The 57,671-nt window shown below is 40.0% G+C and carries 44 protein-coding genes and 1 riboswitch (1 of these 45 running past the window's edge); of the genes, 36 read left to right on the top strand and 8 right to left on the bottom strand.

Annotated features, from left to right (window positions below; all coding sequences use genetic code 11):
* The 7 genes from LMH66_RS02220 to LMH66_RS02190 all read left to right on the top strand — a co-directional run.
* A protein-coding gene (locus LMH66_RS02220) for a TonB-dependent receptor (RefSeq protein WP_229368252.1) crosses the window boundary here: on the top strand, positions 1-1,993 show its 3' portion. It extends 1,046 nt beyond the left edge of the window; 1,993 of the gene's 3,039 nt are visible here — the last part of the coding sequence; its start codon lies beyond the left edge, outside the window; its stop codon occupies positions 1,991-1,993.
* A gap of 64 nt (positions 1,994-2,057) precedes the next feature.
* On the top strand, positions 2,058-5,645 hold the full coding sequence (locus LMH66_RS02215) for a VCBS domain-containing protein (RefSeq protein WP_229368250.1): 3,588 nt from the start codon (positions 2,058-2,060) through the stop codon (positions 5,643-5,645).
* A gap of 272 nt (positions 5,646-5,917) precedes the next feature.
* On the top strand, positions 5,918-6,136 hold the full coding sequence (locus tag LMH66_RS02210) for a DUF7661 family protein (protein ID WP_229368248.1): 219 nt from the start codon (positions 5,918-5,920) through the stop codon (positions 6,134-6,136).
* 330 nt (positions 6,137-6,466) lie between these two features.
* A complete protein-coding gene (locus tag LMH66_RS02205) occupies positions 6,467-7,690 on the top strand; it encodes an efflux RND transporter periplasmic adaptor subunit (RefSeq protein ID WP_229368246.1) in 1,224 nt (407 codons plus the stop codon).
* On the top strand, positions 7,690-10,839 hold the full coding sequence (locus LMH66_RS02200; protein ID WP_229368243.1) for an efflux RND transporter permease subunit: 3,150 nt from the start codon (positions 7,690-7,692) through the stop codon (positions 10,837-10,839). Before LMH66_RS02205 ends, LMH66_RS02200 begins: the two co-directional genes overlap by 1 nt.
* Positions 10,832-12,328 (top strand): efflux transporter outer membrane subunit, encoded by a 1,497-nt coding sequence (locus LMH66_RS02195; protein WP_229368241.1) that lies wholly within the window; start codon positions 10,832-10,834, stop codon positions 12,326-12,328. Before LMH66_RS02200 ends, LMH66_RS02195 begins: the two co-directional genes overlap by 8 nt.
* 441 nt (positions 12,329-12,769) lie before the next feature.
* On the top strand, positions 12,770-15,019 hold the full coding sequence (locus tag LMH66_RS02190; protein WP_229368238.1) for a TonB-dependent hemoglobin/transferrin/lactoferrin family receptor: 2,250 nt from the start codon (positions 12,770-12,772) through the stop codon (positions 15,017-15,019).
* 132 nt (positions 15,020-15,151) lie between these two features.
* On the opposite strand, the gene pepE is transcribed toward LMH66_RS02190, so the two are convergent.
* Positions 15,152-15,862, bottom strand: coding sequence for a dipeptidase PepE (gene pepE, locus LMH66_RS02185; protein ID WP_229368236.1), 711 nt, complete (start codon positions 15,860-15,862; stop codon positions 15,152-15,154).
* 392 nt (positions 15,863-16,254) lie between these two features.
* Between pepE and htpX the strand changes: the two genes are divergently transcribed.
* From htpX to LMH66_RS02105, 16 genes are all read left to right on the top strand, one after another.
* Positions 16,255-17,118, top strand: a complete 864-nt coding sequence (gene htpX, locus LMH66_RS02180) for a protease HtpX (protein WP_102529271.1) — start codon at positions 16,255-16,257, stop codon at positions 17,116-17,118.
* A 285-nt stretch (positions 17,119-17,403) separates the two neighbouring features.
* Complete coding sequence (cctA, locus tag LMH66_RS02175) at positions 17,404-17,739, top strand: tetraheme c-type cytochrome CctA (protein ID WP_102529272.1); 336 nt, start codon at positions 17,404-17,406, stop codon at positions 17,737-17,739.
* Between the two features lie 387 nt (positions 17,740-18,126).
* A complete protein-coding gene (locus tag LMH66_RS02170) occupies positions 18,127-20,976 on the top strand; it encodes a nitrate reductase (RefSeq protein WP_229368232.1) in 2,850 nt (949 codons plus the stop codon).
* On the top strand, positions 20,976-21,866 hold the full coding sequence (gene cobA / locus LMH66_RS02165) for a uroporphyrinogen-III C-methyltransferase (protein WP_229368230.1): 891 nt from the start codon (positions 20,976-20,978) through the stop codon (positions 21,864-21,866). The genes LMH66_RS02170 and cobA overlap by 1 nt, the downstream gene beginning before the upstream one ends.
* A complete protein-coding gene (locus tag LMH66_RS02160) occupies positions 21,859-23,049 on the top strand; it encodes a glycosyl transferase (RefSeq protein ID WP_229368227.1) in 1,191 nt (396 codons plus the stop codon). Before cobA ends, LMH66_RS02160 begins: the two co-directional genes overlap by 8 nt.
* Before the next feature lie 59 nt (positions 23,050-23,108).
* Complete coding sequence (locus tag LMH66_RS02155; RefSeq protein WP_229368224.1) at positions 23,109-23,738, top strand: ANTAR domain-containing response regulator; 630 nt, start codon at positions 23,109-23,111, stop codon at positions 23,736-23,738.
* Between the two features lie 322 nt (positions 23,739-24,060).
* Positions 24,061-26,715, top strand: a complete 2,655-nt coding sequence (gene nirB / locus LMH66_RS02150) for a nitrite reductase large subunit NirB (RefSeq protein ID WP_229368221.1) — start codon at positions 24,061-24,063, stop codon at positions 26,713-26,715.
* The gene (gene nirD, locus LMH66_RS02145; protein WP_102529278.1) at positions 26,712-27,038 is read left to right on the top strand and encodes a nitrite reductase small subunit NirD; all 327 of its coding nucleotides are present in this window, start codon (positions 26,712-26,714) and stop codon (positions 27,036-27,038) included. The genes nirB and nirD overlap by 4 nt, the downstream gene beginning before the upstream one ends.
* An 11-nt stretch (positions 27,039-27,049) precedes the next feature.
* Positions 27,050-28,516 carry a NarK family nitrate/nitrite MFS transporter gene (locus LMH66_RS02140; protein WP_102529279.1) on the top strand — a complete coding sequence of 489 codons (1,467 nt, stop codon included), beginning with the start codon at positions 27,050-27,052 and terminating at the stop codon, positions 28,514-28,516.
* A gap of 115 nt (positions 28,517-28,631) precedes the next feature.
* The gene (locus tag LMH66_RS02135; RefSeq protein ID WP_229368218.1) at positions 28,632-30,488 is read left to right on the top strand and encodes a bifunctional protein-serine/threonine kinase/phosphatase; all 1,857 of its coding nucleotides are present in this window, start codon (positions 28,632-28,634) and stop codon (positions 30,486-30,488) included.
* Positions 30,489-30,768: 280 nt separating this feature from the next.
* Positions 30,769-31,317: a hypothetical protein gene (locus LMH66_RS02130; protein WP_229368216.1), complete on the top strand. Its 549-nt coding sequence runs from the start codon at positions 30,769-30,771 to the stop codon at positions 31,315-31,317.
* 26 nt (positions 31,318-31,343) lie between these two features.
* Positions 31,344-32,660, top strand: coding sequence for a hypothetical protein (locus tag LMH66_RS02125; protein WP_229368213.1), 1,317 nt, complete (start codon positions 31,344-31,346; stop codon positions 32,658-32,660).
* Positions 32,661-32,883: 223 nt separating this feature from the next.
* Positions 32,884-33,516, top strand: a complete 633-nt coding sequence (locus LMH66_RS02120) for a LuxR C-terminal-related transcriptional regulator (protein ID WP_229368210.1) — start codon at positions 32,884-32,886, stop codon at positions 33,514-33,516.
* Entirely contained in the window at positions 33,513-34,103 is a 591-nt protein-coding gene (locus LMH66_RS02115) for a curli production assembly/transport protein CsgE (protein ID WP_229368208.1), read from the top strand. The genes LMH66_RS02120 and LMH66_RS02115 overlap by 4 nt, the downstream gene beginning before the upstream one ends.
* A gap of 13 nt (positions 34,104-34,116) precedes the next feature.
* Positions 34,117-34,524: a curli assembly protein CsgF gene (locus LMH66_RS02110; RefSeq protein ID WP_102529283.1), complete on the top strand. Its 408-nt coding sequence runs from the start codon at positions 34,117-34,119 to the stop codon at positions 34,522-34,524.
* Between the two features lies 1 nt (position 34,525).
* Positions 34,526-35,377, top strand: coding sequence for a CsgG/HfaB family protein (locus tag LMH66_RS02105; protein ID WP_102529284.1), 852 nt, complete (start codon positions 34,526-34,528; stop codon positions 35,375-35,377).
* A 146-nt stretch (positions 35,378-35,523) separates the two neighbouring features.
* Here LMH66_RS02105 and LMH66_RS02100 read toward each other — a convergent pair whose 3' ends face one another.
* Positions 35,524-37,281 (bottom strand): M61 family metallopeptidase, encoded by a 1,758-nt coding sequence (locus LMH66_RS02100; RefSeq protein WP_229368207.1) that lies wholly within the window; start codon positions 37,279-37,281, stop codon positions 35,524-35,526.
* A 226-nt stretch (positions 37,282-37,507) separates the two neighbouring features.
* Here LMH66_RS02100 and hinT point away from each other — a divergent pair, with 226 nt between their 5' ends.
* The 10 genes from hinT (at position 37,508) to LMH66_RS02050 (ending at position 46,425) form a co-directional block, all read left to right on the top strand.
* Complete coding sequence (gene hinT, locus LMH66_RS02095) at positions 37,508-37,864, top strand: purine nucleoside phosphoramidase (RefSeq protein WP_102529286.1); 357 nt, start codon at positions 37,508-37,510, stop codon at positions 37,862-37,864.
* A 10-nt stretch (positions 37,865-37,874) separates the two neighbouring features.
* Complete coding sequence (locus LMH66_RS20530) at positions 37,875-38,888, top strand: PaaI family thioesterase (protein ID WP_229368205.1); 1,014 nt, start codon at positions 37,875-37,877, stop codon at positions 38,886-38,888.
* An 82-nt stretch (positions 38,889-38,970) separates the two neighbouring features.
* Positions 38,971-39,360, top strand: coding sequence for a YcfL family protein (locus tag LMH66_RS02085; protein WP_102529287.1), 390 nt, complete (start codon positions 38,971-38,973; stop codon positions 39,358-39,360).
* A gap of 147 nt (positions 39,361-39,507) precedes the next feature.
* A riboswitch (TPP riboswitch) is annotated at positions 39,508-39,619 on the top strand.
* A gap of 115 nt (positions 39,620-39,734) precedes the next feature.
* Positions 39,735-41,921 carry a TonB-dependent receptor gene (locus LMH66_RS02080; protein ID WP_229368203.1) on the top strand — a complete coding sequence of 729 codons (2,187 nt, stop codon included), beginning with the start codon at positions 39,735-39,737 and terminating at the stop codon, positions 41,919-41,921.
* Between the two features lie 148 nt (positions 41,922-42,069).
* The gene (locus LMH66_RS02075) at positions 42,070-42,330 is read left to right on the top strand and encodes a YkoF family thiamine/hydroxymethylpyrimidine-binding protein (RefSeq protein ID WP_102529289.1); all 261 of its coding nucleotides are present in this window, start codon (positions 42,070-42,072) and stop codon (positions 42,328-42,330) included.
* Positions 42,331-42,372: 42 nt separating this feature from the next.
* The gene (gene pnuC, locus LMH66_RS02070) at positions 42,373-43,023 is read left to right on the top strand and encodes a nicotinamide riboside transporter PnuC (protein WP_229368201.1); all 651 of its coding nucleotides are present in this window, start codon (positions 42,373-42,375) and stop codon (positions 43,021-43,023) included.
* Between the two features lie 101 nt (positions 43,024-43,124).
* Positions 43,125-44,210: a phosphotransferase gene (locus LMH66_RS02065; RefSeq protein ID WP_229368199.1), complete on the top strand. Its 1,086-nt coding sequence runs from the start codon at positions 43,125-43,127 to the stop codon at positions 44,208-44,210.
* A gap of 44 nt (positions 44,211-44,254) precedes the next feature.
* Positions 44,255-45,100: a DUF6279 family lipoprotein gene (locus LMH66_RS02060; protein ID WP_102529292.1), complete on the top strand. Its 846-nt coding sequence runs from the start codon at positions 44,255-44,257 to the stop codon at positions 45,098-45,100.
* Between the two features lie 100 nt (positions 45,101-45,200).
* Entirely contained in the window at positions 45,201-45,785 is a 585-nt protein-coding gene (locus LMH66_RS02055; RefSeq protein WP_267869057.1) for a DoxX family protein, read from the top strand.
* A 91-nt stretch (positions 45,786-45,876) separates the two neighbouring features.
* Positions 45,877-46,425, top strand: a complete 549-nt coding sequence (locus LMH66_RS02050) for an NAD(P)H nitroreductase (protein WP_229368189.1) — start codon at positions 45,877-45,879, stop codon at positions 46,423-46,425.
* A 227-nt stretch (positions 46,426-46,652) separates the two neighbouring features.
* On the opposite strand, the gene LMH66_RS02045 is transcribed toward LMH66_RS02050, so the two are convergent.
* Both LMH66_RS02045 and LMH66_RS02040 read right to left on the bottom strand, forming a co-directional pair.
* Positions 46,653-46,859 carry a hypothetical protein gene (locus LMH66_RS02045; RefSeq protein ID WP_102529295.1) on the bottom strand — a complete coding sequence of 69 codons (207 nt, stop codon included), beginning with the start codon at positions 46,857-46,859 and terminating at the stop codon, positions 46,653-46,655.
* A gap of 192 nt (positions 46,860-47,051) precedes the next feature.
* A complete protein-coding gene (locus LMH66_RS02040; RefSeq protein WP_229368187.1) occupies positions 47,052-47,762 on the bottom strand; it encodes a glutathione S-transferase in 711 nt (236 codons plus the stop codon).
* 242 nt (positions 47,763-48,004) lie between these two features.
* Between LMH66_RS02040 and LMH66_RS02035 the strand changes: the two genes are divergently transcribed.
* Entirely contained in the window at positions 48,005-48,982 is a 978-nt protein-coding gene (locus tag LMH66_RS02035) for a rhodanese-related sulfurtransferase (RefSeq protein ID WP_229368186.1), read from the top strand.
* 282 nt (positions 48,983-49,264) lie between these two features.
* Here the strand turns inward: LMH66_RS02035 and LMH66_RS02030 are convergent, their stop codons facing one another.
* The 4 genes from LMH66_RS02030 to ppk1 all read right to left on the bottom strand — a co-directional run bounded on the left by LMH66_RS02030 (position 49,265) and on the right by ppk1 (position 55,355).
* Complete coding sequence (locus tag LMH66_RS02030) at positions 49,265-50,104, bottom strand: nitrate- and nitrite sensing domain-containing protein (protein WP_229368184.1); 840 nt, start codon at positions 50,102-50,104, stop codon at positions 49,265-49,267.
* A 21-nt stretch (positions 50,105-50,125) separates the two neighbouring features.
* Positions 50,126-51,259 (bottom strand): methyl-accepting chemotaxis protein, encoded by a 1,134-nt coding sequence (locus LMH66_RS02025; RefSeq protein ID WP_229368182.1) that lies wholly within the window; start codon positions 51,257-51,259, stop codon positions 50,126-50,128.
* Between the two features lie 434 nt (positions 51,260-51,693).
* Positions 51,694-53,202 carry a Ppx/GppA phosphatase family protein gene (locus LMH66_RS02020; RefSeq protein ID WP_229368179.1) on the bottom strand — a complete coding sequence of 503 codons (1,509 nt, stop codon included), beginning with the start codon at positions 53,200-53,202 and terminating at the stop codon, positions 51,694-51,696.
* 2 nt (positions 53,203-53,204) lie between these two features.
* Positions 53,205-55,355, bottom strand: coding sequence for a polyphosphate kinase 1 (ppk1, locus tag LMH66_RS02015; RefSeq protein ID WP_229368177.1), 2,151 nt, complete (start codon positions 55,353-55,355; stop codon positions 53,205-53,207).
* 328 nt (positions 55,356-55,683) lie between these two features.
* Between ppk1 and yegD the strand changes: the two genes are divergently transcribed.
* Positions 55,684-57,048, top strand: coding sequence for a molecular chaperone (yegD, locus tag LMH66_RS02010; protein WP_229368175.1), 1,365 nt, complete (start codon positions 55,684-55,686; stop codon positions 57,046-57,048).
* Between the two features lie 107 nt (positions 57,049-57,155).
* A complete protein-coding gene (locus LMH66_RS02005) occupies positions 57,156-57,587 on the top strand; it encodes a CreA family protein (RefSeq protein WP_229368459.1) in 432 nt (143 codons plus the stop codon).
* The last annotated feature ends 84 nt before the right edge of the window (positions 57,588-57,671 follow it).

Raw genomic sequence — 57,671 nt, 5'->3', positions numbered from 1 at the left:
CCAACCCTCAAATAAATGGGATATCAATTTTGACGCGCAAATTTCAGATCGTACCCAAGCAGAAGCACGTCATGATTTAATTTTCTTACAAAAGCGCGTTACACCGGGTGTAACGGGACAAAATCTGATCACAAACGATGTTGGCGGTATTCTACATTGGGAAGGTGAAGAACGTATTGAATCTGCGGGCGAGCAATTTTCGCGTGAAGAAAACTATCGTGGATATGGCTTGAACGTTGAACATTTTTTCTCTGATGATCTAAAGATTAGTCTTGACCTTGGCTATTCTAAAACTAGCCGTGAAGAACTACAAATAACAAACCGAGGAAGAACGAGCTCTCGTCCTTTCTTATCTTGGGATTTAGGTGAATATATTCCTCATTTCACAGTTACTGATTTTGATGTGACTGATATTTCCAATTTTACTGATAGCCTTCGTACTCGTATCGACAGAGAAAATGTCCGCGACAACGAAATTATGGGTGCACGCCTTGATATTGATTATATTCTAGACGGTGATTTTTTTAGTGGCGTTCAAGCTGGTGTTCGCGTTTCTGAGCTAACATTTGTTCAATTTGGTGGCACGAACGGTAATGGCTCAAGAACGACATTTAATTTAGATGAATCTGCAACATCGGCCATCGATGTACTTGAAGGTTGCCAAATAGCCTTCCCTGAGACTGATTTTCTATCTAGTGTTTCTGACGGTGATATTATCACCCATGTTGACAGTTCAGGTAATGTTGTAGAAAGCGGTACAGGCGCTTCGTGGGCAACTTACAATAACGAGTGTTTCTCTCAAGCAGTAGCAGCATCACAAGGCGGCGAATTCGCATACCCAGAGGTTACATACGAGAATGCGGGTACTATTGACGTAACAGAAGAAACTATCTCTGCTTACGCCATGCTTAATTACGACACTGAAATGTTTGGTAAATTTATTCGTGGTAACTTTGGTGTTCGTGTAGTGAACTCTGACATTACCTCTATTGGCTTTAGAGAAGGTTTCGACGTTGTCACTGATCCGGCGACAGGTATCGTCGAATTAGTACCAGACGGAAGTATTGAAAAGATTGTTGGTGGTGGTGATTACACTGAAGTACTCCCAAGCTTTAACTTAGTCGTTGATTATAGTGACGATATTCTCCTAAGGGCCGGTATTTACCGAGGTATGTCACGTGCAGATCCATCTGATCTAGGTTATAGCCGCACATTCGTAACCGATGACTCGGATGACCCTGAATCAGTTGAAGATTTGTTGGTTGGTGTTAATGGTTCAGGTAATCCTGATCTTCAACCATTAATGTCATGGAACTATGACGCTGCTTTTGAATGGTATCCAAGCGATGACTCTATGGTAGCGTTAGGTGTTTACTACAAGCAATTCAATGGCGGTTACCAACAGCAAACACAGTTAGAGAATTTTATCGTTGACGGTGTGGAAGTTTCTTTACCTATTACTAATTCAGTCACTACTGACGAAAATAGTGACCTTTATGGTTTTGAAGCGACATTCTCGTATCGTTGGGATTTAGGCATTGGTGTGAAGCTTGGTTATAACTATGCAGATACAACCTATGAGTTTGAAGATAGTAACTACGGTAGTACCTTTACTACTGATTTAGATGGTGTTGCTATTCAGGATACCGTAGGTATTGTTCCTCCTGCCTCAGTACCTGGATTTTCTGAGCATGTATTCAATGGACAGGTTTACTATCAAATAGGCGGTTTTGATACTGCTCTTATCTACAAGTATCGTAGTGAATACTTCCAACCATACACTTCTAACGGCACAAGACTGCGTTATGTTGATGAGGCAGGTATTTGGGAAGCTCGTGCCGCTTACAAAATCAATCAACACTTTCGTATTAAAGTTTCAGCAATTAACTTGTTCAGTGAGCCTCGCAGTGATGACTTCTATACCCAAGGTAACTTAGGTCAAGTAAGTGATTACGGTCCTCGCCTGTTTGCAGGTGTCAGCTTTAAGTACTAGCCAAGTCTAGTACTTAAATAAAACAAGCTAAATTTGGAAAAAGAATCTTTTTGGAGTCATAAAAATGAATAATAAATCCTTTATACCGCTCATCATTGCGACAGGGCTATTAGGTTGTGGCGGTGATGACGGTGCTGAACTAGATGGAAATACTCGCGGTAGTATAGCAATAACCGGAAGCAATTTTATCGCTGGCGAAACAATCTCTGCAGCAGCTACTGATGCTGACGGAATTATAGCTGATACACTTACTTACGTATGGTCAACAGGTGTTATTGGAACATCCATCACCATTACTGAAGCTGATGAAGGTTCAGTCATTTCTGTTTCTGCTAATTATACTGATGAAGCAGGTTTTACCGAAGGTGTTGGTGCATCTACTCCTGTTATCAACCCAACCTTAAATGTTTCTGCTAGCATTATTAAGGGCCCTATTGATGGTGCAACTTGTGACATATTTAAAGTTGATGATAGTGGTGCTGCGGTTCTTCCTGCACAAGCTGCTGCAACCTCTGATGTTTCAGGTGGTGTTACATTTATCGACGTACACTTCGAAGGTGCAGGTTTAATTACATGTACTGGTGGTACTTATGCTGATGAATCAACAGGTTTAACCTTAGATGCTCCTCAACTAAGATCTGTAGTGAATGTAGTTGAAAATATAGTTCAGACTGATGAAAATGGTGTGGAAACTATACTTCCACCACCTACCTATGTTGTTTCTCCTTTAACCGAAATGGCTGTTCAAAACGCGGGTAGTGATTTGAACCAGTTTGCTGACGAAGCTGAAATAATTAATGCTCGTTTTGGTATTCGTTTTGATACAACAGAAGTGCTTCCTACTTTAGTTGGTACTGTTGAACTTGGTGCTGATGGTGCTGAAGATGCTGATAGATATGGTTCTGTGCTAGCGCTACTATCACAAGTTGATGCAGACAACGCAGACGCAGATTTATCTACCGTTATGCAAGATCTTGCTAGTGACGTCGCTGATGGTTCTTTTTCTGAAGAGTCTTTAGATACACTTGAGACAGCACAAATTAATTTGCAAACTACTTCACAAGTTGCTGATTCAGTTGATGAAGCGTTACTTGACGTCATTGGCGCGGCTGCGGGTTATAACAATGACCCTGTTGCTGCAATCATCGAAGGTGAATTTGGTGGTACTGTTCAAAATACTGCTACGGTTCCATTAACTGGTTCATTAACCATTATTGATCCAAACTTTGAAGAAGATGCTTTTGTTGCGCAAACTGATGTAGCACTTGATTATGGTACATTTAGTATCAGCGCTAACGGTAGCTGGTCGTACACAGTTAATACTGCAAACGAAACTGTGGCTAGCCTTGAGTTAGGTAATTCTGTGAATGATTCAATCACTATTGTTTCTATTGATGGTACCACTGCTGAAATTAATATTCGTGTTGCTTCGCTTACTCAGGTTGTAAAAATAAGCGATACAGGCGGCGATACTGGTGAGATCAGATTTAGCGTTGATAACCTTCGTCAAGGTAAGCTGAGTGCATCTTTCTCTAAAGAGGTTGCTCTTGGTAGTGATGGAAATATTAAAGATGCATATATTACGCTTTATGGTTCTTCTGGTAGTTCTAGTGAATCGTTAATGGATTTACGTATTCAAGGAACTCAAACTGGAGACGACGGCACTATAATTGATCCACGTTTCTTTGTTCGAAATACTGACAGTGACGCTTACCCTGGAAGTTTAATCACTGCTCCATTTGTTGAAGACCAGTTTTATGATGTAGAAATCACATGGGACTTAGACGCAACAGATCAAATTACCGTGACTATTGATGGTGAAGTGATTGGTGGCGGTTCTTTCTCTACTGCAGCGGTTGTTGACTCTGATTATACAGGCTTAGACCAGTGGTTCGCTGATGGTGTGAAAGCTATCCAATTTAGATTCGGTGATAATGATAGAACGATTCCTTTTGGTTCTTTTTATGTTGATAACATCGAGGTATTCTCAGATACAGCTGGCACAACAAGTATATTTTCAGATGACTTTGAAGTTTATGATGCAGGCGAAACTTTAGATGGTACAGACAGCAAGTATGGCTTAGCTATTTACTCAGAAGTTATCGTATTTGATGTAGGCGATGGCACAGAAGAAAATACACCAGCAGTATTTTTTGATTTAACTGGAAGAATTGCAGCTAATGAAGCAACGTTAACAGGCGCTGTAAGTGTACTTGACCCAGATGATGGCGAAGATTCTATTGTTCAGTCAACCTTAATGGGTATGTACGGTACATTATCAATATTAGATGATGGCTCATGGACTTATACCCTTGATACCACTGATCCTACTATTGCTGCACTTGTTGTGGGTGAAAGTGAATTAGATACATTTACGATTGAATCTTTTGATGGCACTACCGCTGAATTAGCAATCACAATTACAGGCACAGTTGTTGTTGCTACTGGAGATAATAATGTCGCTAGAATGGCTGATACCTCAACAGACGCTGATGCTGAATTACGCTTAACAACGGACCCACTTGCTGAAGGCTCTATTTCTGCAACCATTAAGCTACAAGCAATTGCTGGCTTTACTGCTACAGATGGTGTTTCTGAAGATAATACTGCTTATATTAGTGTTTACGGAGGCTCTGCTTCTTCAAGTAACTTAACGGGTGAAATTGTCTTTACTAATGATGGTACTGTTAAATACCGTGATGCAAATAAAGATCAGCAAATCATTGATGGCTTAACGTATACAGATGATACTGATATTGATGTAGTGCTTGAATGGACTGCAACAGGTTATTCTGTGTCAATTGATGGTGGCACAACGTTCTACGGTCCTTATGTTGCAATTAATTCGGGTACCGCAACAGAAACCTATCAAATCCGTATTGGTAGCTCTTCGAAAGAGTCAGCAAAAGAATTATTAGCTGATGACATCGTCATTGCTGATGATACAGATTCGGCAGTTCTGTCTGAAGACTTTGAGATGTTTGCTGAAGGTGAAGATTTAAGCACGACTTACTCAAGCTCTGCTGAAGCAACCGTTAAGACCATAGCGGGAAGTAGTGTAAATAAACTTGCCAGAATGGCTGATACAACAATAGACGCTGATGCTGAATTACGCTTAACAACTGCGGCACTTGCTGAAGGCTCTATTTCTGCAACCGTTAAGCTACAAGCAATTGCTGGCTTTACAGCTACAGATGGTGTTTCTGAAGATAATACTGCTTATATTAGTGTTTACGGAGGCTCTGCTTCTTCAAGTAACCTAACGGGCGAAATTGTCTTAAGTAATGATGGCAGCGTTAAATACCGTGATGCAAATAAAGATCAGCAAATCATTGATGGCTTAACGTATACAGATGATACTGATATTAATGTAGTGCTTGAATGGACTGCGACAGGTTATTCTGTGTCAATTGATGGCGGTACAACGTTCTACGGCCCTTATGTTGCCATTAATACGGGTACCGCAACAGAAACGTACCAAATCCGTATTGGTAGCTCTTCGAAAGAGTCAGCAAAAGAGTTATTAGCTGATGATATTGTTATTGATGATGCAACAGATACGGCGGTTCTATCTGAGGACTTCGAAAGTTATGCTGTGGGTTACGATCTCAGTACGACTTACTCTGGATCTGCTGAAGCAACTGTGCAATAAGGCTAATCAAGTTGCAGTTGTAAATTAATGTTTTAAACAATGTGTTAAAAATGCCGCTTATTGATAGCGGCATTTTTTGTTCTTATTTTGTAGACCAATACATGTTGACTTAATGAGTGTGCAAACTTTATCGATAAAGTTGAAATGGAACGATTGTTCAAAGACTTTTTATGTAAGTAATATTCATCATTAACGAGATTTTAAAGTGATGTAATTCAGTTATCATCTCCAGTTGTTTGTTGAGATGTTTTCAAAACAGTAGAGGAGAACGTATGTTGTTAAAGTTTGATGTGTTTGGAAAAGCTATGTCTGTTAAAAGAATAGACAATGAATGGCATTTATTTATAGATTCAAATACTGGCCTTCGTACTCGAGTTTATGATGTTGTGATCCCAAGTGAGCTACTAGAAAGTGAGCTTGCTCGGTATTTAGGCGACATCTTTCACGAAAGTGCCAGAGACGATAAAACTGACGTGACTCGACTGAACTGAACTAGTCGTTTTGTTTTGAGAATATGCCTCAACTGCGAACCTATTATAATAAACTTCATTGCGCTAACTAACTCTACGGCTTAAGCATATTTACCTTGGATAAATGATGTTTCTAGCCAGTAGCATTATTTTATTCTTCCATTGTAGACAAAGTCGCTAACTCCCTGTGCTTGCTGTAAAAACTAATCCTATCCATTCCTTGATGTGTTAGATAATTGAACTTACACTGTTATAAAAGTGTAACTGTAACCTCTTGCTGTTTTATTGTGTTTTTATGGACAAAAAGCAAGTAATGGATTAGCACTCACCATCAAGGATTTAGGGATAGCTATGGCATCGTTTTTCACTCCTCCAACATTTTCACTCGCAGTTATTATTACAGCAGCATCTTTATCGGGCTGTGAAAAGCCAGCTCCTCAAATAACCCCTAAATTAGTGGTAGTAGAGCAAGTGAATACCGTGACTGTGCCTTTATATGGTAATTATGTCGGGGTAACGAAAGCTTCTTTAGATGTCGAGGTTAGAGCTCGTGTTGACGGTTTTGTAGAAGGAAAAAGCTTCATTGAAGGCAGCGCTGTGAAAGAAGGTGCGCTGTTATATTCCATCGATAATAGACCTTATCTTGCTGTGGTTAATAGATTAAAAGCTAATGTTGAGTCGCAACAATCAGTGCTAGATAAATCTAAACGTGATGTTGAGCGGTTAAAGCCTCTTTATGAGCAAGATGCCACCAGTCAGCTAGATTTTGATAATGCGATATCAATATTGTCACAAGCAAGATCAAGTTTAGCAGCCAGTAAAGCTGAATTAGAAGAAGCTGAACTTGAACTCAGTTATACCGAAATCCGCTCGCCAATATCTGGGCTTGTTAGTCGCTCTGAAGTGGATATTGGCGCGTTAGTCGGTAGCAGCGGCCAGTCATTATTGACTCGCGTAAAACAAGTCAATCCAATTTATGTGACGTTTAATATGTCGGCGCTGGATTACCTTAATGCCCGCCGTCGTATGACCAGTTATTCTGCACAGCAAGAAGCAGAAGCTGAAGGTAAAGCAGTTGAGGGCTTTGTGAGAATTACACTGCCTGATAATAGTCAATACCGTTTTTTAGGCGATGTTGGTTTTACTGATCCTTCAGTCAACCCAGAAACCGGTACATTCCAAGTCAGAGCCGAATTACCCAACCCTGATAGAGAGTTGCTTCCGGGCCAATATACTAATGTGCGCATTAAACTCAACGAAGTGAACAATGCCATCGTCATCCCTCAAAAAGCCACGCAAGTGGAGCAGGGCGGTGTCTACGTGATGGTCGTTCTACCAGACAATAAAGTGGAACGTCGATTTATTGTGATTGAGCATCAAGGCGAAATGGGCGTTGTGGTTAAAAGTGGCTTAAAAGCAGGGGAGTTAGTGATTGTTGAAGGCATGCACCGTGTTCGCCATGGTCAATTAGCAGAGCCATTAACAGCAGAGGAATATCATAAGAAAGAAGATGTGATTCTTAAAGAACAGGCGCTTAAACAGCAGGAGTTAGAACAAGAACAGGAGCAAAACTGATGGCTCAGTTCTTTGTTAATCGACCTGTTTATGCTTGCGTGATTTCAATTGTTATCGTGTTACTTGGGCTTATTGCCATGTTTCAGCTACCAATTGATCAGTATCCCTACATTACGCCGCCGCAAGTCAAAGTATCAGCGTCATACCCCGGAGCAACATCAACCACTGCAGCAGAATCTGTCGCAACGCCGCTTGAACAAGAGCTAAACGGCTTGCCGAATATGATTTACATGAGTTCAAAAAGCACCAACTCAGGTAGCGCCAATGTCACCATTACTTTTGACGTGGGGACTAATCCCGATCTTGCTGCTGTTGATGTACAAAACTCAACGCAACAAGCGACAGGAAGTTTGCCGATTGACGTACAAACCGAAGGTGTTTCGGTTTCTAAAGAAGCTTCAGTTGAGCTATTAAAGCTTGCACTAACGTCAAGTGATGAACGCTTTGATGAAATTTATCTCAGTAACTACGGCACGATTAATATTGAATCAGCACTTAAGCGGATACCAGGCGTTGGCCGAGTGAGAAACACAGGTGCAAGAAGTTACTCAATGCGGGTATGGCTAAGGCCTGACATGATGGCTGGCTACAGTTTAACAACTGCCGATGTGATAAGTGCAATCAAAGCGCAAAATAAAGAATCACCAGCTGGCTCTATTGGCTCACAACCTAACAGTGACTCACTTAGCATGACATTGCCGATTACTGCGGCAGGTCGTATGAGCAGTGTGCCGCAATTTAAAGAAATCATTGTGCGAGCAAATAACGATGGCTCAATTATCCGTTTACGTGATATTGCTCAAATCGAATTAGGCTCCTCATCTTACACTTTGCAATCGCAGTTAAATGGCGCTAATGCGACCATTTTACAGGTGTACTTATTACCAGGTGCCAATGCGTTAGAAGTGACAAAAAACGTAAAAGCAGAAATGGCAAAGCTGGCAGAAAAATTCCCCCAAGGCATGAACTGGGAAGTCTTTTTTGATGCTTCTGTGTTTATCGAAAACTCAATAGATGAAGTGGTTAAGACACTGGTAGAAGCGCTGATTTTAGTGATTTTAGTGGTGTTTTTATTTTTACAAAATATCCGCGCAACATTGATCCCAGCTATTGCGGTGCCTGTTTCTTTGATTGGTACGTTAGCAGCGATGTTGGCGTTTGGCTTTACGATTAACACAGTGAGTTTACTGGCATTAGTGCTTGCGATTGGTATCGTAGTTGATGATGCCATTGTGGTGGTTGAAAATGTTGAACGCTTAATGAATGAAAATGGTATGTCTTCTGTCGAAGCCACAAAAGTGGCAATGAAAGAGCTATCAGGAGCATTAGTTGCTACCAGTTTAGTGCTCGCCGCTGTATTTGTGCCAGTGTCATTTTTGTCAGGTATCACTGGCATTATGTACCGTGAGTTTGCGGTTGCGATTACCGTCGCAGTGCTCATTTCAACCGTCGTGGCGTTAACCCTGTCGCCTGCCTTATGTGCATTATTGCTAAAACCGGGTGATAAAGCCACGAGCGGCTTTTTCAAATGGATGAACGATAAACTGGACATCAGTACCAGCAAATACAGTGCTCTAGTCGCGCTGACCACAAAACATGCAAAGCGCAGTTATTTCTTGTTTGCATTAATGGTCGGTGGTGTTTATTTCATTATGTCGTCGCTGCCCTCAAGCTTTATGCCTGATGAAGATCAAGGCCGATTCTTTATTGATATGACCTTGCCAAATGGCGCAACAGTTAACCGCTCGCAAGCTGTGCTGAAAAAAGCTGAAGCTCATGTGTTATCCCATCCTGCAATTGCATATTCATTTACCTTAGCGGGCGAAAATAAGCGCTCAGGTTCTAACCAGGCTAATGGTCAATTTGAAGTTATTTTAAAGCCTTGGGCGGACAGGGCAGAAAGTGATGCCACAGTACAAAAAGTGATGAAAGATATCCGCATTTCATTACATAAGGTGCTAGAAGCTGAATTTAATTTGTATTTACCTTCTGCTGTGCCTGGGCTTGGTAATGGCTCAGGTGTTGAGATGGAACTGCAAGATACATCAGGGACTAACTTTAAAGGGTTAATGGAAACGGCGGATGAACTGGTTGAAGCGTTAAAGTTACAACCTGAAATTGCCTCAGCAAGTTTGTCGTTGCAAAGTGCCATTCCGCAACTTCATTTAACAGTAGATGAAGCTAAGGCTATGGCCATTGGAGTGGATGTTGCTGATATTTATAGCACGATTAAAACCTTTACTGACTCCTCAACGGTGAATGATTTTAATTTGTTTGGCCGTGTTTATCGGGTAAAAGTGCAGGCTGAAGAGCAGTACCGTCAATTCCCTGAACAAATTAAAGATTACTACGTTCGATCAAATACTGGTGCGATGGTGCCTATTGGTGTGCTTGCTAAGTATGACTACACCGTTGGACCAGCTTCAGTAACCCATTATAACTTGTTCAGTAGCGCCTCTGTTAACGCAACGCCAGCACAAGGCTACGCATCGGGTGATGTAATTAAAGCCATTGAGCGGGTGGCTAAACCTATGCTACCGAATGAGTTCAGCTACGAGTGGACAGGTATTACTTATCAGGAAGTGCAATCAGCAAACCAAACCAGCATTGCCGTATCGTTGGCTATGGTGTTTGTATTCTTATTTTTAGCCGCGCTTTATGAGAGTTGGACGATTCCTATTGCAGTGTTGTTAATTGCACCGATTGCGATGTTAGGCGCTTCATTAGGCACCTTGATAAGCGGCATGGAAAGTAACTTATTTTTCCAAGTGGCCTTTATTGCCTTGATTGGTATGGCGGCTAAAAATTCAATCTTAATTGTTGAGTTTGCCAATCAACTTCATAAAGAAGGTAAAAGTCGAGTGGATGCTGCGTTAGAAGCCGCGACCATGCGCTTTAGACCTATCTTAATGACTTCGATGGCATTCATATTAGGCGTGTTACCGCTGGTGTTATCAGTAGGGCCAGGCGCTGTCAGTCGCCAAAGTATTTCTATCCCTATACTATGCGGAATGGTATTTGCGACCAGTATCGGTATTGTGATGGTGCCGTTATTTTTTGTCACAACCGCAGGTTGGTTAAAGTCTAAAGTGTCAGAAGATAAACACTTCAACAAGCTTACTGATGTAAAGGGGGCTGACAGTGTTTAAATTACTTGTGCAAAAAATAATTGTTCAAAACGGTCTTGTTCAGAAACCAGTTAGAGCCTTTGTTCCACTTGGTTTAAGCATACTGCTAACAAGCTGTGCGATGGGGCCAGATTATCAACGCCCTGAGATGGAGCTGCCTGCCCAGTATCACGATGATTTAGCCCAAGAACCACTGACGAATCTTGGTTTATCTAAATGGAAATCGTTTTATTTAGACCCAGACTTACAAATACTTATCTCGCATGCGTTATCGCAAAATTTAGATCTTGAATCAGTTCGCTCGCGTTTAATTGCCGCTCGTTCAAAGGTTACGGTAACAGGCGCTGCCCTATATCCATCACTAGGGCTTGAAGCAGGCGCTGAGCGCGCTATTGATAGTGCGATTACTAGCACAGATCCTGAGCATGGCAATGAGTTTAATCTTGATGGCACGGTTTCGTGGGAATTAGATATTTGGGGAACCAATAGACGTCGAAGTGAAGCTGAGTACGCAAACTTTTTGTCAGCACAAGATGCGTTAAATCTAGCGGTAATTAGCCTTATTAGTGATGTCGCTAGTCGATATTACGAGTGGCTTGATATCGAGCAGCGTTATCAAATTGCATTAAATACCGTTGAGATTCGTTTAAAAGAGCGTGACTTATCGCGTTTGCGCAAAAAGAACGGGGTGATTTCAGGCTTACAAGTACGCCAAGCTGAAGTCGAATATCAAAGCGCGAAAGTGACCTTGCCAGATTTAGATTTTGAAAGGAAAGCCAAATCTAACCAGCTAAAAATATTACTTGGGGAATTTAATTATCCGTTAGAAGCTAAAACAGGTGATGAGCTACTTGAAGATATAACGTTATTTCCCAATAGCTTTGTGGTTGGCGTGCCATCGCAAATGTTATCTCAACGGCCAGATGTAAAAGCAGCGGAACAAGCATTGATTGCAGCGAATGCGAATGTGGGTGTGGCTAAGACTGCATTTTTCCCACAATTTACGATTAGCGGCAGTTACGGCACTGAAACAGATGACCTCAGCAGCATTTTTGATAGCCAAGGACTAACATGGTCGCTGCTTGGTGGTATTACTGCGCCTATATTTAATGCTGGTAGTATTTCAGCTCAATACGAGATTGCGCAACAAGAATATAAACAGGCAAATCTTGCCTATCGCAGTACGGTACTAAGTGCCTATTTTGAAGTGAATGATGCGATGAATAGTTTCAGGCGCTCAGAACTCGCTATCGAGGCGCAGCAAGATTTAGTCGCAGCTTCAAAAGAATATACTCGCTTAGCCACGTTGAGATATCGAAATGGTGTTTCTAGTTCTTTAGATTTAATGGATGCCCAGCGAAGTTTATTTAATGCCGAGTTGACCCTAAGTCAGGTGAGGCGTGACCGTTTGTTATCAATGATCACCTTATATCGTTCATTAGGTGGTGGGGTGTTAACAGAAGAAGAATTAGCTGATATTTCAAGTTCAAATCAAAGTGACTCTAGTTAGGATTAGACATGAGAATCGTTGAATTGTAATACCTGAACAGACGCTATTCATCATCAGGGCTCGCATTTTAATGCGAGCCCTTTTTTAATTGTAAAATCTGTCCGAACACCGTCTAATTTCAAGGGGGATATATCTATAAAAGGCATCGAAGCCTGCCATCTACCTGCCACTGAATAAAAACATTGTGACATTTAATTGGACTAATTAAATACCGCTTTGTGTAATGATTGTTCTTATCTTGCTGTTTAAGTTGTGAAATTAAACATTAGCAATACATGTTTTTACAAGTGTGAAACAGCGTTCCTATTAAAAGATAAGGGTTTTATATCATTACACGAATATTGGGATCGTGATCCCGATGTTAAATATTCTTCATGGTAGACTCCTGCGCCATTCAAGATGAGATTAATTCCTATTAAGCTTTAATTAAGGTTCGCGATGATGAAGCAGCTTTCAATCAAATTAATTAGCGCCGCCGTAGCCGCAGCGCTTGCGCCACAAGTAATGGCAGAGTCACAGGTTGTATCACAAGAAGAGATTAAACAATCTATCTCAAACTTCCATGAAGTGATTGTTATTTCGGGTTCACGTATCGAGCAAACGCTTGATCAAGTTGCGGGCTCTGTCGTTGTGATTGATGAAGAAGCCATTGCACGTAACATGAGCACTGATTTTTCAACGTTATTCAGAAATGAAGCGGCAGTCGATGTTAAAGGCGGTGCAGGTAAACCAAGCTCGGTGACAATCCGTGGTATTGGTGGTAACCGTGTGATGATGGTGAAAGATGGTGTTCGCGTTAACAACCAATATGCTTCACCATTAGGCCCAGGTGCTGAAGGTACAGGCCGTGGTTTAACTGAAGTTGAAGGCTTAAAACAAGTTGAAGTGTTAAAGGCTGCTGCATCGACCATGTATGGTTCAGACGCGCTTGGCGGTGTAATAGTGATGACATCTAAAGATGCTGATGACTATTTACGTGGTGAAGATTATTACTTCTCAGCGAATGCTGGTTATACCGGCATGAATGATGAGTACAGCGCTGGCTTTACCAGTGCTTTTAGTGCAGGTAACTTTGACAACTTAGTCTCATACCAACGCCGTGAAGGTGAAGAGCAGCAAAACTACTCAGAAACACTCCCTGATAGTGACTTAGTCACAGATAGCTTTCTCATTAAAAGTAAATATCACTTTAATGATGACACTAACCTGCAGTTAACTGTTGATTACATGAACCAGCAGTTAGACCGTTGGGAAAACAGTTTAGATAACGCAAGTTCGATTGATTATGATCGTCAAACCCAGTCACTAAACACGTCATTGCGTCTTCGTTCGACTAAAGACCGTGTTATCCATGACAATGTCGACTTTGTGCTGTACTACGGTAAGACTGACCAAAGTGAAAAGCGTGATTATTACGACGGCGCGCAGGGCGGTGCTCGTGATATTACCGAACACAGAGACTACCAATTTGACGAATACCGTGTTGGTTTCGCCAGCACATTTAGTAAGTCTTTATCGTTAACGGGTCACGATCACAACATCATTTACGGTGTTGATGTTGAGCAGTCAGAAATGAGTCGTCCACGTGATTATCAAGTTTTTGAAGATGGTAATTGGTCACCTTCAGATACTGACACTTTCTCATTCGCTGATACTAAAAGCCTTCGAGTTGGCGCGTTCATTCAAGATGACATCACTTTTTATGATGGCAAGTTAAATGCGATTTTAGGCCTGCGTTATGACTACTTTAAAAACACGCCAGATCAAAACCAAGCTGAAGAAGCGGGTCGTGACCCAGCTGATTTTGAAGAAATGAGCGATGGGTTTTGGTCGCCAAAGCTAGGCCTTGTGTACCACATGACGCCAAACGTTAATGTGTATGCTCAGTACGCGTATGGCTACAAAATGCCAACACCTGATCAAAAATGGGGTGAGCTTGAAGTGAAAGATGGCAAAATGCCATTCCCAGTAATGATCCAAGCCAACTATGATTTAGAGTCTGAATCAAGCCATACCATTGAGCTTGGTTTACGTGGTCATCATGGTGATACTCAATATGAATTCACCACTTTCTACACTCAAGCCAATGACTACATTGATTGGGAATTTGTTGGCTGTGGCGGTCCTTTAGGTTGTGTAATGCCTCGCTCACTTGAATACCAATATATTAACTATGATGAAGTAACCTTATATGGCGCTGAAGCATCATTTAGTCAGTGGTTTACTGATGAGATTGAACTTTGGGGTAATATTGCTTATACCCACGGCGAAGATCAAAACGGTGACTATTTAAATTCAGTCAGTCCGCTTAAAGGCAACGTTGGGGTTAATTATTATACTCATCTTGCCAATACAGAAATGGACTTTGGCTTAACAGTGCGTTTTGCTGACAGTATGGACCGCACAACAGAGTTAGATATTTTCCCACCGATTCCTGGTATGCCAGATATGGGCTTTAACGAAGTATTTAATACTGCTGGTTATGCCGTGGTTGATATCACCGCTAATTTTGTATTGAGTGATAATTGGACACTGCGTTCAGGTGTATTCAACGTACTAGACAAAGAATATATTGATTATGCCGATGTGGCAGGTCAATCTAAGTTCTTGATGTCTAACTTAGGTGTGACTGAAGAAACCTACAGCCAGCCAGGTCGTTATTTCAGTGTGAAAGTGAACTACACCTTCTAAAACGCAGAATTATTGCGGTTTATTGATTGAAAAAAGCCTTAAACTCTTACTGAGTTTAAGGCTTTTTGCTTAATTAGATTAGGCTTTTTGAATCAAATGCTTGTTATTGTTTTATTCCAATTCTTGTTAATGTTAATCAAGGTAACTGCTCAAATCACTACCAACAGGAATAACGACTTCTTGTTGTTTGCCGTGAAATAAGTATGCCTCTTTATCACCCACAAGCGTTAAGGTATCACCACGGCGCCAAAGGGCTGTGCCTTCCTGAATGCCAATCACAGGGGTAATCGGGTCAACTAGAGTGAACTCGAGTAAACGCTGCGCGCGCGTTTCACCATTATGACCAGGTGCTTGGTAATTAGTGTAATGAGGGTTTAATTGGAAAGGCAATAACTTGAGCCCAGTAAAAGATGCTGGTTCAACAATCGGCATATCATTAGTAGTGCGAATACTTAAGCCGGTAATGTTAGATCCTGCGCTCCAACCAATAAAAGGTTTACCATTTGAGACTTGCTCATTGATTAAATGGATAAGGTCGTAGCGGTATAGCTCGTTTAATAATTGGAAAGTATTACCACCACCAACTAAAATACCATCAGCATCTTTTATGGCTTGTTTAGGATCGCTGTATTGATGAATGCTGCTCACATTAATATTAAGTGGAGCTAAGCCTTCTGTGACCATACTAAGGTATTGATCGTAATTAACACTCACGCCGGCATAGGGAATAAAGACCCATTTTTTAGCATGAGTTGTCAAAGGTTTGATGTACTCAATAGCATGGGCTAAATAATCGGTATTGCCTTCACGAGAGCTGCTTAACATCAATGCATTCATAGCCATGTAAAAATCCTTAACTGGTTAATTATTAACTTTTTATTCTTGTATATATCGATATTAACAAAGATTAATCGCTTTCCATAACTTAACTAATGACTTAGGTGTAATTTTAAGATTAGATTAATGCTAGCTACCTAGACTCTGCGGCAAACAAGCGACACATTCAGGTTAGGTAAGGTTTGCTGTGATATTTTTCTATATCGTCGTTAATTAATTTTCAATTTTTAACTTCCTGCCCTTGAAAAACGATTTTTAGGACATATTATGTCATTAAGTGTTCATCAATTGTTTGAATAAGAAATTCGAAAGAGTGTAAACAGTACCGCGATTAACGCGAACTGATTGGTTCAAGCTATTTAAGTGTAAAGTGGCATTTGTGCCAGATAGGAGTTGTAATGTTACGTATTATGTTATTGATTGGAACTAACTTAGCAATCTTGCTAGTGGCTTCAATTGTTATGTCTCTACTTGGTGTCAGTACTTCAAGTATGAGCGGTTTATTAATTTTTGCTGCGATGTTCGGTTTTGGCGGCGCATTCATCAGTTTAGCTATTTCAAAATGGATGGCTAAAAAGACCATGGGTTGTGAAGTCATTACTTCGCCACGTGATAACACTGAGCGCTGGTTGGTTGAGACTGTTGCTCGTCAAGCAGAGCAAGCTGGCATCAAAATGCCTGAAGTGGCGATTTACCAGTCACAGGAAATGAATGCTTTTGCTACTGGCCCGAGTAAAGACAATGCATTAGTCGCGGTAAGTTCAGGCTTACTTTACGGTATGTCTCAAGATGAGATCGAAGGTGTACTTGCTCATGAAGTTAGCCACGTAGCTAACGGTGACATGGTGACACTGACGCTAATTCAAGGTGTTGTGAACACGTTTGTTATTTTTGCTGCCCGTGTGGTTGCTGGCATTGTGAATAATGTTGTTGCTAATAACAGTGAAGATGGTGAAGGCCTAGGCATGTTTGCTTATATGGCCGTTGTATTCGTCATGGACATGTTATTTGGTATTTTAGCATCAATGATCGTGGCTTACTTCTCACGTATTCGTGAATTTAAGGCAGATGAAGGCGCTGCAAAACTAGCTGGTAAGCATAAAATGATTGCTGCATTAGAGCGTTTAAAAACAGGCCCAGAAGCAGGCGCTATGCCAGCACAAATGTCAGCCTTAGGTATTAATGGTAAACGTTCAATGGCTGAGTTCCTAATGAGCCATCCGCCATTAGATAAGCGTATTAGCGCGCTTAAAAACAGTTAATATCTTAATATATCAAAAAAAGGAGCCTGAAGGCTCCTTTTTTATTGCTTTCAATTTGCGCTTGAACGAGTAGAATAATGACCACTTTAATCTTGCGGATACATAAAGTAACGCATATTAAAGGGTTGAGCTGGTTGTTAGGTTTAAGTGGTTGCGCTTGCTGTTGCTAAATCAACCAGTGTTAGCTAAGTTTATAATGAGCAAATAAATGTCGTGCTGATAACCGATATCGAAAAAGTGACTTGATGATTACTTTCTCGATTATCACAAATGGAGGGTACTATAGTGAGCAATAAAATTCTTGTCGCATTGTTTGCAGCAGCTCTTGCTGTATTAACATTGTCATCGAATGCTTTTGCTGCTGATGAAAATCTAGCAGATTTCCACGCCGAAATGGGTGGATGTGAAAGCTGTCATGCTGACGGCGAACCATCAGCTGATGGTGAGTATGAGTTTGAACAATGCCAAAGCTGTCACGGAACACTTGCTGAAATGGATGATAATCACGCACCACATGATGGAATGTTAATGTGTGCCGATTGTCACGCACCTCATGACATGAATGTTGGTGATGTGCCAACATGTGACAGTTGTCATGATGATGGACGTTCTGCTCAGTAAATGAGATGAATCGACTGCTATTTTACATCGGAAACACATATTGCTTATATAAGAGCGCTTGTACAGAACGATGCGAGATAGTGTAAAAAACGCCACAGATGTTGGCGTTTTTTTATGCCTATTAATCTTAAGCTGGTTATTGTGATGAGGTTTTTTGCTCTAGATATGACTAATGCTATGAATTTAACTACCCCTAAAGAGGTATTTAAATTCATTTATTTTCAATAGCTTGCGCAGGTTTGGTGCAAAATAATGCACTTGAGTTGCACACTTCTCGGTACTTCCTAGATTTCCTTTTGTTAAACCACTGTTAAATCATAACCTTAGTAATTGGCACAACTTTTGCGATGTTATTGACATAAAATTTTGTCAGTAAAGGGAAGTTGCATGTCTAATATCCAATCGAGTTGTGCTTATTGTGGAGTAGGCTGTGGCGTTACTGTTTCTTTAAATACAGGCTCGTATAAAACGGGTTTACCTGCTGCTGAGGCGCAAAAATCTGTTGATGAACTATTTGGCGATCAAGCTCACCCTGCCAATAAAGGTCAGCTTTGTGCTAAAGGCGAACGCCTTCTTGAAAGCTTGGTTCAACCTAATACCTTACGTTACCCAAAACTTAAATCGGGTAAACCGACTTCCTGGGATTCAGCGTTAAGCACAATTGCTGAAACATTTACGCAAACCATTGCTGAGCATGGACCTGATTCGGTTGCATTTTATCTGTCAGGACAACTACTCACTGAAGATTATTATGTTGCCAATAAACTCGCTAAAGGATTTATTGGAACTGCAAACGTGGATACTAACTCCCGTTTATGTATGTCTTCTGCAGTGAGTGGCCACATGCGTGCATTTGGCGAAGATGTTGTGCCAGGGTGTTATGAAGATTTTGAATTAGCCGATGTGATTGTGTTAGTTGGCGCTAATAGTGCGTGGACTCATCCTGTATTATTTCAACGCATGATAAAAGCCCGCGAACAGCGGGGCACTAAAATTGTGGTTATCGATCCCGCGAAAACAGCCACCTCTAGTCAAGCTGATTTACATCTCCAAATTACGCCAGGTGTAGACTACAAATTGTTCAATGGTTTATTGCAATTTATCGCGGATAACGATGCGACAGATTCAAATTATGTCGAAGCCCACACACAAGGGTTTGATGAGCTTCTTGCGCACTTGTCAAAAGACAAACTCAGTTATGACATTGACAGTCTCGCTACAGAGTTAGGCCTTACAAGTAGCGAGCTTATTTATTTTTACCAACTCTTTATTGGTAGCGATAAAGTGATGACAGCGAGCTGTCAGGGAGTTAACCAAACACTTTCAGGAACAGATACCACCAATGCGATGATTAACTGTCATTTGGCATTAGGTCATATTGGCCAGCCTGGTAGTGGTTTCTTTTCGCTCACAGGTCAACCTAATGCAATGGGCGGACGTGAGGTTGGCGGGTTAGCCACACAACTTGCTTGTCATATGGGCTTTTCAGATCCAGAACGTGAATTACTCGCAGACTTTTGGCAGGTAAATAATACCAAAAGTGTGATTGCAACAGAAAAGGGCTTAACCGCTGTTGAACTTTTTGATGCGATGACAGAGGGTAAAATTAAAGCGGTATGGGTTATGGGAACAAACCCATTAGTATCTTTACCTAATACTGCAAAAATCAAACAAGCTTTTGATACTTGTCCTTTTGTGGTGGTGTCTGACATTACGCAAGATGCAGCAACGGCTAAGGAAGCTGATATTTTACTTCCTGCGTTAGGTTGGTCAGAAAAATGTGGCACAGTCACCAATAGTGAACGAATGATTACTCGTCAGCGCGGCTTTATTCCAGCTAAAGGAGAAGCCAAAGCAGATTGGTGGGCATTGGCTGAAGTCGGTAAATTAATGGGTTTTGAAAGCGCATTTGAATTTAGCAATAGTGCTGCTGTATTTAAAGAATTTGCGCAATTATCAAAAACAGTCAAAGCTCGCTTTCCTGAAAAACAATTTGATTTAACAGGCATGAGCGAATTAACCGATGCACAGTATGATGCATTATTGCCAACCCAATGGCCTATATCAACGCCATCACAGCTTGGGCAATCCAATCAAAGGGTCTTTCAAACTGGGACATTTTCAACCGCCAGCAATAAAGCACAATTTATCGCTACCAATGACAATCAATCTACAGAAATAGTCAGTAAACATCAGGTTAAGCTGAATAGTGGTCGTAGCCGTGACCAATGGCATACCATGACTCGTACGGGGCATATAGCCAGTTTACGTGCTAGCATTCCTGAGCCATTTATTGCAATACATCCAGTTAAACTTCAAGAGCTTAACTTATCTGAAGGTGACTTAATCAACTTTAATGACAGCAATAAACATGCTTCAGCAAGGGTGATAACTGATGATAACCAAGCACCTGAAATTGCCTTTATGCCAATGCATTGGTCTTCACAGTTTTCAATTGGCCTAGGCGTGAATCAAGCATTATCCAGTGCTTACGATCCTGTTTCAAAGCAACCCGCATTTAAATGTCAAACCGTCTCTATATCAAAAGTTGAAACAGCTTTACAGGGGGTTATTTTGGGTGAGCATGACCCAGCGTTTAAAGGTGCATGTTGGAATGTTCAGCATACGCTTTCAACTGGGGAGTGTTACCACATTGCGTTTGCTGATGCTGAACAAGGTTTTGCATTCCAATCAACTGCTTATTCACTAAAGTGGACGGTTAGCTTAATTAGCCAGCAACTTATTCATGTTCAATGCAACATCAATAAAGGCCTGCTGGTATCACTTAAATTATTAAGTAAAACCCAAGTTGAGGTGGCATTAGAACCCTTGCATTTGTTAATTGGCAAAGAAGTGGATACAGGATTAATGCAGCAGTTACATCAGTTAATTAGAGCAGGTAACAGCCCATTAATTTGCGCTTGTACAGGTGTAACTGAAGCAAAGATTCAAGATGCAATGCTGCAAAAGCTCGACAATATGGTGTTCAGTAAACGCAGCTCAGAAGTTAATGCAGCGATTAACCAAGATGATTTTGATACGGCGCTTAATGAGACTCAATCTGCACTTGGCTGCGGTAAGCAGTGCGGAAGTTGCCACAGTGAAGTTGTGCAATGTGCCAGTGATATTTGGTTGATTGGCCTTGAAGATATGGGTTTAGAAACTGCAGCGCTGAGCAATCAAGATACTGACGGCAAACAAAAGCAACGTAAATCAACACAAGAGGAGGTGGCGTGATGAGCCATTCATTTAATCAGTTAGTGAACTTTAACCAGGCTATCACTTCTGTTAACGAATCGAGTGCTAACACCTTAGGCGCTGGCGAAGTCGAAATTGTAGGCGCAGGCTGTGGTCAGTTAGATCTCATGACCATTAAAGCCGCGCGTATTGTATCGCAAGCTGAAGCTTTGGTTTATGACAGCTTAGTCAGTAGCGATATCCTTTCTTTAGTGTCACCAGATTGTCAACGTCACTTTGTTGGAAAGCGTTGTGGCCAACCTAGCTACAAGCAGGATGATATTAATGCCTTACTTGCAAAACTTGCGTTGCAAGGATTAAAAGTTGTGCGTTTAAAAGGTGGCGACCCACACATTTTTGGCCGCGGCGCTGAAGAGTCGTTATATCTTGCTAAAAAAAGCATTGTCAGTCGATTCACTCCAGGGGTGACAGCGGCTTTAGGTTGCGCATCAACAACTGGCATACCATTAACCTATCGAGGTACTGCACGCTCGGTTACTTTGGTGACAGGAACTCGCTTTATCAGTGAAGGCAATCATCAAGCCCCCACACAATGGAAAGCATTACTTGCTGCGGAATCGACCCTCGTATTTTATATGGGAAAAGAGCAAGCTACTGCAATTTCACAAGGCTTAATGGCCGTCGATGCACCAGCTGAATTACCTGTTGCGTTTGTTACCAATGGTGGCAGACCCAATCAGTTAGTCACGTTTGCAACCGTGAGTAATATGGCTGACAAAGCCAGTTTAATTAAAGACAGTGGCCCGACGTTAATTATTATTGGTGAAGTGGTTGCAGTAGGGCAAGAGCTGACTGAGTTACTTAATAATATTGATCGCAGTGCAGATGCATTTGGCCGTTATGACATGGCAGAGGTTGTTAATGGTTGAACAACACACACAGGCAATGCTCGAATCTGAAGATTTTGACCATCGTAAATTAGTTAAAACATTGGGTAAAGGCATCAAAGGTAGTCGCAGCTTAAATTTTGCTGAAGCTTCTCATCTGATAACCGCATTTGCTAAAGGCGATGTTTCAAACAGTCAAATGGCTTCAGCGATGATGTTAATGCGGGTTCGTGGTGAATCAATCGAAGAATTAGCAGGTGTCGCTGCCGGACTTAAAAAGTTAGTTCCCGCAGAATGGCAATCGATTAAGGCCGATATTGACTGGCCCGTTTATGCAGGTAAGAGAGAGCAATTACCTTGGTTATTGTTAGCGGCTAAAACCTTAGCCAAAAATGGTCAAACCATTATTTTACACGGTGATAGTCAATCATTGCCTCACCGACGACATGTTGAAGGATTTATTTCTGCATTAGATATCCCGCGTTGTTTTACCGCCGAACAAGCTAAAGTTAATCTTGCTAGTTCAGGGATCATATACGTTAACTCCGCAGATATTGTTCCGGTATTAAATGATTGTCGCCGTTTGCATCAAGAATTAGGTTTACGCAGCTTGATCCAGATGTCAGTGCGCTGCATCAATCCAACTAATTCGCCGTTCAGTTTACGCAGTTATTTTCATCCAGGTTTAGATAAACAGCACCAACAAGTAGCATCATTATTGGCTGAATATCACTTGCCTAGCGCAGTAGGTAAACCACCGAGCATTGCGATTTTTAAAGGCTTGCAGGGTGAGACCGAAATAAATCCTCGAGTAGCGACTCAAGTGAGCATGCTTCGTTTTAGTGCTAAAGGTTCAACATTCTTACCTCAAAGCACTCAGTTTGAATTACCCACTCAACTCGAAGCTTTTGTTGGTGCAAAAGTCGGTCAGTCTGATTTACCTGCTTACTTACTTGCACAACTATGGCGCGGTTCTGACATTGAAGAAACTGATTTGACTGACTTACAGTTACAGCAAGCAATCAGCAGTATAACTGCAACTATGGCATTGGTTTATGTCTTATTGTCGCCTTCATTAACTATTGATAAATCGATAAAAAGAGCGAACAAAGATTGGCTGCTTCGTAACAATAGTAACTCTTTGAAAAATACATTCAGTCAGCCCGATGAAATGTTTATGTTCTCGTTCAATGCTAATGCAAATTTTTGTGAACAAAGAACATGAAGCAACTGAACTTAACGTTATCAAATTTGTTGTTTAACCAGAAAGTTAGGAGCTAGCCCATGGTTAATTTAGTTTATCGTGATCCTTCGTTTAAAAACGAAGATTTGTTTATTGATTGCATGTCTGAACTGAGCAGTGAAGAGCCTTGTATCGAGATGACATCATTGAGTCAATTAGAGCGCCAAGCCTTGAAAGGTAATGGTTTATGTTTGGTTTTTTTCACTGAGGCATTACAACCATTACAGCAAGTATTTATTGAACGATTACTGGCAAGTACTGCGTTGCCGATCATTGTCAATGCATACTCTTGGGATGAAACGCATCTAGAGAATTTACTGAAATGTGGTCGAGTCACTTTTGTGCCAGAAAAAATGACCCCAAAGCGATTAAACTCTTTAGTTGGCCTCGCGAAAATTCGTTTTAACAGTGCCTCTAATATGCTGGAGAAAGTCAAACTGCTTGACGCGCAATGCACTGGATTAAAGCAATTATCTAAAGCAAAGTCACTTTTACAAACACAAGGGCTTTCTGAGTCTCAAGCACATGAATTAATTCAGAAACAGGCAATGAGTAAAAGCATCAGTTTGGCTGACATGGCACAACAAGTCATTATTGCAGCGCAACAACTTGAGGCAAAGAAAATGCATCAATTTGGTGCGAATGCTCCTGCGGTGAACAAAGAAGCGTAAAGTTATTAACAGGAAACTTTAATTTTTCACATAAAATCATAAGCTTAAGTTAATTTATTGATTGGCATAGTCAATGCAATAGTCAATGCAATAGTTAGGTAAAGCATAAAGTGTTAAGCGTAATCATTAATTTAATCATGATGAGTGTTACCGCAGGCAATGGCGTCTGAGTAACTCGAACTTGAATTCGTTATCATCATGCATGTTATTTAGTTTATATTTTTAAAATTTAAAATTTGAATCTTAGGCAAAGGCGCCATCTCTGTTTATTCAGAGAGTGGCGCCTTTTTGTTTTTAATTCAAAATAAAAAAGGAGCCTACGATGGCTGATTCAACAGGAACGTCGAATTCAACGAAACTGACAAGTGTAAAACCAAAACTTGTTGTGATCGGAAATGGCATGGTCGGGCACCATTTTATTGAGCAGTTATGCACTCAAGGCTTACAAAATCAATTTGATATTGAAGTTTTTGGTGAAGAGCCTCGTCCAGCATATGACCGTGTGCAGTTATCTAAGTATTTTGAAACCGGCAGCGCTGATGAGCTGATGTTGACAAGTGCGCAAGATTATCAAGATTGGGGCGTAAAATTACACCTCGAAACCCTTATTACAGCACTTGATACAGCAAATAAAACCCTTACTACTGAAGATGGCGTAACAAGCACTTATGACAGCTTAGTGTTGGCAACGGGTTCATATCCTTTTGTACCACCGATTAACGGTAATGATCGTGAACGCTGTGTGGTTTATCGTACAATTGAAGATTTACAAGATATTGAAGCCGCAGCCAGCCAGTCTAAAGTGGGTGTGGTTGTAGGTGGTGGCTTATTAGGGTTAGAAGCCGCAAATGCCCTTATGGCATTGGGTGTGACCACTCATGTTGTTGAGTTTGCACCGCAATTAATGCCTGTACAGTTAAATGACAAAGCTGGCGATTTACTGAAAAGCAAAATTAATGAGCTGGGTGTTTCTGTTCATACTTCAAAAGCGACGACGGCGATTGTTGATGGCGAGTCAGCCATGCACCGTATGACATTTAATGATGACACTTTCCTGGAAACCGACATGATTGTGTTTTCAGCCGGTATTCGCCCCCAGGATGCATTAGCGCGTTCAAGTGGTTTAGCCATGGGCGAGCGCGGCGGTATTACCATTGATGATAACTGCTTAACTTCTGCACCAGACGTATACGCCATTGGCGAATGTGCATTATGGCAGAATCGTATTTTTGGCCTAGTTGCACCAGGTTATCAAATGGCGCGTGTTGCAGCGTCACATATCGCAGCCAGTGCTAATGAGGTAGATTCAAAGACGACATTTACTGGCGCAGACATGAGCACCAAGCTTAAATTACTGGGTGTGGATGTTGCTGCAATTGGTGAAAGTCGCGGCTTTGAAAATGCGCAGTTTGTTGAGCTTTCTGATAACCAATCAGGGATTTATAAAAAGCTGTGGCTAGACGAAACTGGCAAGTATTTGAAAGGTGCTGTGCTTGTTGGTGACAACAGCGATTATAACCGCCTATTAGATTGTTACCTTTCACAAGATGAAATTGAAGGTAATGCGGTTGAATTACTGATGACAGGTGATGAATCTGCTGTTGAATTAAAAGACACATCAATCATTTGTTCTTGTCATCAAGTGACTAAAGCTGACATTGTTAATTCAGTGAAAGAAGGCAATCACACCATTGCTGAAATTAAATCTTGTACACGTGCAGCGTCAGGTTGTGGTGGTTGTTCAGCGCTAGTAAAACAAGTGATGGATCAAGCATTAATTGCTGAGGGCGTGGAATGTAACACCGGTATTTGTGAACATTTTGAGCATGATAGACAGTCGCTTTATCATTTATGTCAGGTAGAGAATATTATTGACTTTGATACCTTAATTACCAAGCACGGTAAAAAATCCCCAACAGGTCAGCAAACTACTTTTGGTTGCGACCTTTGTAAGCCTGCTGCCGCTTCAATCTTTGCTTCATTACAAAACAAATATGTATTAAACCAAGAAAGCAGTCATGTGCAGCTTCAAGACACTAATGATGCCTATTTAGGTAACTTACAAAAAGACGGCACATACTCCGTTGTGCCACGTGTCGCGGGCGGTGAAATCACGCCAGATGGCTTGATTGCTATTGGCGCTGTTGCAAAAGAATTTGACTTATATACTAAGATTACTGGCGGTCAACGTATTGATATGTTTGGCGCAAAATTGTCAGACTTGCCGATTATTTGGCATAAACTCATTGATGCAGGATTTGAGACAGGTCATGCCTACGGTAAATCATTGCGAACGGTTAAATCTTGTGTGGGAAGCACATGGTGTCGCTATGGCGTTCAAGATTCAGTTGGTACTGCGATTGATTTAGAGAATCGTTATAAAGGCCTGCGTAGTCCTCATAAGATTAAGTTTGCTGTTTCGGGTTGTACTCGTGAATGTGCCGAAGCACAGAGTAAAGATATCGGTGTGATTGCAACAGATAAAGGCTGGAACTTGTATGTAGCGGGTAACGGCGGAATGCGCCCGCGCCATGGTGATTTATTTGCTACAGATTTAGATACCGAAACCTTAGTTAAATACATTGATCGAGTTTTAATGTTCTATATTAAAACGGCAGACAAGCTTCAACGTACGTCTGTTTGGATGGAGTCGTTAGAAGGTGGTCTTGAATACCTGCAGTCAGTCGTAATTGAAGATAGCCTAGGCATTGCTGCAGAACTTGATGCACAAATGAATAATGTTGCTGATACCTACCAGTGTGAATGGAAGACCAGTCTTGAAAAGCCAGAATTTTTATCTCGCTTTAATGAGTTCGTAAACCCTGATGCTAAACCTGATGGTGAAACACACTTATATGAACGAGTTCGTGATCAACGTTTCCCGTTAAGCCCTGAATCTTCAGGTGCCGGAAATATTGCGATTAAAGACATCACCACTGAACAAAACGAGCAAGCGGTAGCGGAGGAATTAGTATGAGTTGGGTAAACGTGTGTAATGAGTCTACTTTGCCTCAAGGAACCGGTGTTGCAGCTTGGGTTGCAGGAAAAGCTGTCGCAATATTTGATTTAGGTCAACATGGTTTATATGCCATTGATAATGTTGACCCTGCTACTGGCGTGAGCTTATTAGCGAGAGGATTAATTTGTGATATGGAAGGGGTGTTATGTGTCGCATCACCGCTTTATAAACAACATTACAGCCTTGAAACGGGTATTTGTATCGAAGATGAAGCGTTAGTGGCTTCTCCCTATGAAATTAAAAAAGAAGCTGGCCAAGTTCTGATCTTGGCTAAGTCATAAGGGGCCTTTATATGAGTGCTGAAAAATTTAACTTATTTTCGTTTTCGGGCAAGATGAAAACGCTGCATTTAAGCTGGATGGCTTTTTTTATCACCTTTGTAGTTTGGTTTAATGCTGCACCTTTACTCAGTGTGATTGCAGATACCTTAGGTCTGACTACATCACAAATAAAGACCCTGCTGATTTTAAACGTGGCGTTAACGATTCCAGCTCGAATTATCATTGGTATGGTGACGGATAAATATGGCCCTAGGCTCACTTACTCAGTGTTAATGGGTGTGTGTTCGATACCGTGTTTTATGTTTGCTGTAGCAGATACCTTTGAGCAGTTAGCTTTAGCGCGTTTTTTAATTGGTTTTATTGGTGCGGGCTTTGTGATTGGGATCCGTATCGTTAGTGAATGGTTCCCAGCGAAAGAGCTTGGCACTGCTGAAGGAATTTACGGTGGTTGGGGTAATTTTGGTAGTGCAGCAGCTGCATTTACTTTACCTGCTATCGCCATATTTTTTGGTGGTGAAGATGGTTGGCGCTATGCCATTGGCCTAACAGGCTTGATGAGTTTAGTGTTTGCTTTCGTTTATTATTTTAATGTCACCGATACACCCAAAGGTTCGACTTATTTTAAGCCTAAAAAAGCGGGTGGCTTGGAAGTCACCAGTAAAGGTGATTTTGCTTTACTGATCTTCATGAAAATCCCTATGTATGCAACCCTTGCGTTACTTGCTTGGAAGCTTTCTCCTGCTGGCGTCAGTATGCTAGATGAGCAAACCACTAACATTATTTATGCTGCGTTGGTAGGAGTATTCTTTGTCGATTTGTATCAGACTTATCAGGTTAACAAGGATATTTTTGTTAAAGAAGTGCCTGAATTTGAGCGTTATCCATTTAAGCAAGTGGCGGTGTTAAATGTGTTGTACTTCACCACATTTGGCTCTGAATTGGCAGTGGTGTCTATGTTGCCGTTATTTTTTGCGGAAACATTTGGTTTGGGTATGGCACAAGCAGGTATGGTCGCTTCAAGCTATGCCTTTATGAACTTAATGTCTCGTCCTGGCGGTGGTTGGTTAAGTGATAAGTTTGGCCGAAAGAATACCTTATTAATTTTAACTGCGGGTTTAGCGGTAGGTTATTTTGCCGTCGGGCAAATTGATGGCACTTGGTCATTACCAGTTGCAATTGTGGTAGTTATGGCTTGTTCTTTCTTTGTACAAGGTGGCGAAGGTGCGGTATTTGCTGCAGTTCCTTTGATTAAGCGTCGTTTAACTGGCCAGATTGCGGGTATGACAGGCGCATATGGTAATGTTGGTGCAGTATTCTTTCTGACTGTTTATTCGATGGTGCCCACATCAACCTTTTTCTATGTGATTGCTGTGAGTGCCGTACTTGGGTTTATCACTTTATTCTTTATGGCAGAACCTAAAGGTCATATGACAGAAGTTAATGAAAAAGGTGAGGTGACATTAATCAGTGTTAACTAAAACGCTAGGTTAATCATCATAAAGCATTGAACCGGCCCTAGTGTTTAAGCTTTTATACCAACAGCTAACACCGTATTGTATTCACTTTACGGTGTTAGACTTTTAAAGGATTGAGATGCAATTGAATCTTAAACAAAATGTAGAGTCTGAAACTGATGCTATGACAAAACATGAGACTAGCCGTTCTAAAATCACATCTAAGTCGATTCAAACTAGCCCAGAAAAACAAGAACAATTACCCATCTCTGGCGCATTAGCAGTGTTTGCTGGACAAGTGTCGAGCAAAGGCCGTAAACCAGAAAACGAAGATGCAATTGGGATTAAAATACCTACGGGTTTGACCTTAACGACAAAAGGAATTGTGAGTGTCATCAGCGATGGAGTGAGTGCGGCTGAAGGTGGTGCCAAGGCATCCGCTATTAGTGTGTCTAACTTTATCGCTGATTACTATTCAACACCTGAGTCTTGGAGCGTATTGACTTCCAGTACCCGTGTTTTAACAGCATTAAATCGCTGGCTTTATGGGTTAGGTCAAGACTATCGTGATGCGCGTAAAGGTTACGTTTGTACCTTCAGCGCATTAGTATTTAAATCTTGCTCGGCGCACATGTTACATGCTGGTGATTCAAGAATTTATCGTTTTCGCCAAGGTCAACTTGTTAAACTTAGCCGTGATCATAGTACTTCTGTTAATGAATTTACCAGTTACTTAACCCGTGCGTTAGGGATGGATGTCAATTTAGAGGTGGATTACAAACAATTTAATATTGAACTTGATGACATATATTTGCTAACCACGGATGGAATTCATGATGTGGTGACCGATCATGAATTATTGAAAAGTTTAGTAAAATTTCAACAGAGTAGCCCTTTATTAACAGATGATGCCTGTGAAACCTTTTGTCAAAACCTAGTCGATAAAGCTTATGAGTTGGACAGTGGCGATAATTTAAGTGCACAACTTATCAGCATAAAACAATTGCCCACCCAAGCTATCGATGATGTATACCAAAAACTGTCTAGTCGTCCATTTCCGCCACCCATGGAGGTTGGCATGAAGCTGGATGATTATGAAGTCACTAAGGTGCTTCATCAAAGTCAGCGAAGCCAGGTGTATATTGTACAAAATAAGCTGGGCGAAGAACGCTGCATGAAAACCCCATCGGTTAATTATATTGATGATGCTGCTTATATTGAGCGTTTTATGCTTGAAAGTTGGATTGGTCACCGAATAAGTAGTCAACATGTGGTGAAAGTCGTCGATCACCACCTGAATAAGTCAGCGTTATATTATCTTACTGAATACTTACAAGGGTTAAGCCTCGCCGATTGGATGGTGCAGCATCAACGTGGCCCAGTTGAAGATGTGCTGCAGTTATTAAAACAAATTGAAACTGGCATTCGTGCGTTTCACCGTAAAGAAACCCTTCATCAAGATTTGAAACCTGACAATATCTTTATCACTCGTGAAGGTGTGGTTAAAATTATTGATTTTGGCGCCTGCCATATAAAAGGTATAGCTGAAATTAATACACCACTTAAACGCGATCAAATTCTTGGCACCGCAGATTATACCTCGCCTGAAGTGATCTTAGGTTATCAATCAGATGGTAGGGCAGACTTATTTTCATTTGCAGTCATAGCTTATGAAATGCTGGCGGGTGAACCACCTTTTAAAGGTCAATTAGCCAAGTGTCATAGTCGAAATGATTTTGTTAAATTATGCTATGTGCCTGTGTATAAAACCAACCCTATGGTGCCAGAGTGGATGGATAAAGCATTAGAAAAGGCTTTATCAGTTGAGCCATCATTACGTTTTGTTGACACCAATGAGTTCATTCACGCCTTAACTACGCCCAGTCAAACCGACTCTAAAACCTTCATTCCTTTTATTCAAAGAAACCCAATTAAGTTCTGGCAAAGTACGTGCGCAACTCTGCTTATATGGGTTATGTACTTACTGCTAAGCTGACTTATTTGAATGCAATAGAGTTTGATAAAGTTTGATGCTTCTTGCCGTCTATAGTTTCTTCCTCATTCTTTCGTAATATCCCATTTAAGTAATTCAATCTTTTTTGCCTTTAATAACAGCTTGTTATCTCTGTTAGTGCTATTTGTCAGTCTAGTACTAAAGTGGGGGTTGAGAATTTTTTTAACCTATTGGTATAGCTCCCTTTAATACTCGGGGCGGATTTAAAAGTTCAAATATCAAGTCATAATTGATATACATCGAAAACAAGGAGGCAGGAAGCATGACCTTGAATAAGTGTTCAATCTGCAATGGATATAATGCGAATTTTCGTATGTTTCAAATAGCCGTATTAAGTGCTATAGGATTGTGCTTATCATTTCCGAGTTTTGCAGGTCAAGATATCAGTGAGATTGATGAATTGTCCCATGGGTTTAACGAGGCAACAATTACGCAGTTTGGTTGGTCTAATGACTTGATTGTAAGTCAGTCTGGGCAAGGTAATGTGGCAAACGTGAATCAATTTGGTCAAAGCAACTTTCTTAATGTACAACAACAAGGGCAAGAAAATAGCGCAGAAGTAATACAAAATGGTGCTTATTTAGAATTACAAATAATGCAAATAGGGACAAATAATACAGCGTTTGTTGGGCAAGGTGGGGTTGGTTCTTCTATCGATTTATATCAAGAAGGAGATTACAACAATGCTGAAATAACCCAAGCTGGTTTCTATAACAATATTGAGATCAACCAATTAGGCTCAAATCACGATATAACGTTTCATCAGGTGGGTGCTTTTAAGAATTACCAAGTAACCCAAGGAAATCTTTAATTTAATTCAGTAAAGGGAAAGACGACATGAAATATTCAAAATTAGCAATACTTGTTTCAGCAGCGGTTTTAGCATCTTCTGTTAATGCATCTAGCGATGACAATGAAGCATGGGTTGAGCAGATGGGGACGAACCAGTCTGCAACTGTAACGCAAGTCGTAAATAGCATAGATAATGATGCGACGATTATGCAGTACGGCTCTGACAGTGTTGCAAGTATTGAACAAGCTGATACCACTAATTCACATGCTTTTATTACCCAAGATGGTTCTGAAAATATAGGTAGTGTTTATCAGCATGACGCAACAGATTCTGCAACAGCGACAATTACGTCAGTTGGTGCTGGTAACTTAGCAACAGTTGAACAAAGATTTAATAACGGCCTTGATGCTGCAGCCACTGTTACTCAAATGGGTGATAACAACTGGGGTCGTATTATTCAAGATAGTGGTGATACAGCTAATTCAACAATTAATCAATATGGTAATGATGATTATGCAGCTGCAGTAAATACTCAATCAGATAATGCTGCGGCAACGATTAATCAATATGGTGGCGGTTCTGGCTTTAATAGAGCTGCGATTGTTCAAGTTGTTTCTAATGCTGCTGTCGGTACTGTTAATCAAACTGGCTCAGGTAATGATGCATTAATAGGGCAACGAACTGACAACCATTTGTTAGGTGCAGGTAGTGATGATACTTCTGCAGTCATTACTCAAACAGGTAACGATAACATTGCAGCGACTGCTCAAGAATTCTCTATCTCAAATATGGCTACCGTTGTTCAAACTGGTAATGCGAACACCGCAGTTACTGCACAATTAGGTGATAATAATGAAGCTTCTGTAACTCAAAATGAAGATTCTAATGAGGCAGGGGTAGCACAATCAGGGACTGATAATACAGCTACCGTGGTACAAACTTCTACACCTGGCGGTTTAGGTAACATGGCTTCTTCGCAACAGTTTGGTGCTGGTGACCATGCAACATTAACCCAAACAGGTGATTTAAATACCGCTGAAAACGAACAGTACGGTGCAGGCGATATGGTTAACGTTACTCAAGCTGGTAATGAGAACTATTCATTCACTTTGACTGATGATTTAGGTTCTACAGTTGATTTAGTTCAGACTGGTGATTTAAATGAATCATATGCTGGTGCAATAATGGGTGACTCTAACACTGTTTCAGTTATTCAAACAGGTGAAGGCAATCTTTCATTCGCTGGTGGTTACATGAGTTCAGGTAGTACTGTATCGGTAACTCAAATAGGTAATGGTAACAGTTCATTTGCAGTAACCTCAGGTGCGGGTAACAACATTACGGTTAACCAAGGCATGTAATATCGTAATACTTTCGTCTATTGGAGTAAGTAAAAACACCCGTTAGGCTAATAGTTATTACATATCTACCTTGATAATATTTAACAAGAGCTAGTACGTTGTTAAGTGCTAGCTCTTTGCTTTACAAGTTAATGTTATCTGTACTTTGATTGTCAGATTACCTTGTAAATGATTTATCAATACATGTTCAATTTAATCATCTAGTCACAATGGAGTGTAATTAATGTTTAAAGTTGTCAATTGGATGATAGTTTCTCGTTCTCAGTTATTAGTTGATTTATTAGACTGTCGTTGGCCGCAAGAGTTTCTTGTGAAGTTAGCTAAAGCCACCCCAGCAACAATGAGTTCGCAACTGTCATCTCATCAAAATTCTCTAGTCGTATTTGATTTAGCAACAATTGACTTACAGCAGGTCTATCAATTACAAAAATTGATAGAAAGGGAACATTATGCTGTAAAAACTGCTTTTTTAAACTTTCCTAAGCAAGTCGATGCAAAATTTCTAATTCATCCTGCTACAACTGCCGGTGTTTTTTACTGTGATGCAGAATTAAGTCAAGTTAGTAGTGGATTAAATGAAATATTGAAAGGAAGAAGTATTATTCCGAATGATTTACATAAATCATTATTGAGTGATATTGCTGATGATGAGAGTGAGCACTTGACGATTAGAGAAAGAGAAGTGCTACAAGCTTTACTATCAGGTAGCACAAACTTGGATATTGCTAACCAACTGTTTGTCAGTGAAAGTACCATTAAAACACATTTATATCGTGCTTTTAGAAAAATAGGTGTTTCAAGTCGAGGCCAGGCAATTGCATGGGCACAAACTCATATGCATGAGGTTAGAGTATGAAAAACATCAATTTGGTGTTTTTAACGCTATTAATTTCAGGCAACGTATTTGCTGAAAACTCTTCTGTATCTCAATCTGTGGATACAGTAGAGACCATCAATAAAGTACCAAATGAAGTGATTGATCAAACACAGGCTCAACGTCAAGAAGATGCTAAAGAGCCTGTAACCTCTGCAACAGATAAAAATATACAAAAAGAAATTAAAGTAAAACCTCAAGATACGAGTGATTCTATTCCTAAAGATGAAACTGACTTAATCGATGGACTCATTCTAAATCGTGCAATGACACGTCTTGGGCATCGTTTTTATCGTCAGTTTGTCGGGGCTTATAGAGATATTGGCGGAATAACGAAACATTCAGGCATTACTATTATCGAACAAGCTACTGCCAGAAGCGGTAGTAAAATGTTGATTCAACAGAATCGAAAAACTATTTTCGTCACCTTTGTTTCCCCAATCAGTAGAAACTTGGATGATCAAGCCAATTATGCTGCGAAAAGAGTTAACACAGTGATTAAACAGGAAAATGAACGGGCGCTTTTGGGAGCTTTTTTAGACCCAGACTTAGCTCCCGATGAAATATAGGCAGGGACCGCACATGAAAAAAATATTATTTACCTCCGCGGCGTTAGTTTTTTCGGCAAATATTAGCGCCACTCAGTTAGTTTATACTCCGGTTAATCCCGCTTTTGGTGGTAGCTACTTAAATGGTCAGTATTTATTAAATAATGCACTTGCTCAAAATGATCATGAGCCTGAATCTTCAGGTGGAACGGGATATGTCGCGCCAACAGCTTTGGAACGTTTAGCAAGTTCGTTAGAATCTAGGTTAATGTCTCAACTCTTTAATGATGCAGCTAATGGTAATGAAGGTTATCTTAAAACCGATGATTTCGAAATTAACGTTGTTAATGAAGATGGAACGTTACTCGTACATATTACAGATCTACTAACGGGTGAAACGACGATAATCGAAGTCGGTGGCCTAGTGTCTACAGGAGGATAAAATGAATAAGATTTTAGTCAGTTTATTTCTTCTTTCGTTAACAGCATGTTCTTCTGTTGATGATGAGTTTGCAGACATAGACGCAACATCGAGTTTAATGCCAAAAGGTGAGACTTACTACGATTTGGTCAGCTTGCCTTTTCCTCAAGGTGCCATGATTGCTGCAGTTTATGACTTTAGAGATCAAACAGGTCAATATAAACCAATCCCGTCTAGTAACTTTTCAACAGCGGTGCCGCAATCTGGAACTGCATTTTTAGCGCAATCATTGAATGATTCTGCATGGTTTATACCTGTTGAGCGAGAAGGGCTGCAAAACTTATTAACCGAGCGTAAAATTTTACGTGCTGGCTTAAATGGCAATAAAAATAAACTGCCTCAATTAAACAGCGCCCAAGTATTGATGGAAGGCGGTATTGTTGCTTATGACACTAACATCAAAACAGGTGGTGCTGGCGCGCGATATTTAGGTATTGGTGCTTCTGGTCAGTATCGTGTGGATAGTATTACTGTAAACCTACGTGCGGTTGATATTCGAACTGGTCGCCTTTTAAGTAGTGTTACTACAACTAAATCGGTAATTTCAAAAGAAATCACCGCTGGTGTATTTAAGTTTATTGACGCTCAAGATTTACTTGAAGCTGAAGTCGGTTACACCTCAAATGAACCTGTAAGCCTTTGTGTTGTGTCAGCGATTGAAAGTGCTGTAGTACATTTAATTGCAGATGGTATTTGGAAAGGTGCTTGGAACTTAGGTGATTCTGTCACAGGTCTGCAAAATGAAACTTTACAAAAGTATTGGTTAGAAGCACACAGTGAAGCCAGAGTGAGTGCAAGAATTAAGCGCGGCTAACACACGTTAAAACTCCATTATTTACAGCAATAAAAAAGGTGCCTAAATGGCACCTTTTTTATTGCTGTAAATAATTGAATATGTCTTATATCCAGAAATAAAAGCATATTCAATTTTTATTTGATATTTAGGTAATGCCTATAGCGCTACAGCCAAATATTCAGTTTTTCTTGGTCGTGGATATCAAGACTAACGGTATCAGCTATGGCCTCATTGATTGGCATAACGCCCTGCATTAACTCATCTCTTCTAAACCAAGTTAACGTGACTTCATCGCCCAAACTCATTGATTGTAATTGTGCTTCAAATTGCGCATCAACTTGTAAGTTATTTGCTGCGATCAATAAATCACCTGCGCTCAGTCCAGCTTGATGAGCAGGGCTGCTTTGGGTAACCGTCAAGACTTTAAGGCCTAGAGATTCAGGTTTCGTTTTTGCGCCAAATGCTATTTGATAACCTTTGGTTTCTCCACCGCCTAAATCAGCATTGCCGGCACTGGCTCTGAGGCGAAGTGTGATACCGACTTGGTTAAGCAAAGGCTCAAGCGGGATATCCTGGGTGTTATCGAGGTAAACAAATAACTCGTCACAATTGCGATTTAACAGGCTTTCGACAATTTGTTGGTGAGTATTAACCTCAGTGCCAATTCCTTTTGCACCGAACTCTTGCCAAAGCGTGCGCATGACATCATCTAAACTCTGTTTGCCTTCTGTTTCAATTCTAATGGTGAGGTCCAAGAATAAGGCGAACAAGGCGCCTTTAGTGTAATAACTCACAATGGCATTATTGGCATTCTCATCTTGTTTATAAAACTTAGTCCAAGCATTAAAACTTGATGATTTTAAGGTTTGCTTAAAACGCCCTTGTGAACGATACACTCGAGTCATTATCTCGCTTAACATAGTGAGATATTGAGTTTGATCGACACAGCCACTGCGATAAGTTAAAAAATCATCGAAGTAGGATGTGATACCTTCATAAGCCCATAATTGCTCTGTATAAGCTTCTTTGGATAAATCAAACGGGGTGAATTCAGCAGGTTTAATCCGTTTTACATTCCAACTGTGGAAATATTCATGGCTGCATAAGGATAAATAAACCCGGTAATCTTTATTCACTTCATGGTGCATATCAGTAGGTAAATCTTTTCTTGAGCACATTAGCGCCGTACTTGCTCTGTGTTCTAAACCGCCAAAACCATTGCCTAATACTGTGGTAAGAAACACATATCGCTCAAATGGTGCACTGCCACCAAAGAGGTTTATTTGGTACTCGCAAATGGCCTTTAAGTCTTTACATAAACGGGGTAGTGATGCGCGATGTTTACCGCTAAGTACGATATCGTGAGGTACGCCGACTGCTTCAAAACTGGCAATCGCGAGGTTGCCCATTTCTACAGGATGATCGATAAAATCATCATAATTACCAGCGTAGAACTCACCAAAGCCAAATTGTTCACCAGAGGTTCGTATCATGCTGGTGGCAAGTTTCCAATCACTTAATTCAGGCAATGCTGGTTTTTCAATGGTTAATGTGTGTTTTTCTTGCTCAAGCCCTTCAGCGCATAAGAAAACACTGCTGCCATTAAAAAATCCGTGAGTCGTATCTAGGTGAGCAGATCGCACGGATAAGTCCCAAGCGTAAACCTGATAAGAAATGTTAATAAAACTGTCGCTGTTTTGACATTGCCAAGTTTGTTTATCTAGCTGAAGTACCTCAATTGGTTGCCCATTTTTATCTATTGCCTTTATATCGATTAGGTTTCTTGCAAAATCACGGATCATGTAGCTTCCTGGTAACCAAGAAGGCAATGACAGTGTTTGCTGCGGTTTTGCTTTGCTAATTGTTTGAGTGACTTCAAATAAATGCGCTTTAGGATCGATAGCAATGATGTGATAATGCATGAACAATTTCCAAATAAGTTGGTGTTGCTAAAAAGAAATGCGAGCTAGAAGAACCACAATGCTGCCAAAATCACTGCCAATGTGCAAATGCATATGTACAAGACGACAAAATCTAAAATGTACATTTACTGGAGTGACAAAGGTCGTAGTTGATACTATAAGATAATCTAGTTGGCGCGCTCTATAGTAAAGTTCACCTCACAAATAACGATAAGGATGATTACCCATGGCCGAAGAAACCATTTTTAGTAAAATTATTCGCCGCGAAATTCCTGCGGATATTTTATTTCAAGACGAGTTGGTGACCGCTTTTCGTGATATTTCCCCGCAAGCTCCAACGCATATTTTAATTATCCCCAATCACCTTATTCCAACGACTAACGATATCAAAGCGTCCGATGAGTTAGCTTTAGGACGCATGATGTCTGTTGCGGCAAAGCTTGCTGATGAAGCGGGGATAGCTGAAGACGGATATCGTTTAATCATGAATTGCAATAAGCATGGTGGCCAAGAGGTTTATCATATCCACATGCATCTAGTAGGCGGCAAACCGTTAGGTTCAATGCTTAATCATGCAGGATAGTTCTAACCCAATGAAAATAAACAGTGAATTTTTTCCGCTAACGCAAGTTGCGACTCGTTTCGTGAACCAGTTAGCCCAATGTCGACGCCTGAACATCAGTGTACTTGAGGCGAGTGAGCATCATGTGTTACTCGAACTACCATACAGCCAAGATATTATTGGTGATCCTGATACCGGAGTTATCCATGGTGGTGTGGTAACTACGTTAATCGACACGGCATCAGGTACGTCGGTTGTGAGTGCAATTTTAGCTAAATATGAGTCTCTAGAGATATCGCCAACTTTGGATTTGCGTGTTGACTATATGAAACCCGCTGAACCTGATAAGCCACTTTATGCGATTGCTGAGTGTTACCGTTTATCAGCCAACGTTGCTTTTACAAGAGCCATTGCTTATCAAGACAGTGTTGATGATCCTATTGCTCATGCTGTTGGTTCTTTTATGCGAATAAGTCCAGAAATGGTCGGCGAAGAATTCCGCCAAGCATTAATGGGAGACACTAGCACCAGCGATGAGCTCGCTGTTAATAAAAACCTTAGTACTGGCACTTCTTCAAAAACTGACAGCGAAGTACTCGTTGACGATGAATTAAACGTTCATGATATTGTGAAGCGTGCTATTGATCTTAATGATTACAGTTATCTGCTGGCAAAAGTGCCGTACACGCAATTTATTGGCATGAGTGTTAACCGTTTCGGTGATGAAATGGTGTTTAAATTGCCACAAAAAGACGACAATATCGGTAACCCTATTTTACCTGCCATCCATGGCGGTGTTATTGCGGGCTTTATGGAAATGTCGGCGATTGTGCAATTAATGGTATTTATGCAGGCGAAGAAGGTACCTAAGATCATTGACTTCTCAATTGATTACTTACGTGCTGGCTTACACCAAGATACCTTTGCAGAGTGTAAAATTACTCGTCAGGGGCGCAGAGTCGCCCACGTAACGATAAATTGTTGGCAAACTAATAGAAAGCAGTTGATAGCGACAGCTAGAGCCCATTTTTTGTTAGACCAATAAAGTGTAAATTAAACATAAGCCATTTTTTACAGTAATCTTAATAAGTATTCTTATTAAGTAAATAGTACCCAGAGGAACAATCATGAAACTGTCTATCGTTGTTGTAACATTAGTATTAATGATGTCTGCTTGTGCCAATCACACAGCAGGGGTTTCAGCGGGTTCAAATGGTGTCACGAGAGTGGATAATTACTCATTTGGTCAAGAAGTTGCCGTTGAGCAAGTTAGAGTACGTACTCAAGGGGATTTGCTACAAGGTTCAGCACTTATTATGAGCCAAGTTGGCAGCGATTTACGCCTACAATATAAGTTCACTTGGTATGATGTCAGCGGTTTTACTATCGAAGATGAGGCCACAAGTTGGAAGTCGTTAAAGTTACATGGCAAACAGCAAATGCAAGTAACAGCGTTAGCGCCTAATGCCAATGCGACACGTTTTGATGTGTACGTGCGTAAAGCATTCTCTAACTAATCTGTATTTTGAGTATTAAAAACACCCTAATTGGGTGTTTTTTTATCGCTATATATTTTTTTTGCTGTGTGATACAAATTTGTACTTAAATAGTTAATGAAAAGTTCACGGTAATAGTGTCGTACTTAAGTTGAATCGTTTATAATCCGCCTCGCCAAGGGGTGTTAGCTCATTAATGAGCTAACTGAGATGTCTAATGACAAACCCTTAGAACCTGATCCGGCTCATACCGGCGTAGGAATAGGCTGCATTTATTTACGACAACACAGTTACGATAGCGCGGTTAGCACAACGCACATAAGACCCGTTTGTCACAGATGCACATCACTCATTCGCTATGCTTGCCGGATCTCAAAATTATTATTTGAGGTCCTATGTCTTTATTAAAATCTAAATCGCCTGTTGCGATAGCTATTCTCGCTGCTTTATCAACTTCCGCTGTTGCTCAAACAGAGAATATCGAACGCGTTGCTCCCGACGCTGAAAAAATGGAAGTGATTGTTGTTAATGCTGATTTTAGCAGTATAGAACTTGAAAAAGCGCCATCTAGTGTCACCGTTATTGACAGTCAACAATTGCAAGATGAAGGCGCTCAACATTTTGAAGACGTTTTGAACTCCATTGCTAACTTTAACTGGTCTGGTGGCAGCTCTCGCCCTAAATATTTCCAAATCCGTGGTGTGGGTGAACAAGAAGAGTATCAAGGCGCACCTAATTCATCGGTTGGTTTTATTGTTGATGATATCGACTTGTCTGGTATTGGCATGGTTTCGAGCATGTACGACATGCAACAAGTTGAAGTCTTGCGTGGACCTCAAGGTACGCAATACGGTGCCAATGCGTTAGCAGGTTTGATTTATTTAAAAAGTAATGACCCTACAGATGTGTTTGAACATGGCGCGCAAGTATCAATGGGCGACGACGACTTACAGACATTCTCCGGTTTCAGCTCTGGTCCAATTTCTGATTCAGGAAAATTACTTTATCGCGTTTCTCTAGAGCAGCATTCTCAAAATGGTTACCGCGATAATACTTACCTTGAACGTGAAGATACCAATGCTCGCGACGAGTTTACGGCTAGAGCTAAACTGCGCTGGTACGCATCTGATGATGTCCAATTAGATTTAACCTTATTACACGCTAACTTTGATAATGGTTATGATGCTTGGACACTGGATAACAATGGTTTTGATACCATCACAGATGCACCAGGTGTTGATGCTCAAAAAACCACAGGTGTAGGTTTAAAAGCTATTTTCTCTCAGTTTGAAAAATTTGAACTCACCTCGTTAACCTCATTTGCGCAAACTGATCATCATCATAATTATGACGGTGACTGGGCTAACCCTGAATATTGGGCATCTAAAGAATGTCCAGCCTATGATGACAGTTGGGCTGTTATTGGCACTGAGCCGTGTGTGTACGATTACACATGGGATAAACAAGGCGATCGTAAAACTATTTCACAAGAGTTTAGGATCAGTTCAAACGAAGCGGGTCGAATCTTTAATGATTCAACTGATTGGTTATTGGGTTTATATGGTATGAACCTAAAAGAAGATAATGATTTATATTCTGAATATAACGGCTGGCCTGACGAGGTTTTACAATCTGAATATGAAGCAACCAATTATGCTGTTTTTGCTCAAACAGATACCCAGTTTGGCGACGGTTATGTCTTTTCTGCTGGTGTGCGTTTAGAGCGCCGAGAAAGTGAATACAGCGATAGCAACGGTGATGAGTTCGACCCAACAGAGAATATGTGGGGCGGTCATTTAGCGATTTCGAAAAGCTTAAACCAAGATCATAATGCTTATTTCAGAATCGCGAGAGGATATAAAGCTGGTGGTTTTAACATGACATTACCACCGGAATTGGCTGATAAAAAAGAGTTCGATACTGAAATCTTATATAACTACGAATTAGGTCTTAAGTCATCTTGGTTAGATGGTGTGGTTGCGACGAATATGGCGTTATTTTATATGGACCGTCAAAACCAGCAAGTATCAGCGTCACAACAAGATCCAGATGATCAGCAGCGCTTTATTCTGTATACAGAAAATGCAGGCAGCGCCAAAAATTACGGTGCAGAAGCTGATTTTAAATACTATGCGACAGATAATATTCAGTTTTATGGCAGTGTTGGTTGGTTAGAAACTGAATACGGTGATTATCAATATAACGATAAGTATGGCAACGTGATTGATTTGACAGGTCGTGACCAAGCGCATGCGCCTAACTTTACCTATAGTGCTGGTATGAGTTATGTCAGTGATTCAGGTTGGTTTACTAACCTTAATGCGAGTGGCAAAAGTGATTTTTATTACTCAGACAGTAATGAATCAAAGTCCGATGCTTATACTATCTTCAATGCTCGCATTGGCTATGAGTCACAAATGTGGTCAGCATACCTGTGGGGCAGGAATTTATTTGATGAGCAATATGGTGTAAGAGGCTTTTACTTTGGCAACGAGCCAGATTTAGATTGGGCTGACAAACAATATGTTCGTTATGGCGATCCTCGTCAATTAGGTATTACCCTTGATGTGAAGTTTATGTAGCGTTAATGAGTAATCGTTAAAGATCATTTTCTTTAATAATTACAATAGTTTTAACAATATATTTTTACAACGTATTTCAGTGAAATACCGCCATAATTTGCTAGACTATGGCGGTATTTTTAATTGAGACGTACCTAAGGAATTCCTGATGAAATTAACTGCTGAAATCAGTATGTATCCATTTAACGAAAACTATTTAGATCCGATTAAATGGTTTATTGGTCGTGTTGATAGCTATTCAAACATTGAAAGAAAAACCAATGCGATGGCAACACAAATCTGTGGCGAATATGCAGATGTGATGTCAATGCTTGCGGTAGAAATGGAAGCCGCCCATCAAAAGTGGGGCAAGGCTGTTTTTGTATGTAAGTTTATCGGTGGCGAATTAGATTTAAGCCATACAGAATAAAACTTGTTAATTCGCTCAATATAGAAAAAGAAGCGCCTTATTATGCTTGCTGAGATTTTTCAATCAATACAAACGGCCACCGCTGAAGCCACCGCTATGACTGGCTGGGAGGCGATTGCTGTCATATTAGCTATCGCATATTTAGTTCTCGCCATGAGAACTAATATCTGGTGCTGGGCTGCAGCATTTGTCAGCACGGCAATTTACACCGTGTTGTTTTGGAAGGTCTCATTATTGATGGAGTCATTGCTGAATGTATATTACATGGCAATGGCTATTTATGGTTTTTGGTTGTGGCGTTATGGTGACAGCGATGTCCACAACACGGCTTCTCCCATTATCAGTTGGTCACTGAAGACTCATCTAATAATTATTGCCGTTACAAGCATAATCTCTTTAATCGTAGGCTATTTAATGGCAACGAATACTTCAGCTTCGTTTCCTTACCTTGATGCATTAACGACATGCTTTGCTGTGATGACAACCTATCTAGTGGCGAAAAAGGTCATTGAGAATTGGTATTACTGGATGGTGATTAATTCATTATCGATTTATTTATACTTACAGAAAGGCTTGATGCTCACATCTGGTTTACTTATTTTATATCTGTTCATGGCTGTCAGTGGTTATTTCATGTGGCGCAAGAAAATGCAGCAAGATAACCTTGACGTTAATTTATCTCTAGCAAAATAAAGGCGTTTAGAATGACTTTAAAGCCAGAATGGAGCCAGAGTGGAGCCAGAGTGGAGCCAGAGTGGAGCCAGAGTGGAGCCTGAACTAAAATGCAGAAATAGATGAAAAAATTTAATCCTTGGTCTGTATTGCCTGCATCATTTCAAAGACTACTGCCGTCAAATTTTGTGACTGAGATAAGTTCACATTGTATTGGCGTCACTAAGCTATCTGCTGGTTTAAGCAATAGTAATTATCGGCTCCACATGCTTCATCAAGATTGGGTACTGCGTGATAATAAAAATGTTCAACAATGGTGTGATAGAGACAATGAAGTCATTTGCTGGCAGATGGTTGAAGCAGTTAAACTAGCGCCAAAGCTGATCTGGAAAAGTACGAATAAACAGTTTTATTTGAGCGAGTTTATTAAGCAAGATAAGTTTGATTGGTCATCTATATACTCTGAATACGGCTTTAATTCCCGAGAACGCCCGGTTAATTCTGTTTTTCATCTAAGTCCAATATCTCAATCCGCTGAGGATCTGACGCTATTAAAAAATAAGCAACAACAAGCACTGGACCCCGTTGAGCACCTGTTAAAATTACTCTGCGAGTTATCAAGGCTACCTTTGCCACCTAAAGTCATCAGCTTAACGCAGCAATGGCAAGTTTACCTCGAGTCTTTAACAACCATTTCTCAAGTTGAAAAAAATCAACAATGGCAGAATTCGTTCAGACAGTTAAAGCAACAACAAGTTGAGATGAATGCTTGGTTGGCTGATTTGGAATCATGCTTGATAGCTCCTCAGTTTTGCCATCGAGATTTATCACCCTATAATTTGTTGTTTTGCGATGATAAATTGCAATGCATCGATTTTGAATATTGTGCGGCCAGTCACCCAATGTTTGATTTGGCCTCTGTTTTGACAACTCACCAATTAACTTCGCATCAAGTGACCAGCTTATGTAAACAATATTTTGCTGTGCAACCAAATCTTAAAGCTGACGCTAACCAGTATGTAAGGCAAATCATTAATTGTTTTTGGATGTTTGCTGCCGCTTGGGCATTAATGATGGCAGGAACAGAGGTTGAAGACACGGGAATGGAAGTTGAAGTACCGATTTTAGGTAACAAGCTGACAGATATTGTTGAGGTAAAAGCTTCATATTTTACGTTACTCAACAAATACCTATCTTTAATATCATAAGACTATTATTCTTAATCAATAGCCAAGATTAAGGAGAACGTCCGTTGAAGAAGTCATTCGTTCCAATATTGCTGGTGGTATTTTTAGTTGGCTGCTCAACTAAATTTAGTTATTTTTTTCTTGATTGGGCCATAGAATGGCGGGTCGAGGAATATGTGACTTTAGATAAGAGTCAGCAAAAACAATTTGATGTTCTACTAGATAAATTCCTCATCTGGCATCAAAAAGATGAATTATTAAGGTATAGCCAACAACTCAATACACTTTCTACTGCGATTGAAACGCAAACTGTGACGCCCGAAATGTGGCAGCAACAAGTTACGGATGCAAAGGCTCACTGGTTCCGTATTTTCGACTTTATCCTACCTGATTTATTACCCATCCTTGCAAGCTTATCTGATGAACAAGCCAATGGCATGATTGAACAGCTCAAACAAGATAATAAAGACTTAAACAAAAAGTATGCAGGAAAGACACAACAAGAGTTATTAGAAGATTCCAATGACAAGATATTAGATCGTATTGATGATTGGCTAGGCAGTGTATCTACAGAACAACAAAGTTTAGTCAAAAACTATAATAAACAGCGCATTGCGACCTTAGATATGTGGCTCGAATATCGACTTGAATGGTTAAGAGAGTTTCAACAAGCGATTGAAATGCGTGATGATGAACGCTTATTAGAACAACGTATGCGTTTATTAATGACCTCACCAGATGAATTAAAGTCAGAGGTTTATCAGCAACATGTTGATCAAAACTCTCGATTATTTGGTCAATTGGTGATTGATATTAATCGCAGTTTATCCGCCAAACAAAGGCAACATTTTACCGGTAAAATGGAAGAATTAATTACTGACTTAAGTGATCTTTCAAGTGAGATAAAATAATTCAGGTATTATTTTAGGCTGTTTTAATTACCTGCGATGAAATAATTATCGACTAAGCTTGGTCTATTGACGTAATGAATGAATATTTTAAGGAATAAATATGACCAACCTTTACCAGCAGTTTTTAAATATTTTGAAACACCTTGAAGGTTTAGCACCATTAGCATTACGTATTTATCTTGCGCCGGTATTAATGCAGGCAGGTTATAATAAATTGTCGCATTTTAGCGATACTGCTGCATGGTTTGGTAATCCAGATTGGGGATTGGGACTACCAATGCCTGAGGTGATGACAGCACTTGCTGCAGGTACTGAGTTATTTGGTGGTTTCTTATTATTGGTTGGTTTAGCGACTCGATTAGTGGCTATTCCAATGATGTTTACCATGTTGGTTGCGGCATTTGCTGTTCATATTGATAACGGCTGGTTAGCTATTGCTGATGCTAGTTCTTGGCTTGCGAATGATAATGTTGCCGCATCTGCTGAAAAGTTGGCTGCTGCGAAGTCAATTTTGCAACAGCATGGTAATTATGAATGGCTTACTAGCTCAGGTAACTTTGTTATCTTAAATAATGGTATAGAGTTTGCCATTACCTATTTATTTATGTTGCTGGCTCTACTCATGATGGGTGGTGGTCGATACACTAGCGTTGATTACTTTATTCGAAAGCGTTTTATGTCATAAATTGAGTCATTAAAAAATCCCACTTCAATGTGGGATTTTTGTTAGTATCAGTCAGAATTTAATTAATGTGATTGATAAAAAGGACATTTCATTGGACGCATCAGAATTATTACTTACCCGACAATCAACGCCGAGATTAACTCAACCTGCTCCTTCAGAGTCTCAACTTGATTTCATTCTTAATGCAGGCGCACGTGTGCCTGATCATGGTGCTTTAACGCCATGGGAATTTATCATTGCTACTGGTGATGGTCTTAATAAGTTAGGCGATATTTTTGTTAAAGCAGCGACTGCAAACGGAGCAGAAGAAGCCTTTATCGCTAAAGCTAAAAATATGCCACACCGTGCCCCGATGGTCATCACTATCGCGACCAAAAATCAGCAGCACCCTAAAGTTCCTTTACTTGAGCAACAACTGGCAGCAGGTTGTGCCACGATGGCAATGCAGCAAGCGGCTTTTTCATTAGGGCTTGGCGCAGTGTGGCGCACAGGTGAATTTGCTTTTAGCGCGGTTGTTAATGAAGGTTTAGGCTTAGCCGAAGATGAGCAAATAGTGGGATTCTTATACATAGGTACGCCAGCAGTTAACGCACCTGTTAAACCGTTAAAGCCTGGACGTCAATTTACTCGCTTTCTTTGATATCTGCTCAGCCTAGATAAATGATTCACTTAGATAAAATATGAACGTAGGAAAATTATGAGCCTAGATAAACTGTGGGCTTATACAAACCTTGAGTCTAATAAGTTTGAGTATTGATTCACCAAATATAGGCTTTAATAAATAGTGAAGGATTCGGCGCTATCAGGTGAAAACATCTGTAGATAAAATATGACGCTGTAATGTATCAGCGTCATATACTTGAGCTTTTATTCACTTGGGTCTAAGGAGTCTAGCGGGAGTAAATTTTGATAAATATAATAACCTAAAGGCCCAAAAATCAAGCTAATTGTTCCCCATAGATACCTTCGTACATTGTCGATATGAGCACCCGTTGTTATTGCTCGATGACAAAACATGATATGCAAAATACTTAATAACAGTATTAATAACATCACCAAATCCATTTGTTCCATGTCTACATCCTTGATTACTGCAAAGAGACTTATTTAAGCTTAATCTCATTTTAGGATTTCGCAGTAAAAACAATTAAAAATCCATCTTTAAGTTGATATAACTTACTCTAATTAGTCTTACTAATTCAATGGTTTTTATGAATATTTATACAAAAGTTTGAAGTTGAGCTTTTTAATTAAGCAGTTGCTAAACTATGGTGTGCTTTTTAAACTCATTTGTTGATTAATATCATCAAGCCATAGTGGATACTTACGCATAACTACCTGAAATAAATTGCTTTCAATGTGAAGTTTTAGCCACTGCCTCACTTTGGAGTATTGGCTCTGCTCAAACCAATTTTTATTTACATGGGCGAACTGTCTGACAAACGGAAAAATAGCAAAATCAGCATAGGTAGGGCTGTCAGCAAATAAGTGCGTGGAGTCGCTTAATCTCTGTTCCAGTAATGCAATGAATTTACATGCGTTTTCTCGATAATACTCTTCAGAATACTCAAGGTGTCTATCTGCGTATTTGTATTTATCTAGCCAGGTTTTAAATTCGTTATCATTTTTTTCAATTAGTGCTTTAGCATTGGCATCATTTAGAGAGTGAATTAATAAATCATATTCATCTTTGCATAAATATTCGCTATTGGTTGCAGGATAATTACCTAGAGAAAAATGGACAATGTCTAGGCTTTCTTCTAGTACAAAAGGGTGATGGTCTACACCAGCGCCGCCGGTATCTTGCTGCGTGTTTACCACTAATACAGGTACCGTGCCTTTAGGTGAAATGTCGAGTAATTGAGTCGGCTTATTTTTTAGTATTATTTCACGTATTTGCGGGTTTAATGAAGATAAGTGTAACCCTAAGCGGGCGCGCATAGCATATGGGCAACGTCTAAAACTATATAGGATCATAATTTGAGTTAGTTTTTATTAAGTATTTGATTCATTTTAAGAGGTTAATAAATGAATTGTTAGTGATAAATCCTAACTTGACCATCAAAGTATGTGATCTGAATCAAATTAAATTGCCGTAAAGACTGTGATTAGGGTACAATTCCGCGCCTTTATTTGAGGTTTGTCACCTTAAGTAGTCTTGCATTAGTCAGCTTACATTAAATGCTCTGGAAATTAAGTTCCAGCTTGCGGAGAACCCCATGTCACAAGTCGTTGTTTGTGCTTTATATAAATTTGTTGCGTTACCTCATTTCGAATCCATTAGAGCGCCATTATTAGCCCATATGGAAAATGCCGAGATCCGCGGTACCTTATTACTCGCTAAAGAAGGTATTAACGGCACAGTTGCAGGTAGTCAGCAAGCCATTGATGGGTTACTTGCATGGCTGGCAACTCAAGAAGGCTTAGCTGATATTGTCTGTAAGTTTTCTTTTGATGAAGACATGCCTTTTTATCGCACTAAGGTAAAACTTAAAAAAGAAATTGTGACCATGGGTGTAGAGGGTATCGACCCTCGTGAAGTGGTTGGTACCTACGTTAAACCAAAAGATTGGAATGCACTTATTTCCGACCCTGAAGTATTACTGGTTGATACGCGTAATGATTACGAAGTTAAAATCGGTACCTTTAAAGATGCCGTTAACCCAGTTACAGAGACATTTCGAGAGTTTCCTGATTATGTAAAAGAAAATCTAGACCCTACAAAGCACAAAAAAGTAGCTATGTTTTGTACCGGTGGTATTCGCTGCGAAAAATCGACTGCTTATCTAAAAGAGCAAGGCTTTGAAGATGTTTATCATCTTGAAGGTGGCATTTTAAAATACCTTGAAGAAGTAAAGCCTGAACAAAGCATGTGGGAAGGTGAGTGCTTTGTATTTGATAATCGAGTTGCAGTAAATCATCAGCTTGAAAAAGGTATTTACGATCAATGTAATGCTTGCCGTATGCCAATTACTCAAGAAGAAATGCAGACAGAAGCATATGTACAAGGTGTAAGCTGCCCGCACTGCATAGATAAAATTTCTGATGAGCAGCGCCAACGTTTTATCGAACGTGAACGCCAAGTACAGCTAGCGAAACAGCGCGGCGAAGCGCATATTGGTAGCGAAGTAAAGCAAGTGATTGCGCAGCGCCGTAAAGATAAAGAGTCACTAAAACAAGCACAAAACGATAGTTAGACAGAGCTTAGGTTGAATTTCATCTTGAGCTTATTGCGAAATTTGAAACTGAGCTTAGCGCTAAATTTGAAACTGAATTTTGAAAACGTACATACTATTTATTAGCGTGTACGTTTTTATATGCAACTCTGATATTGAGATGAGCAATTCTGATATTGAAATGCGATTCTGGTCAGTTAACAAGCCTTGTTTCAACAACATTTATACTGTGGTTTAAATTTAAACTATAAAGTAAAAAAACAAATTGCATAAACGCCAAAAAACTTTATTAAGCTTGTAGGCTTATGATAATGCGGTATGTAATTGTTTTACTTGATGTTCAAAAATGGCATTCATTTTATCGATAGCGTCGCTTGCTAAATTAAAGTAGTGATTATTGTCGACTGATACTTTATCAACTTTAATCAACTCATTTTCAATCATCGTAATAAGTGTTGTCACATTTTCTGTAGCGTACTCTATTAATTTTTGGTGATTTTTCTGTTCTTCGGGTAAGCATGAAAGCTGTTTAAATGTGTTATCTGTAGTATCCGACATGGTTGTTATGAGGAAATTTAACCGTATTTTTTCAACACTAGAGCAAGCTTTTTTTACTGCAATCCCAGTTCCAAGCGCCCTTGATTGACCAATACTTTCAGTGGCCAATACTAGCTCTCGCCATACAAAGCCAATATGATTTAAAGTGGGTAAATGGTCTGCTGTGAGGTAGCACTCTTCTGCTATATCTTCGAGTAAATAACAAAGGTTTTTTATCATGACTGTATGTTGCTCAAAGCTGTTAGCTACCGACATATTTTTGCCTTGCGCCGTAAGTCTTGACCAATGGTCGGTGAACGAAAGCCAACGCTCATTTTGATGGAGTAATGGCACCTTTAATTGTTGAACTTGCGCAACAATCTTTCGATTGAGTATCAATAACTTTTCCTGGGCGGTAGTATCACCATTCAACTTAGCAGCTGATATACCACGGTGCTGCTGAACTAGGGTTATAATATTTTTTAATAACTGTATATATTGCAAGCCATTTTTTTGCTTTTTCTTGGTGCTGTTAGATTTTCTAATCCTGAGAAAAATAATCATCATAAGTACCAATGTAATACTCGATATTACGAAAATTTCCATATCAATTTATCCTTCTATTGATTAAGCCTGTGTTAATTTTCTTAGATGATTAGCGACTAATTCTGATTGTAATGCGACCTCAGCATTGGCACGCGCGCCAATAACAACTTTTTCAATATGCATGGAGATCTCATTGGTGGCAGCGGCTTGTTGCGTCGCGACGCCACTGACTATTTCCATTTGATATTTAACCTGTTCAGTGGCTTGTTTTATATCGTCAAAGGCATCATCTACTTCTGTTACATTACCTATACAAAGGTTTGCCTGCTCCACCACTCCCGCCATAGTGATGACGATTTCGCCACTTTCTTTGAGCACCTCATTTATATTAGTGACTATGTGTTCGGTAGAGCTTTGTGTCCGCTCTGCCAATGCTCTTACTTCTTCAGCAACAACAGCAAAACCACGACCAAACTCACCTGCACGAGCTGCCTCTATAGATGCATTTAAAGCTAATAAATTAGTTTGTTGTGAAATGTGAGCAATGGACTCGGTAATACTTTCTACGTTAGTGACCAGTTTATTTAATGACACCATTCGCTGTTGTGTTTTATCTGCTTTTTCACTGACATCTGCTACCGCTTTATGTAGCGACTTCAAAGCGTTCTGACCTTGAAGGGCAATTTCAGAAGCGTGGCAGGATGACTTATGCGTGTTTGATATTTCATTATTCACTTCAGCTAAAGACTGACTCATTTGAGTAATTGCTGCTGCAGTAGCGTTAGTCGCATCAGATTGCGACTGTACGTTATCTTTCACTTTTGCTGATGTTTCAATGACCTGTACGGCAGAATATTCGACTTCTTGATTTCTTTGTTGATGGTGAATATTAACTCGGGATAATTCTCGATAAGTTTTTAATAAGGTATCTGTAAGAGGGGATTGAATTCGATTGCTAAAATGAATATCTCGATGGTCAAATTGATGGGTATTTATATCGCTGACGACGGCTTTAATTTGTTCTAATTGTTCGTTAATGACATAAAGAAACCCAATAAATAAATATAAAAAAATCGCATGAGAGATGAAAACAATATGATGACTAATGGTGCTTGTGAATACAACAAATGAGTAGATTAAAATCGTTAAAATACAGCTTCCTTTAAAACCTAGTGCGTTAATTATTAAGTGAACAGGCATAAACATCGCGTTCATCGTTAAGTCCCTATAACCAATATTACTTTCTTAACAGCAAGATGTGTTCCAATAACAAAAACGCATCTCATATTGGCTTTTAGACTTTAAACACTAAAAGTTGCTCCATAGTGGGGAAGGGGTGAAAGAGCTTGCCTCATTTTGGGGAGGGTTTATAGAAGATTAACTGAGTATATTGTGTTAAAAGCAGAATTTAACAATCATTGCACCGTACATTGAACCGTAGATTGCACTATATATTGAATCCATACTATTTTTTGCATCAAGCAGCGATTAAAGCCCTATGATTCCAAGTTTGACTCTAAAGATCAGTCTAAACATTAGTATAAACATCAGTCTAAAGATCAAGGTTATAGTTTGTTTTGGCTATTCATAAAACGTCCTTGTTTTATTTCATATGTTTAGCTCAAGATTCATAGATTTTAAACCCGAGCTTATTTAAAGCTCAGATTTATACCTATGGTCGCTAGTTTCTTTTGCTCGGCATCTAAATCTTGTAGCAACAAATCGTTATGCTTTGATTGTTGTTGACGCTTTGTCTGTGGCAATTTGACCATAAATTCAGCATGCTGGGCTTTAACTGTGATTTGTTGGTCATTATTAGACGTTCGGCCTAAGTTAAACAGTACTGCTAATCGCAGTATGGTTAATAAGCGAGTGAACGCTTGGCGCTGGCTATCGTCTGCGATGGTGATTGATAGATAATTCAGTTTCTTGCGGTGATTGCCAACTAGTAGCGCTAGCATTTGCTGCTGTTGTTGGTTAAAACCAGGTAAGTCGCTGTTTTCTAATATATAGCTACCGTGCTTGTGGTGAGACTTAGAGTTGATGGATATGCCAATTTCATGAAGCTGACAGGCGCCTTCGAGTAACCAGCGATAATCTGCTAATCCCCATGGCTTACTAACTTGTTCAAACAGAGCTAAGGCCGTTTGAGTGACCTTATTTGCTTGGTTTGCATCTGTATGATAAAGCTGAGCCAAACTGGTTAATGTTCGTTGTCTTATATCATCTTGTTGTTCAATCTTAGCAAGCTCATAAAGGACACCTTCACGCAGAGCACCTTTTGCAGCTTGTAAATGCTTAATTTCTAACTGTCTAAAAAAACTGATTAAAATAGCTAATCCCGCTGCGAGTAAAGGGATCCTTCTTTCATCTAGCTGCTCAAACTCTAGCTTTTCGATGCTGCCAATATTGATAAGGTATTTTTTTAAAATAAGCAGGTTTTTACTGGTAATGCCTTCACCATTATCAGTGATCTCACTAATGGCTTGTGTAATCGCTTTAGCGGAGCCTGAGCTACCTAATACAAGAGACCAATCTTGATTAAAGTACACTTGACTTAAGCCTGCAAACTGCTTGTCTGCTGCTAAAATCGCCTGCTTAAAAGCATCTTTTGATAGCTGACCATTAATAAAGAAACGCTTGTTATAACTGACACAACCACATTTTAAACTGGCTAAATGTTTTGCGCGTTTTTCATTCCCCACAATGACTTCTGTTGAGCCACCACCAATATCAATGACAATATTTTTCTGTTTCAGTACTTGGCTATGGGCAATACCAGTGTAGATCAAGCGAGCTTCTTCATGCCCTGAGACCACATCAATGGGATAGGGCAGTATTTTTTTGGCGGCTTTTAAAAATGATTGTCGGTTCTTAGCAACACGAAGTGTGTGGGTTGCGACTATTTTGACTTGCGTCTTGGCTAAGTTTGAAAAACGTTGACTGAAATCTTTAAGACACTGAACACCATTGTCGATAGCAACTTCATCTAGCACATTTTGGTTGTCTAAATATTTAGCCAATTGCACTTGGCGCTTTTCTTTGTGCAGCACTTGTAAAAGCCCATCTTGTTCACGGGCTATGACTAAGTGGAAACTATTAGACCCCATGTCGATAGCGACAAAATGTTGTGAGTCTTCTGCAATAACATCTGCCAAATCTACGCCTCTTGTGGTAATTCTTGTAGTTTCTTATTGTTATTTAAACAATGAGTTGTTGTGTTACTTATTGCAGCGAGTGCACTTGTTACTTTTTTCTCATAGCCATTGAGGTATTGATGAATGGCCACTTGGCTGCGAAGCTTTCGTTTATTTCCTCTTGGGTGATATCGGTTGTCTTGCTGCTGGTTAATCACCCTAGACTTTGTATTATCTTTAAATTGCAGTGAAAGTATAGCAATAACCATCTGTTTTAACTGCTTATCATATACAGGCGTAGTGACTTCAATTCGTTCATCAATATTTCGTGTCATCCAATCTGACGACCCTATAAACAGTTTTTGTTCACCGCCAGCATGAAACAACATAACGCGCGAATGCTCTAAATAGCGGTCAATAATACTGAAAACCTTAATGTTATCGCTTTGCCCAGGGACTTGAGGAATTAAACTGCACATACCGCGTATTAGCATGGTGATTTTGACACCCGCTTGTGACGCTTCATAAAGCTTATTAATCATGATGTCGTCGACTAGATTGTTTAATTTCAGTTGAATACTGGCAGGCTTATTCTGCTTAGCTTGTTCAATTTCATTATTGATTAAACCAATGAGCTTATTTCTAGAATTATAAGGTGAGACAATTAAATGGTTGAATTCATCTTTGCGGTAAGGTCGTTCAATGAGGTCAAAGACTTGTTTTACTTCACCGGCAATATCTTGGTTTGCTGAGAATAACGAGAAATCAGTGTAAAAACGTGCAGTTCCTTCGTTGAAATTACCTGAACCAATATGACAATAATATTGGGTTTTATTTTCTTCTTTACGACCAATTAGGCACAGTTTTGAATGCACTTTTAAACTAGGGATACCGTGATGAACTTTTACACCTGCTTCAGCTAAGCGGCGAGTCCAGTTAATATTGGACTCTTCATCAAAGCGCGCTCTTAATTCAATTACAGCGGTGACGCGTTTACCGTTTTTAACCGCATCAATAAGTGATTGCATTATGTGACTCTTTTTAGCCACACGGTATAAGTTTATTTTAATGAATTTAACTGCTGGATCATAAGCGGCTTGTCTGACTAACTCAGTGAAATGCGAGAATTTATGATATGGATAATTGAGCATGATATCTTTATGTCTAATGGCATCGAAGCTATTATCAAAGGCTAAAAACTGACTGCTATCAATAGGGTGAAGCTTTTCATTAACTAGTTTTTTACGACTTGGATTAGGGAAATCCATAAAATCTTTAAAGCTGTGATAACGACCGCCAGGAACTAAGCATTCTGTCGAGCTGATATGCAAATGAGACTTTAACATCTCGAGCATATCATCAGGCATATTTCTATCGTAAACCAATCTTACAGGCTGAGCTTTTAAGCGTTTCTTAATCCCTTTAGTCATGCGCTCTAAAGTTGTTTGCTCAAGTTCATTACTGATATTGTAGTCAGCATCTCGGGTCATTTTCATTGAAAACACGTTAATGGTATCGAATTCAAAAAAGGGTCTAAATAAATCATCAATACAATGACGAATAATATTGTCGAGTAATATTAAGTGCTTTATTTTAGAGGTTTTTTCAGTAGGTAATTCAAGAAAGCGCGGTACATTTTTATTCGGCACTTCAATTAATGCGTATTCTTTGTTTTCACCGCTTTGTAAACTGGCCACGAGATAAGTTGTGCCATCAACTAAGTGCTGAACCAAGTCACTATCTTCATTGATAATATGTGGTGCAATATGTCGTTTAAGTTGATTTTTAAAATACTTCTTAAGCCAGGCACTATGAAACTCACTTAGTTGAGTTTCATTGATTAAAAAGATATTGCAGCGCGCGAGCTCTTTCATTAGCACTGGATATATTTGATCAAACTTTTCTTGTAAATCTAATACTTTAGCTTGAATCTTAGCCATCAAGCTTTGATATTCTAGTTGCTTTGAACTGATCCCCGATACCAAGATAGCGCGGCGAACTGCAGCCACTCTGACTTGGAAAAATTCATCCATATTGCTAGAAAAAATCCCTAAGAATCTAACTCGCTCGATTAAAGGCACTGATGTGTCATAAGCTTCTTGCAATACGCGCTCATTGAATGATAACCAAGAGAGTTCTTTATCGATAAATTTGTGATGTCGAGGTTCGTTCATGATGGGCTCCTGCAAAGCAATGCTGCAAAAATTAATCTATCACTAAATAGGTAGCGCTTAAATAGTACTATCGGATAGAGGTAGCTAATCAGCTGTTTAATATGAATAAAAATAGGAAGGTATTTTACTGCAGTTATATGACAGCTATGTGAACACATTGTGTGTGAACACTGTTTTCAGTAAATTCAAAGACGCAACAAATTGATTAAGCAAATTAAACCAATTGATGAAAATGTCAGCGAAATAACAGTGAACGCTAAACTTTATAAGATCCTATATAGCGCTTGTGTTATTTTTAGCATTGATTTGAATTTTTGAGTGGTAAGAAATGTTTATTGGGTTTGATTATGGCAGTGCTAATTGTTCCGTGGGAATTGAAAAAAATGGTGAAGTGACGTTAATTCCGATCAATGGCGACAGTAATTTCTTATCATCGACCTTATATGCAATGGACCGAGAATTAATTGCCGAAGCTGTTTATCAGCGTATTGCACCAGAGCTAAAAGCTGAATATGGCAAGCTGCGCTCTGCACAACTTAGCCGCGCAAGAATGGTTCGCCATGATTTGGATATTTACCCAGATGAGCAAGTGGTGTTTGTTGGCCCTGAGGCGATTGAAGCATATTTGGAGCTGCCTGACGAAGGGTTTTATGTCCGTTCGCCAAAGTCATTTTTGGGTGCCAGTGGGTTAAGAGTTGAGCAGGTAGGACTGTTTGAAGACATCGTGACGCTTATGATGTTAGAAGTGATGTCTCGCGCGAATAAAGTGATCAATGAACCTATTACCAAAGCCGTTATTGGCAGACCAGTTAACTTTCAAGGCATTGGCGGAGAGTTAAGCAACCAACAAGCGCAAACTATTTTAGAAACTGCAGCTAAACGCGCGGGTTTTGAAGAGGTGAGTTTTTTGTTTGAACCAATGGCTGCAGCGATGGATTATGAAGCTTCAATGACACGTAATCAAACCGTATTAGTGGTTGATGTCGGTGGTGGTACTACGGATTGTTCTATGGTGAAAATGGGGCCAGACTTACAACACAAAACAGATCGCAGTGAAGATGTACTAGGCCATAGTGGACAACGTGTTGGCGGTAACGATTTAGATATTGCCGTAGCAATGAATTGTTTTATGCCGCACCTTGGTCTTGGTTCTCAATTGAAAAACAATTTAACCGTACCAAGACAACCGTTTTGGAATGGTGTTGCGGTAAATGATATCAGCGCTCAGCGTGATTTTGGCTCGCTTGCCACGGCAAAATTAATTGATGAGTTAATTAAAGATTCGTCAAAACCTGCATTATTAACACGTCTTAAATCATTGAGACAACATCAAATGAGTTATCAGTTTGTACGCCAAGCGGAGCAATCTAAAATAGGTTTATCATCACAGTCTGAGTACAGCGCTGACTTGTCATTTATTGAGCCTTTATTTTCTGTGCCGGTAAATCAAACTGATTTTGAAACTGCGGTTGATCAACCCGTTGCTAAGTTGGTGACAATTATGAAGCAAGCGGTGGAGGGGACTGGCGTTATGCCTGATGTGGTTTATGTTACTGGCGGCACCGCAAAAAGTCCGGTTATTCATCAATGCATTGCCGAGCAATTTACTGATGCAGAAATCGTTGTTGGTGATCATTTTGGTAGTGTGACCAGTGGTCTTGTGCGCTGGGCTGGTAAAGTATTTAATTCTTAAGGAAAAGTGAAATGATGTTTACTCCATTAAAGTCGACACTGAATAACAAAGCGTTACTGCCTTCGCTGACTAAAACTACTGCGGCAATACTTGTTGTGGCGGCTAGCATGCTAACAATGAGTTGCAGTGATGATGTCGGTAAAGTCAGTTTAGGTGTTTTTACGACCAAAGATATTAAGCTAAATATGATGGTCGACCCGATCGTTTCAGGTGTAACGTGTCATGTTGCCAGTATTGAAGCTGATTTAAGCTTTTCTGATCCGTCTGATTCGGCTATTTCATGTAGACAAACGGGTGAAATCACACCAGAAATGATTGCACAAATTGATATGTCTGCATCAGGCGAGATTGTATTTAAGAAATCAAAAAGCATCTTTTTTAAAACCATGAAAATTAGACGTATTTTTGATAAAGAAAATCAAACTTTAATGTATGTTTCTTATTCAACGAAAGAAACATCTGGCAGTTACAAACACAGTTTATCCACTGTACCTCTGTGGGCTACAAAGGCTTATCGTCAGCCGCAGCCTTCGATTTAGCTTTAAGCTTGCTAGTTAAGATACTGATATACCCATGTTACCTCAAGATGCTTTGTCAGGCACAAGCTCGGATAACAATGCAAG

Origin of the sequence: Shewanella sp. 10N.7 (assembly GCF_020806285.1) — a bacterium.
Classification (GTDB): Bacteria; Pseudomonadota; Gammaproteobacteria; order Enterobacterales; family Shewanellaceae; genus Shewanella; species Shewanella electrodiphila.
The sequence above is the reverse complement of the archived record's forward strand: the minus strand, read 5'-3'. Positions and strand labels throughout refer to the sequence as shown.

What these genes read in the sequence shown, in the direction of transcription:
- LMH66_RS02215 (WP_229368250.1), top strand. Translation starts at nt 2,058, where the DNA reads ATGAATAATAAATCCTTTATACCGCTCATCATTGCGACAGGGCTATTA.
- LMH66_RS02210 (WP_229368248.1), top strand. Translation starts at nt 5,918, where the DNA reads ATGTTGTTAAAGTTTGATGTGTTTGGAAAAGCTATGTCTGTTAAAAGA.
- LMH66_RS02205 (WP_229368246.1), top strand. Translation starts at nt 6,467, where the DNA reads ATGGCATCGTTTTTCACTCCTCCAACATTTTCACTCGCAGTTATTATT.
- LMH66_RS02200 (WP_229368243.1), top strand. Translation starts at nt 7,690, where the DNA reads ATGGCTCAGTTCTTTGTTAATCGACCTGTTTATGCTTGCGTGATTTCA.
- LMH66_RS02190 (WP_229368238.1), top strand. Translation starts at nt 12,770, where the DNA reads ATGAAGCAGCTTTCAATCAAATTAATTAGCGCCGCCGTAGCCGCAGCG.
- pepE (WP_229368236.1), bottom strand. Translation starts at nt 15,862, where the DNA reads ATGGCTATGAATGCATTGATGTTAAGCAGCTCTCGTGAAGGCAATACC.
- htpX (WP_102529271.1), top strand. Translation starts at nt 16,255, where the DNA reads ATGTTACGTATTATGTTATTGATTGGAACTAACTTAGCAATCTTGCTA.
- LMH66_RS02170 (WP_229368232.1), top strand. Translation starts at nt 18,127, where the DNA reads ATGTCTAATATCCAATCGAGTTGTGCTTATTGTGGAGTAGGCTGTGGC.
- cobA (WP_229368230.1), top strand. Translation starts at nt 20,976, where the DNA reads ATGAGCCATTCATTTAATCAGTTAGTGAACTTTAACCAGGCTATCACT.
- LMH66_RS02160 (WP_229368227.1), top strand. Translation starts at nt 21,859, where the DNA reads ATGGTTGAACAACACACACAGGCAATGCTCGAATCTGAAGATTTTGAC.
- LMH66_RS02155 (WP_229368224.1), top strand. Translation starts at nt 23,109, where the DNA reads ATGGTTAATTTAGTTTATCGTGATCCTTCGTTTAAAAACGAAGATTTG.
- nirB (WP_229368221.1), top strand. Translation starts at nt 24,061, where the DNA reads ATGGCTGATTCAACAGGAACGTCGAATTCAACGAAACTGACAAGTGTA.
- nirD (WP_102529278.1), top strand. Translation starts at nt 26,712, where the DNA reads ATGAGTTGGGTAAACGTGTGTAATGAGTCTACTTTGCCTCAAGGAACC.
- LMH66_RS02140 (WP_102529279.1), top strand. Translation starts at nt 27,050, where the DNA reads ATGAGTGCTGAAAAATTTAACTTATTTTCGTTTTCGGGCAAGATGAAA.
- LMH66_RS02135 (WP_229368218.1), top strand. Translation starts at nt 28,632, where the DNA reads ATGCAATTGAATCTTAAACAAAATGTAGAGTCTGAAACTGATGCTATG.
- LMH66_RS02130 (WP_229368216.1), top strand. Translation starts at nt 30,769, where the DNA reads ATGACCTTGAATAAGTGTTCAATCTGCAATGGATATAATGCGAATTTT.
- LMH66_RS02125 (WP_229368213.1), top strand. Translation starts at nt 31,344, where the DNA reads ATGAAATATTCAAAATTAGCAATACTTGTTTCAGCAGCGGTTTTAGCA.
- LMH66_RS02120 (WP_229368210.1), top strand. Translation starts at nt 32,884, where the DNA reads ATGTTTAAAGTTGTCAATTGGATGATAGTTTCTCGTTCTCAGTTATTA.
- LMH66_RS02115 (WP_229368208.1), top strand. Translation starts at nt 33,513, where the DNA reads ATGAAAAACATCAATTTGGTGTTTTTAACGCTATTAATTTCAGGCAAC.
- LMH66_RS02110 (WP_102529283.1), top strand. Translation starts at nt 34,117, where the DNA reads ATGAAAAAAATATTATTTACCTCCGCGGCGTTAGTTTTTTCGGCAAAT.
- LMH66_RS02105 (WP_102529284.1), top strand. Translation starts at nt 34,526, where the DNA reads ATGAATAAGATTTTAGTCAGTTTATTTCTTCTTTCGTTAACAGCATGT.
- LMH66_RS02100 (WP_229368207.1), bottom strand. Translation starts at nt 37,281, where the DNA reads ATGCATTATCACATCATTGCTATCGATCCTAAAGCGCATTTATTTGAA.
- hinT (WP_102529286.1), top strand. Translation starts at nt 37,508, where the DNA reads ATGGCCGAAGAAACCATTTTTAGTAAAATTATTCGCCGCGAAATTCCT.
- LMH66_RS20530 (WP_229368205.1), top strand. Translation starts at nt 37,875, where the DNA reads ATGAAAATAAACAGTGAATTTTTTCCGCTAACGCAAGTTGCGACTCGT.
- LMH66_RS02085 (WP_102529287.1), top strand. Translation starts at nt 38,971, where the DNA reads ATGAAACTGTCTATCGTTGTTGTAACATTAGTATTAATGATGTCTGCT.
- LMH66_RS02080 (WP_229368203.1), top strand. Translation starts at nt 39,735, where the DNA reads ATGTCTTTATTAAAATCTAAATCGCCTGTTGCGATAGCTATTCTCGCT.
- LMH66_RS02075 (WP_102529289.1), top strand. Translation starts at nt 42,070, where the DNA reads ATGAAATTAACTGCTGAAATCAGTATGTATCCATTTAACGAAAACTAT.
- pnuC (WP_229368201.1), top strand. Translation starts at nt 42,373, where the DNA reads ATGCTTGCTGAGATTTTTCAATCAATACAAACGGCCACCGCTGAAGCC.
- LMH66_RS02065 (WP_229368199.1), top strand. Translation starts at nt 43,125, where the DNA reads ATGAAAAAATTTAATCCTTGGTCTGTATTGCCTGCATCATTTCAAAGA.
- LMH66_RS02055 (WP_267869057.1), top strand. Translation starts at nt 45,201, where the DNA reads ATGACCAACCTTTACCAGCAGTTTTTAAATATTTTGAAACACCTTGAA.
- LMH66_RS02045 (WP_102529295.1), bottom strand. Translation starts at nt 46,859, where the DNA reads ATGGAACAAATGGATTTGGTGATGTTATTAATACTGTTATTAAGTATT.
- LMH66_RS02040 (WP_229368187.1), bottom strand. Translation starts at nt 47,762, where the DNA reads ATGATCCTATATAGTTTTAGACGTTGCCCATATGCTATGCGCGCCCGC.
- LMH66_RS02035 (WP_229368186.1), top strand. Translation starts at nt 48,005, where the DNA reads ATGTCACAAGTCGTTGTTTGTGCTTTATATAAATTTGTTGCGTTACCT.
- LMH66_RS02030 (WP_229368184.1), bottom strand. Translation starts at nt 50,104, where the DNA reads ATGGAAATTTTCGTAATATCGAGTATTACATTGGTACTTATGATGATT.
- LMH66_RS02025 (WP_229368182.1), bottom strand. Translation starts at nt 51,259, where the DNA reads ATGAACGCGATGTTTATGCCTGTTCACTTAATAATTAACGCACTAGGT.
- ppk1 (WP_229368177.1), bottom strand. Translation starts at nt 55,355, where the DNA reads ATGAACGAACCTCGACATCACAAATTTATCGATAAAGAACTCTCTTGG.
- yegD (WP_229368175.1), top strand. Translation starts at nt 55,684, where the DNA reads ATGTTTATTGGGTTTGATTATGGCAGTGCTAATTGTTCCGTGGGAATT.
- LMH66_RS02005 (WP_229368459.1), top strand. Translation starts at nt 57,156, where the DNA reads ATGCTAACAATGAGTTGCAGTGATGATGTCGGTAAAGTCAGTTTAGGT.